The following is a 54,719-nucleotide window of genomic DNA, read 5'->3' on the forward strand; positions in this document are numbered from 1 at the left end:
GGGCACGCTCACGGTCCGCACCGGCCGGGTCGACGAGTGCGTGTTCGTCGAGATCGGCGACACCGGGCCGGGCATCCCGCCCGACGTCCGGCGGCGGATCTTCGAGCCGTTCTTCACCACGAAGCCGGTCGGCCGCGGCACCGGCCTGGGCCTGGACGTGAGCTACCGGGTCGTCGTCAACCGGCACCGGGGCGACATCTCCGTCACCTCGGAGCCCGGGGACACCCGCTTCCGCGTTCTCCTGCCGATCACCGAGGAGCCCGCCGCGTGACCATGCAGATCCCGCTCGCCACGGCCGGGGCGCGCCTCGGGTCCGACGCGGGCCGGGCCGTCGACCTGCGGCTGGGCCCGCACCACGTCACCGCCGACCATCCCGCGAGCGGCGCCGGCGCCGGCCCCAGCCCGCTCGAGCTGATGACGGGCGCGCTCGCGGCGTGCAGCGCGATGTCGGCACGCACCCACCTCGAGCGGGACGGCGACCCGGGCGACATCGAGGTGGTCGTCACCCTCGACGCCGGCCCGCCCACCCTGCTCTACCGGCGGGTGCTGCTCGGGTTCCGGCTCGACCGCGCCGAGGCGCACCGGCTCGTCGATGCGCTCGAACGCACCGAGGTGACGCTGATGCTCAAGCCCGGCTTCGCGATCCGTACGCAGATCGAGCACGCCGGAGAAGCACTGACCTGAGCTGGTCCGAGTTCGGGACGGCGCGATGATCATGGGGATGCCGCCCCGCCGCCGGCTCGGCGCGCGTGACCCCGATTGCAGCAAAGCCACTTTCATGCAATCTCGTTGCGTGAAAGTGGCTTTGCTGCAAGGTGCGGGGCTCGAGCCGGGCTCGCCCACGTCTCGTGGAGCCTGCCGACTCCAGGAGGGCCCTGACGGACGAATTGCGGACAACCGGAGCAATTCGTTGCGCGAAATGGGGGACCGGCAGTTCGGCGGGACGTGCGAACATCTGTGATCAACCGTGCAGGATCGCATCGGCCGGGTACCTGGAACCGGTGATCGCCACCCGGCGGCGCGATTCGGCGGACGGGAGCGAGATGGTCCAGGTGGGCACGAACGCGGCGCCGGGAGTGCTGCGGATCCCCGGCGGCAACGGGTCGGGGCCCGACGAGCAGGCCCCGTTGGACGAGCTGAAGGCGAGCCTGCGGCGGTTGCTCGCAACGGTGCTGGACCGCGCGTTCGGGATCGCGCTGGAGACGGTGGAGGACCTCGCGGGCTGGCTGGACGAGGTGGCCGCGCGCGGCGGGATCAGGATGAACGCGCTGCTCGGCGGGGTCCGCTCCGTCATCGGCGGCCGCAACCCGCTGTGGGGTGCGGTAGTGGGCGGCTTCCGGGCCATGAGTCCCGCGACCAGGGTCGCGCTGATCACCGCGCTCGTGCTGGCGCTGGTCCTGCTCCCGGTGACCGTCGTCCTCCTGCTGCTGTTCCTGATCATCGCGGCGATCGTGGTCGCGGTCCGCGCGGCGGCCGGCTGATCATTCGGGTCGCTGCTCCACCGGTGGTGGAACGGCTGCGAACCGTGACTGCTCCGAACGGCCTAAATCTATGGAGATTGTTTCGGCACAGGCGGGGCACACGTGTGCGTGATCTATCTGCGGGGTAGACGCAGGGCGCTCCGGTCGGAGTGGATATCGCCCGGAAAACATGAGGAAGTGGAGATCCAGTGAAATGTGGAGCGCGGGTGGCCCTCGGCGTGGCCGGAGGCTACTTCCTGGGGCGCACGAAGAAGATGAAGCTCGCGATGATGCTGGCGGGCGTGGCGGCCGGCCGGCGGGCGGGTGGGCCGGGTGAGTTGCTGAAGAGCGGCACGAAGTTGCTGGGGAGCACCCCCGAGTTGGCAAAGCTGACCGACCAGGTGCGCGGCCGGCTCCTGGACGCGGGTAAGACCGCGGCGCTGGCCGTCGCCACCCGGCAGGTCGAGTCGCTCACCGACCGGGTGGGCCGGCGCGTCGAGTCGCTCGGCGACGTGGGGCTGCCCCGGCAGCGCGGGGCCGAGGAGCCGGCCGACGAGCCCGCCCCGCGGGACGGGTACGACGAGGACGAAGGCCCCGCCGACGAGGAGCGGGACGAGGAAAGCAGCGAGGGTTCCGGGGACGAGGAGACGCCGCCCGCGCGGCAGCGCCCGGCGCGGGCCCGGACGGCGAAGTCGTCCTCGGCCACCGCGACGGCGCGGCGGACCACGAGCGGGGCGGCGCGCAAGACCGGCTCCGCGGGCAAGGCCGCCACCGGCCGGCGCACGACCCGCAACTCGCGCACCCGGAGGAGCGAGGGCGATGGCTGAGAGCACCGTGGACAAGGCGAAGGATGCGCTGCCCACCGATGCGCTGCGCGATGCCGGCACGCGCCTGCTGGGCCTGCTGGTGCAGCGCGCGGCGGAGACCGCGGCCGAGCGGGTGACGGATCTGTCCGACCGGCTCACCGGGGTCGCCGAGAACGGCGGCAAGGGTCTGCGCGAGGCGCTCAACCCCGACGGCGGGCGGCGTGGGGACGACGAGGAGGAGGACGGCGAGTCCCGCCCCGGGCTGCTCAGCCGGGGGTTCAGTGCGCTCAAGGAGAAGGCGCAGGACGTCTTCGGCGGCGGGGGTGGCGGCGCGGGCGGCGGTGGCAAGAAGCTCAAGGTCACCGTCGTCAGCGAGGACCAGGACATCGGCCTGCCGCTGCGCACCACCTACGACCTGTGGACCCAGTTCGCCGACTTCCCGAGCTTCATGAAGAAGCTGGAGAGCGTCGAGCAGGAGAGCGACGAGAAGACGAACTGGAAGGCCCAGGTCCTGTGGTCCCACCGCACCTGGGAGGCCACGATCGTCGAGCAGGTGCCCGACTCCCACATCGTGTGGCGCTCCAAGGGGGCGAAGGGGCACGCCGACGGCGCGGTGACGTTCACATCGCTCGGGCCGAACCTCACGCGAGTGCTGCTGGTGCTCGAGTACTACCCGCAGGGCCTGTTCGAGCGCACCGGCAACATCTGGCGCGCCCAGGGCCGGCGCGCCCGCCTGGAGTTCCAGCACTTCCGCCGGCATGCGATGAGCCACGTGCTGACGCGCCAGGACGAGGTCGAGGGCTGGCGCGGCGAGATCCGCGACAGCGAGGTCGTCACGACCCACGAGGAGGCCCTCGAGGAGGAGCAGGGCGGCGAGCAGGAGGAGTCGTCGGAGCCCCGCGACGAGGCCGACGAGACAACGGACGAGGCGGCCGAGGACGTGTCCGCCGACGAGGAGGACCAGCCCGAGGACGAGTACGCCGAGGACGACTACCCGGAGGACGAGTACGCGGACGAGGACGAAGACGAGGACGAGGACTACGACGAGGCGGCCGACGAGGAGCTCGAGCCGGAGGCCGAGGAGGACAGGGAGCCGGTGACGGCGTCGAGAACACGACGAGGTGGTAGCGGATGACGGTGGCGACGCAGCGACAGGGCGGCGGTGGTGGGTACGTCGACCGGGGTGGCGGGAACTCCGGCAGCCTCGCCGACGTGGTCGAGCTGATCCTCGACCGCGGACTGGTGATCGACATATTCGTGCGGGTGTCGGTGGTCGGGATCGAGATCCTCACCATCGACGCGCGGATCGTCGTGGCGAGCGTGGACACGTACCTGCGCTTCGCCGAGGCCACGAACCGCCTGGACCTCTACAGCAAGGAGAAGCGCGGCAAGGACCTGCCCGAGCTCGTGCAGGGCGTCACGGAGGGCGCGACGCAGGGCGGGGCGAAGGGCAAGACGGCCGGCGTGCTCGACGCGGCTGCCGACAAGGTCGGGGACATGTTGGGCAGCGGGCGTGAGGACCGTGAGGGGGAGGAGGCGCCGCGGCGGCGCCCCCAGCGCCGGACCCGGGAGCGGGAGCGGGAGGAATGAGTCCCACGTACGTCTACGGGCTGGTCGGGGCCGACACCGAGCTGCCGGACGATCTGAAGGGGCTCGGGCCGTCGGGGAAGGTGTCCACGGTCGTGCATGGGGACGTCGCCGCGATCGTCAGCGACGTCCCGGCGGACCGGCCGCTCGGCACCCGCGACGACCTGCTCGCCCACGAGTCCGTGGTGGACACGGTCGCGGCGATCGCCGCCGTGCTGCCGATGCGCTTCCCGGCCGTCGTCGAGGAGGACGGGGTCGTGGAGGAGCTCCTCGTCCCGCACCACGACCACTTCGTGGCGGCGCTCGACGGGCTCGAGGGGCGCGTCCAGTACACGCTCAAGGGCCGCTACGAGCAGGACGTGGTCCTGCGGGAGGTGCTGGAGGAACTCCCGGAGGTCCGCGAGCTGCAGGCCGAGATCCGCGACCTGCCCGAGGACGCCACGTACCACCAGCGCCTCCGCCTGGGGGAGCTCGTGGTCGGGGCGCTCGAGGAGGAGCGCGACGCCGAGGCGGAAGAGCTGGTGCAGCGGCTCGAGCCGCACGTGGTCGGCGTGGTGATGCACGACCCCGGCCAGCCCGACGACGTCGTCAACGCGGCCTTCCTGGTGGAGCGCGAGCGCGTCCGGGAGTTCGAGGACGCCGTCGAGCAGCAGGGCGAGCGGCTGCACGGGCGCGTCCGGATGCGGCTGCTCGGCCCGCTCGCGCCGTACGACTTCGTGCCGGGGGACGAGGAGCAGTAATGGGTCTGCTGACGGGTCTGCTCGGTCTGCCGCTGGCCCCCGTGCGCGGGGTGCTGTGGGTGGCCGAGCAGATCAAGGACCACGCCGAGGAGCAGTACTACGACCCGGTCCGGATCCGCGCGCATCTCGAGCGCGTCGACGAGGCGCGCCGAGCCGGCGAGATCTCCGAGGAGGAGGCGGCCGAGCTCGAGAACGAGCTGCTGCAGCGGCTCATGGCGCGCGGGCAGTGATCCGGCGAGGAGGTGGCCCGATTGGCTGACGACGGGCAGGAGGAGCCCCGCCGGCCGCCGCGGCGGCCGCGGCGGAAGGTGGAACCGGGCGAGCGCAATGGCGTCGACCGCGTCCGGGCGCAGGTCCCGGCGCAGGTCGCGGCCCGCCGGGCGACGGAGCACGTCGTGGAATTCACCGGGCACGCCGTCGAGTCCGTCGTGTCGATCGACCGGTCCGACGGCGTGTGGGACGTCGGCGTCGAGGTCGTGGAGACGAGGCGCATCCCGGACACGCAGGACGTGCTCGCGATCTACGAGGTGCGCGTCGACGGCGGCGGTGACCTGGTGTCCTACCGGCGCACCCGCCGCTACGCCCGAGGCCAGCTCGACGGGAGGTCCTGATGACGTCCGGAGGGATGCCCGTACCCGGCCGCGCCCGCACGGCGGACCACCGGCAGGAGTCGACGAACCTCGCCGACATCCTGGAACGCGTCCTGGACAAGGGGATCGTGATCGCGGGTGACATCCGCGTGAACCTCCTCGACATCGAGCTGCTGACGATCAAGATCCGGCTGCTCGTGGCGTCCGTCGACAAGGCCCGTGAGATGGGCATCGACTGGTGGGAGCACGACCCGACGCTCAGCTCCGGCCGGCGCGACCTGGCCGAGGAGAACCGCAGGCTCCGCGAGCGCATCGGCGCGCTGGAGGCGGGTCGCACAGCGGAGCGCGACGGGGAGGCGCGCGAGGTGGAGCCGGCGGAGCGGGAGGAGACACGTGGCTGACGCGCTCGTCTACCTCTACGCCGTCACCGACACCGACGTCCCGGTGCCGGCCGTGGACGCCGGGGTCGACGGCGCACCGGTCCGGCGGGTCGTCGCAGGCGGGCTCGCCGCCGTCGTCAGCTCGGTGGACCCGGTCCGCTTCAGCGAGGAGTCGCTGCGGCGCAGCCTGGAGGACCTGCAGTGGCTGGAGACCACCGCCCGGGCCCACCACGCCGTGGTGGACGCGACGGCGCGGGGCGGCCCCGTCGCGCCTGTCCGGTTCGCCACCGTCTACCTCGACGACGACCGGGTGCGTGCCCTGCTCACCGAGCGGGAGGCGGAGTTCGCCGCGGCGCTCGCCCGCGTCCGCGGGCGGGTCGAATGGGGGGTGAAGGGGTTCGCCGTGCCGTCGGCGACACCCGCCGAGCTGGAGCCGGCGCCGGGCGCCGGTCCCGGCGCCTCGTACCTGGCGCGGCGGCTCGCCGAGCGCAAGCGGGCGGCCCGCGGGCAGGAGGAGGCGCTCGCGGCGGCCGAGGCCGTGCACCGCGAGCTGGCCGCGGTGGCGCTCGCGAGCAGGCGGTACCCGGCGCAGGACCCACGGCTCACCGGCCGCAGCGAGGAGATGGTGCTCAACGCCGCCTACCTCGTGGAGGACGACGGGGCGCTGCGGCAGGTGGTCGAGCAGCGGGCCGCCGGGCCCGTGCGGCTGGAGCTCACCGGCCCGTGGGCGCCGTACTCGTTCGCGACGCTGGAGGAGCCGTGACGCTCGCTGCCGACCGTGCCCCGGACCGTGACGTCGCCCTGGTGGACCTGCTGGACCGGCTGCTCGCCGGCGGCGTCGTGATCACCGGTGAGGTGACGATCTCCCTGGCCGACGTCGACCTCGTGCACGTCTCCCTGCGGGCCCTGATCAGCTCCGTGTCGACCCTGGTGGAACCGTGACCGACGTGCCGGAGCGGCTCGAGCTCGACCCCGACTCGGTGGGAGAGGGCCTCGGCAGGCTCGTCCTCACGCTCGTCGAGCTGATCCGCCAGCTGATGGAGCGGCAGGCCCTGCGCCGGGTGGAGGCGGGCGACCTGCCGGACGAGAAGGTCGAGCAGCTCGGGCTCGGGCTCATGCGCCTGGAGGAGGCCATGACGGAGCTGCGCGAGCACTTCGGCCTGCGGCCGGAGGACCTGAACATCGACCTCGGCCCGCTCGGGGACCTGCTGCCGCGGGACCCCGGCCGTTAGGAGCGGCACGCCCGCCTGCGACGAGCCCGTCCCTGCTGGGTGGCTACGCGACGATCCGGTGGTCCGGTTTCTGCCGCGATGGCCCTCGGCGATCGTCGGTGCGTTCCGCGGAACCCTGCTGGGGCTGTTCACAGCCTCGAGATCGACGTGGTGGGGCTCGGTTCAAGTCGAACCCTGATGAGGTCTACGTCGTCCCGGTGGACAACTCGGCCGGCCGGGCCCCCGCCGGCATCCGGCTCCCGGTCGGGGCCAGAGGGAACGCGTTGCAGGGCGGCAACGGTGTCCGGGGTGAGGGCCGAGGAGGCGAGTCGGGACCACCGGATAGTGGCGTGGGCACCCGGCAGTGACGGTCTCGTCGGAAACGGGCGTGCCAGAGGGTCGGGGACGGCCGCCCGCGTAACCCCAGGGTCCGGTAGTGGCGCCAACCCGGCCACCGCGCCCACCGGCGGGGCCGGCGCCGACTCTGGTGCCGGCTTGCGGCACCCGGGACGGGTGTGGATCGCCTCCGGTCGCGAGGTGGGATCGGTTGTCCATGGTTGTGGCAACGACGATGCACCCGAACATGGCAGGCCAGGGCGTCGATCAAGGGCTGATGGTCGCTGTTGAAGATCGACTAGCGACCATTTCGCCTTGATCACCGAACGCCGGCGCGGCCGATTCGGCAACACGTTCTGGGTGAGCGTCAGGTCCCGGTTCCCTCGATCAAGCAGGCCACGGACCGGCTGGGCCACCGCGAGCAGCGGGTATCGGCTCGGTCGTCCGCCTTGCGCGGACACCGCCTGGACGTCGCTCGCTACGGCCGGAGTCGTTCAGGACCCTCCTGGCGACCGGCGGCCGCCCGGGCGGCCCGGACGGCGTCGGCGTTGGCCGTGTCGCCGCGGGCGTCGAGGCCGGCGACCACGCCCTCGACGTCGGCCGGCGGGCGGTTCTGGCTCATCTTCACCTTGGCCTCGACGCGGCTGATCACCAGCTCGACGCCGACGATCGCCCGCAGCTGCCCGGCGACGAACTTCTCGGGCGCGTCGTCCACCGCCCACGGCGCTGCCTCGCCGGCCTCGTGCAGGCCGGTGAGCTCGCGGACGAGATCGGCGAGCCATGCGGGGTCGTCGTGCACGCGCAGCTCGCCGTAGACGTGGGCGGTGGCGTAGTTCCATGTCGGGACGACGCGCCCGTGCTCCGCCTTGGACGCGTACCAGTTCGGCGTGATGTACGCGTCCGGGCCGTGCACGATCACCAGCGCATCCCCGACCGGAGGGCGGCTCCACTGGTCGTTGTTGCGCGCCAGGTGCCCGCGCAACACGCCGTGCTCGCCCTCGTCCGGGCGGAAGACGAACGGCAGGAACGTGGCGACCAGCCCGTCCTCGGTCATCGTGACCAGGTCGGCGGCCTGCGGACGGGAGAGCAGCTCCCGGACGGTCGCGTCGTCGGGGGCGAAGGCGGCGGGGACGTACACGCCCCCAGTGTGCGCCCCGGCGGGCTACGCGATCCGCTCCGCTCCGGCGGAGGGCTCGGTGGCGCGGATGTCCGGCTCGCGGTGGCCCGCCGTCGCGAACGCCGCGCGCACCGCTCCGGCAACCGTGTCGATGCCGTCGGTCGGCACCAGGGCGATGGCGGAGCCGCCGAACCCGCCGCCCGTCATCCGGGCACCGAGCGCGCCGGCGGCGCGGGCCGTGGCACAGGCCAGGTCGAGCTCGGCGCAGGACACCTCGTAGTCCCCGGCCAGCGAGGCGTGCGAGGCGTCGAGCAGCGGGCCGATCTCGGCGATCCGGCCGGCGTCGAGCAGCGCGACCGTTCGCCGGACCCGGGCGATCTCGGTGACGATGTGCCGGGCGCGGGGGAGCAGGTCGGCGTCGAGCGCGGCGAGGTCCTCGACGGTGGCGCCGCGGAGGCTGGGCCGGCCGAGCGCGTCCGCCGCCTTCTCCACGGCCGCGCGCCGGGCGCCGTACTCGTTGTCCGCGTGGCTGTGGCGCACCTTGGTGTCGATGACGAGCAGCGTGAGCCCGACCTCGGCCGGCGCGAACGGGACCTGCCGCGTCGAGTCGTCGTGCGTGTCGAGCAGCAGCGCGTGGCCCGGCTTGCCGAGCAGCGACGCGGCCTGGTCCATGCCGCCGGTCTGCGCGCCGACCACGTCGTTCTCCGCCCGTCGGCACGCGTCGATGAGGACCTTCCGGCCCTCGGCGGAACCGCCGAGGCCGAGCCCGTACAGGTCGTCGACGGCCAGCGCCGCCCCGCACTCGAGGGCCGCGGACGACGAGAGCCCCGATCCCAGCGGGACGGTGTCGGTGACGAGCAGGTCGATCCCGCCGACCGCGTGGCCGGCCTGCCGCAGCGCCCACAGCACCCCGGCGACGTAGCCCGCCCAACCCTCCGGCCGGCCCGGCCCGACGTCACCGAGCCCGCCGTCGAAGCCGCCGTCCTCCGAGAGGCTGCGCAGCCGGAGCCGGTCGTCGTCGCGCTTCGCGACCTCGACGACGGTCCGCTGGGGGATCGCGAACGGCAGGCACAGGCCGTCGGCGTAGTCGACGTGCTCACCGATCAGGTTGACCCGGCCGGGCCCGGCCCAGCGGCCGTCCGGCTCCCGCCCGAAGAACTCCCCGAAGGCGCTCACGATCCGACCTCCCGCAGCCGCTGCGCGATCCGCTCCGGCAGCGCGTCGTTGATCCAGGCGCCGGCCCCGGACTCCGAGCCGGCGAGGTACTTGAGCTTCCCGGGCGCGCGGCGCAACGAGAACAGCTGCAGGTGCAGCCGGGTGAGGTCGCGCCCGGTGTGCACGGGCGCCTGGTGCCAGCCCGCGATGTACGGCGGGTGCGGCGCCTCGTCGAAGTAGACCTCGAACCGGTGCAGCAGGTCGCGGTACAGGTCGGCCAGCTCGGCGCGCTCCTCCTCGGCGAGCTCGGTGAAGTCGCGGACGGGCCGGTGCGGCACGAGGTGCGCCTCCACGGGCCAGCGCGCCGCGGCGGGCACGAACACCGTGAAGTGCGTGCCCTCGCGGACCAGGCGGGTGCCGGCCCTGCGCTCCGCGGCCAGCACGTCGTCGTGAAGGTCGCGGCCGGTGCGCTGGCGGTGCTCGACGGCCTTGTTCAGCAGCTGCCCGGTACGCGGCGTGACGAACGGGTAGGCGTAGATCTGCCCGTGCGGGTGCTCGAGGGTCACCCCGATCTCCTTGCCGCGGTTCTCGAACGGGAACACCTGCTCCACGCCCGGCATGGCGGACAGCTCCGCGGTGCGGTCGGCCCACGCCTCGATCACCGTGCGCACGCGCTCGACCGGCAGCGCCCCGAAGGACGAGTTGTGGTCGCTGGTGAAGCAGACGACCTCGCACCGCCCGATCGCCGGTCGCTGCGGCCACAGCGGGTTCCCGTCGACCTCGGCCGGCACGTCGGTGGCGACGTCCTGGGCGAAGGAAGGGAACCGGTTCTCGAACACCACGACGTCGTAGTCCGACGCCGGGATCTCCGACGGCGCGTGCCCGGGCCGCGTCGGGCACAGCGGGCAGGCGTCGGCCGGCGGGAGGAACGTGCGGTCCTGGCGGTGCGCCGCGATCGCCACCCACTCGCCGGTGAGCACGTCGTAGCGCATGATCGACCCGGTCTGCACCTTCGGCAGGTCCCGGGTGTCGGGCGGCGGGACGCGGTCCGGCGTGACGTCGTCGAAGTAGATCAGCTCGCGCCCGTCGGCCATGCGAGCGGTCGTGCGTGTCAGGGTCATGCCGCCAGCACCAGCCGTCCGCAGCTCTGCTCCAGGACCTGACGTGCCTCCGGTTCGAGGCCGTCGTCGCTCACGACGACGTCGGCCTCGTCGAGGGTCGCGATCGTGCTCAACCCCACTACTCCCCATTTCGAGTTGTCGGCCACCACGGCCACCTGCCGGGCGCAGTCGTAGAGCGCCCGGTTCGTCTCCGCCTCCGCCAGGTTCGGGCTGGTGAAGCCGGCCCCGGCATCCATCCCGTGCACCCCCATCAGCAGCCAGTCGACGTGCAGCCCGCGCAGGGCCGCCACCGCGACCGGCCCGACCAGCGCGTCCGAGGGGGTGCGCTCACCGCCGGTGAGCACGACCGTGAGGTCGGGGCGCGGCGACGCGTGCAGCACCTCGGCCACCCGCAACGAGTTCGTGAGGACCGTGAGCCGCGGGATCCCCAGCAGCACCGACGCGACGGCATGCGTCGTGGTACCCGCCGACAGCGCCACCGACGCCCCCGGCTCGACGAGCGCGGCGGCCGCCTCGGCGATCGCCCGCTTCGCCGCCGTGTGCAGCGTCGACTTCACCGCGAAGCCGGGCTCCTCCACGCTGCTGCCGGTCGCGGTCGCGCCGCCGTGCACGCGGGAGACCAGCCCGCGCCGGGCGAGCTCGTCGATGTCGCGGCGCACGGTCATGTCGGACACGCCCAGCCGGTCGACCAGTTCCGACACGCGCACGCCACCGTCGGTGCGCACGGCGTCGAGGATCAGCTCCTGGCGCTGCCGGGCGAGCATCAGCCCTCGTCCGACTCGATCACGGCGGCGGCGCCCGCCGCCACCCGCACCTCGCCGTCGGCCCGCTCACCGGTGAGCAGGTCCGTGCCGGTGGCCGGGACGCCGGCCGGCAGGTCGCCGCGGTTGAGCACGAACAGGTACCGCCCGCGGCGCACGACCTCCAGCCCGGGCTGCGGCGCCTCCAACCGCTCGACCCCCGCCTCCCGCGTGAGCCGGTCGGCCAGCGAAGCGGTGGCGTCGTCGTCCAGCCAGGTGGCGAGGTACCAGGCCGCGCCCTCGCCGACGGCCCGGCGGGTGAGCGCGGGCGTGCCGGGTAGCGGGCCGTCGGTGTAGCTGGCGACGACCTCCGCGTCGCTCGCCTCGAGCAGCTCGGTCCAGACGTCGGCGCTGCTGCCGTCGTCGAGCGCGACGGTGACCCCGGGCAGGAGCGGCGCGAACTCCTCCGTGCGCACGCCCAGCAGCTCCCGGAACGCGCCCGGGTAGCCGCCGAGGCGGACGTGGTCGTGCTCGTCGACGATCCCCGAGAAGTAGGTGACGAGCACGTGCCCGCCGCCATCCGCGTACGCCTGAAGGGCTGCGGCCGTCTCGTCCGTGCACAGGTACAGCGTCGGGACGATCACCAGCTTGTAGCCGGACAGGTCGGCCGAGGGGTGCACGACGTCGGCCGTGGCGCCCAGCTCGGTGACCGCGCGGTGCCAGCGCAGCGCGGCATCCATGTAGCGGACCTTGCAGCTGGGGTGCGAGACGAGGTCGCAGGCCCACCAGGCCTCCCAGTCGATCAGCAGGGCGACGTCCGCATCGACGGTGCTCCCGGCCACGTCGCCGAGCTTCTGCAGCGCCGCCCCGAGCTCCGCGACCTCGCGGAAGCGGGCCGAGTCCGGACCCGCGTGCGGCACGAGCGCCGAGTGGTACTTCTCCGCGCCGGCCCTCGACGCCCGCCACTGGAAGAAGCCGACGGTGTCGGCGCCGCGGGCGACGTGGCGCAGCGAGTCGAGCAGCAGCTCCCCCGGCTTCTTCGCCGGGTTCACCGGCTGCCAGTTCACCGCGCTCGTGGCCGACTCCATCAGCATCCACGGCTCGCCGCCCGCGACGCCGCGCGTGAGGTCGTCGCTGAAGGCCTGCTCGGCGCGCGGGCGCGGCAGCCGGGTGTCGATGTAGTGGTCCTGCGAGACGAGGTCGAGCTGCGGCGCCCAGCGGAAGTAGTCCGTGCCCGCCTGCCGCGGGTTGACCATCAGGTTCGTGGTGACCGGGACGTCCGGCGACAGCGACCGCAGCACGTCGCGCTCCGCCCGGTAGTGGTCCAGCAGCGCGTCGGACGAGAAGCGGGAGAAGTCCAGCTCGTGGCCCGGGTTGGTGAACGTGGGCGTGAGCCGCGGCGGCAGCACCTCGTCGAACGAGGAGTAGCGCTGCGACCAGAACGCCGTGCCCCAGGCCTCGTTCAGCTTGTCGACCGAGCCGTACCGGCGCACGAGCCAGCGGCGGAACGCGGCGGCGCTCACGTCGCAGTAGCACCGCACGACGTGGCAGCCCAGCTCGTTGCTGACGTGCCAGAGCTTCAGGGCCGGGTGGCTGCCGTACCGGCGGGCCAGCTCGCCGACGAGCTGCAGCGCGTGGTCCCGGAACACCGGCGAGCTGGGGCACCAGGCCTGCCGGCTGCCCGGCCAGAGCGTGCGCCCCTCGGCGTCGACCGGCAGCACCTCCGGGTGGCGCGTCGTGAGCCACGGCGGCGGCGACGCGGTGGCCGTGGCCAGGTCGACGGCGATGCCGTTCGTGTGGAGCAGCTCGAGAACCTCGTCGAACCACTCGAAGTCGTACTCGCCCTCGATGGGCTCGAGCAGCGCCCACGAGAACACCCCGAGCGTCACGAACCCGACACCCGCCTCCTTCATCAGCGCCACGTCCTCGCGCCACACCGAGGGGTCCCACTGCTCGGGGTTGTAGTCGCAGCCCATCGCGATGCCGGGGAAGGGGAGCACGTCGTCCTCTCATCGGGTGACTCGCACACAAGACAACACTTCCGAACAGAAACCCAAGCGACCCTGGTATGGGAGTCCGGCACGTGTCAAGGCGGACGGGTCCGTCCGGCCGCAGCGCCGAACGTACCCATCGGCGATCGGCCGATTCCGGCGCTCCCGCCGCGCGGCACCATGGACGGACGGGGGGACGCACGAACCGGGGAGACGACATGTGGAAGTTCCTGCTGGGCGCCGCCGTCGGGTACGTACTGGGCGCCCGCGCCGGCCACGAACGCTACGAGCAGCTGCGCCGCACCTACCAGCGCGTCGCCGACCACCCCGCCGTCCAGGCCGCCTCGGGCGTCGTCCGCGCCCGCGTCGAGGAGGCGGTCAACGGGCACAAGCACACCGACGCCGCCGGGGAGGGGCCCCGCGGGCGGGCGGGGGCCGTGCGCTAAGGTTCTCCCTGCCAGCGGGGGCTTCGTCCCCGCGCCCGTACGGTCCTCCGTAGCTCAATTGGCAGAGCATGCGACTGTTAATCGCAGGGTTGTTGGTTCGAGTCCAACCGGAGGAGCATCACCCCAGGTCAGCGGCCTGACGGGGACTCCGGATGCGGCCGCGCTGGAGCCGGCGGGCTGCGCGGGCAGGCCGGGGCCTGCCCGGAGGGTGCGCGGCGCCACCGGAGGCGGCCTCTTCGTGATCAGCTGTGGCTGGGCGCCCTCGGGTGGGCGCTGCGGCGAATCTCGGACCGATCATGACGCGTTGATCGTTGCGAGGTCCCGCTCATGGCCCTCCCGGGGGCGGTCGCAAGCATGTGATCCTTGGGAAGCGCTGTCCGCGGCGCGCGGGTGCCCGCCTCGCAGGGTGGATGCCGCCGAACCCGGCCGGCAGAAGTCGTCCACCGGGACGACGTAGACCTCACGGGGCTTGGATCTTGCTCGGAGACCCGTCACATCGATCTCGAGCCGGTGGACAACTCCGCGGCGTTCCGCACCGGCGATCGTCGAGGGCCTGGTCGCGGGACGGGAGCACCGGACAGTCGCGTAGGCGCCCAGCAGGGCGGGCGCTACCACGACGTGGTGATCTACGGCCTGCTCCGGGAGGAGGCGCGAGGGAGCTAGTCGAGCTCCCTTTTCTCCAAGCCGTCGGGGGCGCCTGGCTGCCATCCTGACTCGATGATCAGAAGAGTCGTCGCCTACGCCGACGGAGATGACCTCGCCGCCTCCCGGGACTTCTACGTCGGGGTCCTGGGGTTCCAGATCGCCATGGACGACCCGGTCCTCGGGGTCACCTCGCCGGCCAACCCCACGGCCCAGGTCCTCATCCCGCCCCGGGGGATGGAGAACCCCCCGCCGCGCTTCGGGGTCGACCTCGGTGACCCGGCCGCGGTCGACGCCGCGCACGCCGAGGCCGTGCGCCGCGGGCTGCGCGTCGTGTACCCGCTGACCACCGAACCGTGGGGGGTCCGGAGGTTCTTCGTGGAGGACCCCAGCGGCACCGTGGTCAACGTGCTCGCCCACGTCTCGAAGGAGTGACGTCAGGCCCGCCCGCTGAGCCGGTCCACCTCCTCTTTGGCCTCCCGTAGCCCCGCGCCCGTGGCCTCGCGGTAGGCCTTGATCGCCTGGACCGTCTTCCCACTTCGCAGCAGGGCCTCGACCTCCTGGAGGTGCGGGTCGGGCATCTCGACGCCGAGCTGGTCGAGTACCGCGTCCAGCTTGCGTTCGACGAGGGCCAGCCGCCGCATCTGGCGGCGCTCCGACTCCCGCCGGTTGACCAGCGCGCCGGCGGTCACCATCACCAGTACGCCGGCGATCGCCAGTGCCACGAGCGTGTATTCCACGCCACCGGACCCTAGTCAGGCGGCCCGGCGCCCCTACCAAGGGCGAATGTCCCCCGACGCAACCCCGTCTGCGGGAGCCGGGACCGGTGCCGTGCGATCGTCGGGGGTACCGACTCATCATTCGTCGACTACACGTTCGAGTTCGAGACCAGGGACGGCCGAGAATGACGCTCACGATCGAGCCCCGCTCCGACGTGGCCCGGCCCGGCTACGACCGGTCCCGGATCACGACCGGGATCGTCCACATCGGTCTCGGCAACTTCCACCGTGCCCACCAGGCCATGTACGTCGACCGGTTGATGAACCGCGGCACGGCCTTCGAGTGGGGGATCTGCGGGGTCGGGCTGCTTCCCGGCGACGCCCGCATGCGCGACGTGCTGACCGCCCAGGACCACCTGTACACGCTGGTGGTGAAGCACGGCGACGGCACGGTGGAGCCACAGGTGATCGGCTCGGTGCACGACTACCTGTTCGCCCCCGACGACCCGGAGGCCGTGCTGCGGGTGCTGGTGGCCCCGACCACCCGCATCGTGTCGCTCACCGTCACCGAGGGCGGCTACCTCGTCGACCGTGCCACCGGTGAGTTCGACGCGACCGGCCCCGCCGTGCGGCGCGACCTGCGCACCCCGCACGAGCCGGTGACGGCCTTCGGCCTGATCACCGAGGCCCTGTCCCGCCGTCGCGCCGCCGGAACACCCCCGTTCACCGTGATGAGCTGCGACAACCTGCCCGGCAACGGCGAGGTGACGCACCGCGTGGTCACCGCGTACGCGCAGCGGGTCGACCCGGAGCTCGCGGCGTGGATCGATGCGGAGGTCGCCTTCCCCAACTCGATGGTCGACCGGATCACGCCGGTCACCTCCGACGCGGACCGGCGGCTGGTGCACGACCGGTACGGCATCGACGACGGCTGGCCGGTCCCGGCGGAGCCGTTCGTGCAGTGGGTGCTCGAGGACCGCTTCCCGATGGGCCGCCCCGCCTTCGAGGAGGTCGGCGTGCAGGTCGTGGACGACGTCGCGCCCTACGAGCTGATGAAGCTGCGGCTGCTCAACGCGAGCCACCAGGGGCTCGCCTACCCGGGCCTGCTGGTGGGACACACCTTCGCGCACGAGGCCGCGACCGACCCGTCGATCGTGGGCTTCCTCGGCGCGTACACGGCGGAGGCGCGCCCGACCCTGCCCCCGGTGCCCGGCATCGACCTCGACGCCTACGTCGCCGAGCTGTTCGAGCGGTTCACCAACCCGGCGATCGCGGACACGCTCGCGAGGCTCGCCACGGACGCGTCCGACCGGATCCCGAAGTTCGTGCTCCCGGCCGTCCGCGACAACCTGGCCGCGGGCCGCCCGGTCGACGCGGGCGCGGCGCTGGTCGCCATGTGGGCGCGGTACTCGGAGGGGACCGACGAGGCCGGGCGGCCGCTGCCGATCTCCGACCCGCTGCACGAGCGGCTGGCCCCGCTCGCGGCGCGGCAGCGCACCGAGCCGCTCGCGTTCCTCGCCGCCACCGACGTGTTCGGTGACCTCGCGAAGCGGCCCGCGTTCACGGAGCCGTACCTGCGTGCGCTGCACAGCCTGCACGAGGCGGGAACGGCCGGGTTGCTCCGCGGCCTCGTGCCCTGAGGCTCACCCCACCATCCGCGCCGTCTCCACGCGCAGGGCCTGGACCACCGCGCGCGCAGCCGGCGACGGCGACTCCGCGGTGACGATCTCGAGCGACCCGTGGGAGCTCGTGACCGGATCGTCGACCGGGAGCCACCGCACGCCGTGCGGGACCGATTCCGCCGCGAGCCCCGGCACGCGGGTGATCCCCAGGCCGGCGGCGACCAGCCCGAACCGGGTGGCCCAGTTCCGCACCTCGTGGCCGATCCGGGGCCCGTCGAGCCCCGGCCACGGCCCGAACTGCGGCTCGCCCGCCGGGCCCGACCCGACGATCCAGGTCTCCTCGGCGAGGTCGGCGACGGTGACGGCGTCCCGGTCCGCCAGCCGGTGGCCGGCCGCCACGCCGATCCCGGGGCCGCGCGGGATCGTCACCGCCTCGTGCCGCAGCCCGGCCAGGTCCCGCTCCGGCACCATGTCCACCGTCGCGACCAGCGCGACCTCGATCCGCCCGGCGCGCAACCGGCGCAGCTGGACCGGGCTCGCCGCCTCCTGCAGATCGACCTGGAGGTCGGGGTGCCGCTGCCCGAGCAGGGCGATCGCGCGGGGCAGCAGGACCGCCGCGGCGGCCGGGAAACCCGAGACCACCAGGCGACCGGCCAGCCGGTCGCGCACCCCGGAAATCTCCTCCAGCGCGCCGTCGACCTCACCGAGGACCCGTGCCGCGCGCCGGGCCACGACCTCGCCCGCCGCCGTCGGCCGCACGCCCCGGGCGAGGCGCTCGAACAGGGTGGCGCCCGCGGCCGACTCCATGGCACCGACCTGACGGGACACCGCGGACTGCGTGTAGCCCAGGGAGACCGCCGCGGCGCTGAACGAGCCCTGCCGCGCGACCTCGAGAACGACGCGGAGCCCGACGAGCGTCATCTCGGCCATAGACCCAATAGTATGCGGATCGCTCATGCCTAGTGTGCACAACAGTAGCTTGTCGCACACGTCGGGGCGACGGAGGCTGGGCGCATGGCAACGAACGAGAAGGTCTGGTTCATCACCGGCGCGTCCCGCGGCTTCGGCCGCATCTGGACGGAGGCGGCACTGCGGCGCGGGGACCGGGTCGCCGCGTCCGCGCGCGATCCCCGCTCCCTCGACGACCTCGTCGCGACCCACGGCGACGCCCTGCTGCCGCTGCGCCTCGACGTGACCGACCGGAACGCGGTGTTCGAGGCGGTCCGCCGGGCCACCGAGACGTTCGGCCGGCTGGACGTGGTGGTGAACAACGCGGGCTACGGGCACTTCGGCGCCGTCGAGGAGCTCACCGAGGCCGAGATCCGCGACCAGATGGAGACGAACTTCTTCGGCGCGCTCTGGGTCCTGCAGGCCGCGCTGCCGATCATGCGCGGGCAGGGCTCCGGACACCTGGTGAACGTCTCGAGCGAGGGCGGGGTCCGGACCTACTCCGGCGTCGGCGCCTACCACGCGTCGAAGTGGGCGCTGGAAGGGCTGGGCGAGGCCCTCTCCAAGGAAGTGCGCGACCTCGGGATCCGGGTGACCAACGTCGAGCCCGGCCCGTACGGCACGGGCTGGCTGGAAGCCGGCCGCCGCAGCACGCCCATCGCCGCCTACGACCGGATCCGGCCCGACGCCGAGTCCTTCGAGCGTGGCGATCCGGCGGCCACGGCCCCGGCGTTGTTCGCCGTGGTCGACGCCGAGGAGCCGCCGCTGCGGGTCTTCTTCGGCAGGTCCTTCGAGCCGGTGCGCGCGGAGCACCTGGCGCGGATCGCCGAATGGGAGCGCTGGCAGGGCGTCGCGCTGGCGGCGTTCGGGCAGGTCGCCGCGGCTTGACTTCATGTGCACCTGAAGCCGTTGGCCGGCGCTCATGACGACAACCGTCAAGCGGCGCCTGATCGGCAAGCTCGTGGGGCAGTTCCACCATCCCCGCGGCATCACCGGAGGGGTGGTCGGTCGGGTCATGGCCCATCGCCGCTCGAACGTGGAGCGCAACCGGCGGGTGGTGTCGCTGCTCGACGTGCAGCCCGCGGAGCGCGTGCTCGAGATCGGCTTCGGTCCCGGCATCGCCGTCGCCGCCCGTGTGACCCGTGGGCAGGTGTACGGCATCGACCACTCCGAGGTCATGGTCCGGCAGGCCGGCCGGCGCAACGCCGCCGCCGTCCGCGAGGGGCGCGTGCACCTCACGCACGCCGGCGTGGACCGGCGCGCCACCACGGCGCAGGCCGTGGCGGATCTCCGGGACCTGCTCGTCCGTGCGGGCTACACCGACCTGCGCGTGGAGACGCTCGATCTGGACCCGCCGGTCGGCTGCGTCGTGGCCCTGAAGGGTGGATGATCGGGCGATGCTCACCGGTGACGAGATCGTGCTCGGCCCGCTGCCCAAGGGCATCACCCTCGCCGGGGAGGGGGTGCGCAAGACGGTCTGGAACATCCTCGGCCACACCTACTGGCCGAAGGCCGTGAGCGACTCCAGCTTCGCGTTCGAGACCTACGACCCGCCGGGCACCGGCGTGCCGCCCCACGTCCACCCCCTCCAGGACGAGCACATCTACATCCTGGAGGGCGTGTTCACGCTGTACCTGGACGGCGAGTGGACGACGGCCGGGCCGGGCGACACCGTGCTCATGCCGCGCAACCTGCCGCACGCCTACTACAACCGGGGCGAGGCACCCACCCGCGGCCTGTTCTGGGTGAGCCCCGCCGGGAGGCTCGCGGCGCTGTTCGACCAGCTGCACGACCTCACCGACCCCGAGGAGGTCGTGCGCCGCTCGGCCGAGCACGACGTGAACTTCCTGCCGCCGGGCTCGGTCGAGGGAGCCTGACGGGGAGCCGCCGCAGCTGGTGCGAACGGCACCCTCGCTCGCTAGGTGCGAGCGATCGTGCCGTTCGGCCCACGTGCCCGGCGACCCCGCGGGCTGCGGTCAGGTGGTCTCCGGCGATTCCTTCAGCGGTTGTAGGCGGGGACGGGGCCGCGCAGGTCGGCCCACACCTCGTCGCAGCGGGCGACGAGGTCCGCGTCGACGGGGCCGCGTTCGGCGGCCTCGACGTTGCGCTGCAACTGCTCGACGCTCGACGCGCCGACGAGTACGGCGCCGACGGTCTCCCGGGTGAGCAGCCACCGCAGTGCCAGCTCCGGCAGCGGTAGCCCGGCGTCCTCGGCGATGCCGGCAAGCCGGCCGACGGCGTCGAACAGCACCGGGTTCCAGTAGCGCTTCCGGTACATCTCGGCGACCCTCGAGCTGCCGAAGCGGCCCTCGTCGGGGATCGCGTCGAAGCGGTGCCGGCCGGTGAGCAGGCCGCCGCCGAGTGGGTTGTAGACGATGTCGAAGAGCCCGGCGTGGGCGCTGAACTCGACGTACTCCTCCTCGATGCGGCGGGCGAGCAGGCTGTACAGCGGCTGGGAGAACACCGGCTGCGGTGTGTCGGTCTCGGCGGCAACGCGGCGCAGCTCGGCGATCTGCCACGCGGCGAAGTTGGAGACGCCGAGCGTGCCGACGGTCCCCGCCGCCACGAGCTCGGCGATCGCGGTGAGCGTCTCCGCGACCGGGGTGGCCCGATCGGGTTGGTGCAGGTAGTAGACGTCGACGCGGTCCAGGCCGAGCCGGGACAGGCTGCCCCGGATGCAGGCCCGGATCGCTTCGGCCGACAGCGGTGGCGCCCCGCCTGCGTCGGGGTGCGGGATGCCGACCTTGGTGGCGACGGCGAACCGTTCCGGGCGCAGCGTGCCGAGGATCTCCTCGCACCGCGAGCCCGCGTAGCCGTTGGCGGTGTCCAGCATGGTGATGCCGGCTTCCGCGGCGGCGTCGAGCATCCGGCCCGCGGTGGCGGCATCGACCGTGTCGCCGATGTTCATCGTGCCCAGCACCAGCCGGGACACCGAGAGGCCGGCCACCTCCGTGCTCTGCATGAAACCTCCTCGACGCCCGCGAATGCGTGATGTGCGCAATGCTACTGATCGGCTCGCGCGAACCGCGCATGTGGCGCATGATGGGACCCGGACCTGGGAGGGAGGACCGGTGCCGAGGACCACCGAGCTGTTCGTCGTCGCCGACGACCTGTCCGGCGCCGCGGAGACCGCCGCCGCGCTGGCCCGCCCGGGCGTCGGCGCGCGCGTCGTGCTCGCCGGGGGCGGGCGCCCGCTCCCGGTGGCGCCCGGCCTCACCGTGGTGGACCTCGACAGCCGCACCGCGACGCCGGCGGACGCGACCCGGGCCGTGCGCACCGCCCTCGGGTTCGCGCCGCCGTCGGCCCGGATCTTCAAGAAGATCGACTCGCTGCTCCGCGGCAACCTCGCGGCCGAGATCGGGGCGCTCGCGGCCGACCGGCCCGTGGTGCTCGCCGCGGCGCTGCCGGTGGCCGGGCGCACCGTTCGGGACGGGGTCGTGCGCCTTTCCGGGGTCCCGCTGCACGAGACCGACGCGTGGCGGATCGAGCCCCGGCCCGCCCCGCCGAGCGTCGCGGCCGCACTGGCCCCGCTGCGCACCACCGTGCTCGGCCTGGACGCCGGGTGGGGCGACCTCGCCCGGAACCTCGACGCGGCCCTGGAGCGGGCGCCCGTCGTGATCTGCGACGCCGCCACCGACGCCGACCTGGACGTCCTGGCCGCCGCGGCCCTCGCTCGGCCCGATGTCGCCCTGTCCGGGTCGGGCGGGTTCGCCGCCGCCGTCGGGCGAATGCTGGGCGGCCCGTCGCCGGAGGTCGGCGTTCGGCGCGCCGAGCGGCCCCCGTCGGTGCTCGTCGTGGTCGGCTCCGCCGCGGACGTCGCCGCCCGGCAGGTGGAGCGGCTGCTCGCCGGCGGGGCACGCGAGCTCCGGCTGCCGCTCGCCGGGGCGGCCCTCGGACCGGGGGTCACGGTCCTGCGCCCCGCCCCGCTCACCGGCCCCGACCCGCGGGCCGTCGTGGCCGAGCTCGCGCGCGCCGTCGTCGACCTCGACCCCGGCCCCGACGGCGCCGACCTCGTCCTCACGGGCGGGGAGACCGCCCGGCGGGTACTCGACGAGCTGGGGATCGACCAGCTCGAACCGCTCGCCCAGATCGGGCACGGCGCCGTCCGCAGCCGCACGGCGGACGGGCGCCACGTCGTCACCCGGCCCGGCAGCTTCGGCGGGGTCGATTCACTGCGCGACATCGTCGCGGAGCTGCAGTCCCGCACGCACGCACACCAGGAAGGCACCATGAGCGCCACCGCAACATCGAACGACACCCTGCCCCTCGTCGCCGTCACGATGGGGGACGGTGCGGGCGTCGGGCCGGAGGTGATCGTCCCGGCCGTCCTGGACCCCGGCACGCTCGCGCGCTGCCGTCCCGTCGTGATCGGCGACGCGGCCCGGCTCCGGACGGCCGCCGGGATCCTCGGCCGGGACGTGGAGATCGTCTCGATCGACGGGCCCGCGCAGGCCGGGTTCGGCGGCAGCCGGATCAACGTGATCGACCTGGGCCTGCTGCCGGAGGACCTGGCGTGGGGAGGTGTGTCGGCCGTCGCGGGCGAGGCCGCCTACCAGTACATCCGGGTGGCGGCGGAGCTCGCGGTGGCGGGCGAGGTGCAGGCCATCTGCACCGCGCCGCTCAACAAGGAGGCGCTGCACGCCGCGGGGCACCGCTTCCCCGGCCACACCGAGCTGCTCGCCCACCTCACCGGCACCGAGGAGGTGTCGATGATGCTCTCCACACCGAAGGTGAAGGTCGTGCACGTCACCACGCACCTCGGCCTGATCGACGCCGTCGCGCGGATCGAGCCGGGCCTCGTCGAGCGCACGGTGCGGCGCGGGCACGATGCGCTCGTGCGTTCCGGCGTGGCCGACCCGAAGATCGGTGTCTGCGGCATCAACCCGCACGCGGGCGAGAACGGCCTCTTCGGCCACGGCGAGGAGGAGGAGAAGATCGTCCCGGCGCTGGAGGTGTTGCAGGCCGACGGCATCGACGCCCGCGGCCCGCTCCCGGCCGACACGGCGTTCTTCCTGGCCGGGCGCGGCGACTACGACCTGATCGTCGCGATGTACCACGACCAGGGGCACGCGCCGGTCAAGGTGCTGGGCATCGAGGCCGGCGTCAACATCACGGTCGGGCTCCCGGTGATCCGCACCTCGGTCGACCACGGCACCGCCTTCGACATCGCCGGAACGGGTGCGGCCGAGCCCGGCAGCATGGTCGAGGCGCTGCGCCAGGCCGCCGAGCTGTCGTCGCGGCCGATGGCCTGACGCCGTGCCGGCACGCGGATCGCAGCGGCGCCGCGACGAGATCGTCCGGCTCGCCACCACATCGGGTCTGGCCAGCGTCGACGAGCTTTCACAGGCGTTCGGGGTCACGGCCTCGACGATCCGGCGCGACCTCGCCCTGCTGACCACCGCGGGCCGGCTCGCCCGCACCTACGGCGGCGCCATGGCGCTCCCCGCGCACCCCGAGACGTCGCTGCGGCAGCGGACCGGCGAGGCCTTCGCCGCCAAGCGGGCGATCGCACGGGTGGCCGCCGCCGAGGTCGGCCCGGGCGAGACGGTGCTCCTGGACGCGGGATCGACGGTCGGGGCGCTCGCCCACGAGCTGCGGACGGTGCCCGGCCTCACGGTCGTCACGGTCGGGCTGACCGTCCTGCAGGAGCTCAGCGACGCCGAGGCGGTCACCGTCCACTGCCTCGGCGGCACCCTGCGGCCGCTCAGCGAGGGCTTCGTCGGCCCCATCGCCGAGACGGCCCTGGAGCGGCTGACGTTCGACCGGGCCTTCCTCGGCGCCGACGGCGTCACCGCCGACGGCCTGTGCGAGGCCGACCTCGCCCAGACCCGGCTCAAGGAGCTCATGGCCCGCCGGGCCGCGGACGTCCACGTGCTCGCGCACGGGGCGAAGCTGGGGCGTCGCCCGTTCCACGCCTGGGCCCGGCTCGAACCCGGCTGGACGCTGGTCACGGATGCGAGCGCCGATCCGGCGGAGCTCGAGCGGCTCCGCGGCGCCGGGATCACGGTGGTGGTCGCGGACTGAGCCCGTCCGGTCACTCGACCAGGATCACGCCCATCCCCGTCCCCATCATCGCGGGCAGCAGCAGGAGGAAGTAGAAGACCACGGCCGGATAGGCGATGGCGCGCGCCACGCCCTTCGTCGCGCCCCGGCGTCGCAGATCGCGGTAGGAGGTCGCCGGTGCGGCCCCGGCGCCACCCGCCGGGGCGAGCAGCCACAGGAACGGCGCGGTGACGGTCAGACCGACGAGCAGCACGAGGATCGTCAGCACCGGCAGGCCGGCGTCGTTGATGATCGCTGCTGCCAGGCCGCAGAGCGCGAGGACCGCCACGAGCGCCAGGTAGCACCCGGTGATCACGACGAGCGCTCGCCAGACGCTCCCGCCCGCGGCCCGGGCGAGCCGGCGCAACAGGCGATCCTCCCGGCGGACGGCGACGTAGATGCCCCACCCGGTGCTGGCGAGCAGCAGCGTGACACGCAACCACATCGGCAACCGGATCATCCCCCCTCTGTCGACGCCCGGCGGGCTCATCGTGGCCGAGCCGGTGCGGGTCGCGCATCCGTAGGCCTACGGGCCCCAACCATCCGGTCAGATCAGTGATCTACGTGTCGGGGAGGGGATTCCATGGACGAGGGGACACGCTCGCAGGCGGCGCTGTGGGCCGGCGTCGGCGTACTGGTGACGGGCATCGGCGTGCTGGGTTACGCCCTGGTCGTCGCCGATGGTGTGTACCCGACGAGTGACGGCGGCGAGCCCTACACGACGGTGGTGCCGCAGTACCGGCCGGGGCCGGCGCCCCATCTTGCGGTCGGGTGTGGGGTGCTCGCACTGGTGGCGGTCGCGATCGTGGCGTGGGTCCTCGTGGTGGCGTGGCTGGGTTCGACGGGGAGGCTGACGGCGTACCCACGGCCTCGGTTCCTGGCACCGGCAGGCGTCTGGCTGTTCGCGATCGGGATCTTGGTGTCCTTCACCCATTGGGCGCAGGTCAGCGAGGCGCTGTTCCCCGGCGACCGTGCGTTGCTCCTGACGGCGGGGTGCGGGTTCGGGCTGCTGGGAACGGTGGTGGTGCAGGTCGCAGCGATGCAGCTGTGGTCGTTCGCGGCGGCGCCGCGGTCATGCTCGCGGCGGGAGTACGCGGCATTCGTCGGTGGCGTGATGGGGGTGGTCGTTGCGGCGGGCACCGTCGTCGCTGTTGCGGGCGAGCCGAGTCGGGTCGATGCGACGACCGCCGCGGTGGTGCAGGCGCCCGCGGTTCCTGCCGATCCGACCCGGGTGCTGTGGCGGTGGTCGGAGGGCGAGGACATCAACGGGGCCGTCGCTGCTGGTGCCGGCGTCGTCGTCGCCACCCGCGATGGCATCGTCGCGCTGGACGGCCGCACCGGTCAGGAGCGCTGGCACCACCGGCGGACCGGCACGCTGTACTACCCGGAACTGGTTGCCGTCGACGAGGGTCGCGGCGTGGTCGTGTCGTTCGACGGCCGGCTGCACGCCTTCGACGCGTTCACCGGGGAGCTGCGCTGGCGTGACGACGAAGCGACCGCGCAAACGGCACCGTGGTGGGACCCATGGATCGTTGCGACGGACTCGATCGTGGTGCGCCAACGCTACGAACCCATGCGGTTCGCCGGTACGGACGCGCGTACCGGTGAGATGAGATGGCAGTACACGCTGCCGTCCCGATGCGGCCTGGTCCACACCTTTGCCCTCGGCGACATGGTGATCCTCCAAAATCTCGATAACTGCACCGGTTTCGCGGAGTTCACCGCTCTCGACGGCGGGACCGGCGAGCTCCTCTGGCGCAAGTCGCCGCCCATCCACGTCGATGTCGGTGCCGGTACGGTCCAGCTCCCCGATGAGCCACTGCAGATCGACTGGCGAATCGGGCTGGAGCCGACGACTCAGGCCGATGCCGAGGTGCTGGCGTCCGATGCCGGCGAGGTGATCACGACCAGAAGATCGTTGTACGAGATCGGCGCTGCCGAACCCAGGTGGCAGCTGGCCGACGACTCGGTGACCGCGAAGGTCGGCGCCCATTGGGCCACGGTCGACTGGACGACGGCCGCGGCCACTTTCCACGGCGACGCCGCAGTCCTGTTGGACGTCCTGCCGGACTACGGGGGGCACCAGTACCGGCTCACGATCGTCGACCGGGCCGACGGCACCGTGCGGCGGTCGCTCGGAGATGCACTGCTCGCGGAGACCGGATCTTCGATACTCACGAAGGTTTTCCCCGCTCCGGGCGCCGTCGTCGTCAAAGGATCGGAAGAACTCGTGGCCTTCGGGTAGTACCGCAGCTGTGGATCGTGATGTCCGTGCGCGGGGGCGGGTCATGATCGGCAGAAACGGCCCGTGTCTGCGCGGAACCGCTGATCACGTTGTGGTGTGGGTGCGTTCCGCGGAACGCAGCGGGTGCCGCCCGGACGCCGGCATGATCCGAACTATCGGTTGCGCATGGCTGCGCTCACGACGATGAGCGCCCGATACCGTGGATCACGGGCGTGAAGATCGTCGGTATCGGTTGCCCATGGCTGCCGCCATGACCATGACGAACCGAAAACGGCGGATCATGCGCTTGGCGGATACGGAGGTGCTCGCCGCTCCAGGTGCCGTCGTCGTCAGAGGCTCGGGCGAGCTCGTTGCCTCCGGGTAGGACTGCCGTCAGGGGTACGGGCTGCCACCCGCCGCGATCGTGGCGAGGGCGGCCTGGAGGTGGCCCTGCAGCACCTGGAACAGTCCGGGCCCGTAGCTGACCCGCGCCACCCCGGCCTCCGCGAGCTCGCCGAGCGACGGCCCGCCGGGCAGGAAGGCGAGGTTGACGGGGACGCCGATCGCGTCGACGAGCTTCCGCACCTCCGCGAGGTCGAGGCGGTCGACGACGAGCGGGTACACGCAGTCCGCGCCCGCCTCGGCGTACGCCCGGCCCCGGTCGACGGCCTCGGCGACCCGGTCCTCGCGGGATCCCGAGCCGTGCAGGAAGGCGTCCACGCGCGCGTTGATCACGATGTCGGGGGCGGCCGCCCGGACGCCGGCGAGCAGCGCCGCCTGTTCCTCGACCGGCACCAGCTGCCCGGTCCGGGCGTCGGAGTCCTCCAGGTTGCAGCCGACCGCGTCGGCCGCGACCAGCCGGGCCGCGATCTCGGCCGCGGGGAGCCGGTAGCCGCGTTCGATGTCGGCGGTGACCGGGACGTCGACGGCGCGGGCGATCCGGGCGACGGCGGCGAACATCTCGTCCGGTGGGGTGGCCTCGTAGTCGTCGTGCCCGAGGGCCGGGGCCATGGCGGCGCTGGCGGTGGCGACGGCCGGGAATCCCGCCGCGACCACCGCGCGGGCCGTCGCGGCGTCCCACGCGTTCGGCAGGACCAGCGGCGTCCCCGGCACGTGCAGGGCGCGCAGCCGGGCGGCGCGTTCCGATGCCGTGCTCATGACATCTGTCCGGGCGTGTAGTGGCCGGGCGTCGCCCGCGCCGGGATCGCCACCCGGTTCCAGGTGTTGGCCATCGCGACCACCCAGACGAGCGCGACCAGCTCCTCCTCGGAGAAGTGCGCCTCGGCGGCGTCGAGCGCGCCCTCGATCGCGGCGTGGTCGAGTGCCGTGGCGGCCTCGGTGTACGCCAGCGCGGCCCGCTCGCGCGCGGTGAAGAACGGCGTGTCCCGCCAGGCGGCCAGCGCGTGCATCCGCTGGTGGCTCTCGCCGTCCGCCTCGGCGTCGAGGGTGTGCATGTCGATGCAGTACGCGCAGCCGTTGATCTGCGACGCGCGGATCTTCACCAGCTCCATCAGGGAGCGCTCCAGGTTCTGCTCCTCGGTGGCCCGGGTGAACCGCTGCATCGCCTGCATCACCGGCCCGGCGCCGTGCCGGCGCAGGTCGAACCTCGGCGGGATCGAGACGTTCGGGGCTGTTGTCGTTTCGGTTGTCACGGCGTCGACGCTAGAACCGATTGGCTCAGTGGGTATGGTCCAATACTGTGGCATCCGAGTGGACCAAACCGCGGAGCGGGCTCGACCTCCACCTCGGCTTCGACCCCGACGGCACCGACGGCCGCCGCGCGGGGCTGGAGGTGGCGCTGCGCTCGGCGATCCGGGACGGGCGGCTCGCGCCCGGTGCCCGGCTTCCGGCCACCAGGGCCCTCGCCGGTGAGCTCGGCGTGGCCCGGGGCACGGTCACGGCGGCGTACGGCCAGCTCGTCGCGGAGGGGTACCTGTCCGCGCGGCGGGGAGCCGGCACGGTGGTCGCCCCGGTGCCCTCCGCAAGCCGTGCCCCGCGCACGCCATTCGCCCCGCCGCCGGCGGTGCCGCGGGTCCGGCACGACCTCTCACCGGGGCAGCCGGACGTCTCGGCGTTCCCGGTGCAGGCCTGGCTGAACGCCGCGCGCACCGTGCTCCCACGCGTCGAGCCCGCGGCGTTCTCGCTCGGCGACCCGAGGGGGCGGCCGGAGCTGCGGACGGCGCTCGCCGAGTACCTGGGCCGCACCCGGGGTGTCATCGCCGACCCGGAGACCATCGTGGTGACGTCGGGCTACATGCAGGCGCTCGGGCTGGTCGCGCGGGTGCTCGCCGACCGGGGTTGCACGCGGATCGCGATGGAGGACCCGTGCGCACCGTTCCACCGGGAGGTGGTGCGCCGCTCCGGGCTCGACGTCCTGCCGCTCCCGGTCGACGACATCGGCGCCGTCGGCCGGGTGCCCGCCGGCACCGGCGCGGTCGTCCTGACACCAGCGCACCAGTCCACGCTCGGCGTCGTGCTCGGGCCCGCGCGGCGCCGCGCGCTGCTCGACTGGGCGGCGTCGACCGGTGGGCTGCTGCTGGAGGACGACTACGACGGCGAGCTGTCCTACGACGGGCAGCAGGTCGGCGCGCTGCAGGGCATGGCGCCCGAACACGTGGTGTACGCCGGGACCGCGTCCAAGACGCTCGGTCCGGCGGTCCGCCTCGGCTGGCTGGTGCTGCCCCGGGGGCTCGTGCCCGCGGTGGCGGAGGCGAAGTTCTACGCCGACGCCCAGACCGAGTCGATCGGCCAGCTCGTGCTGGCCGAGCTCATCCGCCGCCACGACTACGACCGGCACGTGCGCGCGCAGCGGCTGAAGTACCGGCGCCGCCGCCGGGAGCTGCTGCACCGGCTCGCGAGGGAGGTGCCGACGGTCCGGGTGCGCGGCGCCGCCGCCGGCGTCCAGGTGCTGCTGGAGCTCCCGCCCGCCGGACCGACCGAGGCGGAGGTCGTGGACATGGCCGCCGGGCGCGGCATCCGGATCGTCGCGCTGGGGCCGGGCTGGCACGCGGCTGCCGCGGGGCCCGGCGGCGTCCTGGTCGGCTACGCCACCCCCGCCGACCACGCGTGGTCGCCCGCCCTCGACGCCCTGATCGGCGTGCTCCGGTCCGCCCTCAGCCTCAGGTGAGGTGGTCGAAGTCGCCCCGCACCCAGCCGATGTAGCGGTCGGCCGACCGGCGCGTGGCCGCGCGGGCGTCCGTGTCGACCGTCTTGCCGAAGTTGTCGTAGAGACGGTCGAACGCGAGCCCCTCGACCCCGCGCGTGATCCGTTCCACCACGGCCGCCGAGAGCGGGATGCGGTTCGGGTAGCTGCGCATGAACGTCATCGTCGCCCGGTCCGGGTTGGCCTGGATGGTGTCGCCGCCCAGGAGCACGCCCTTGCCGCCCGCCCCGGCTTCCCACAGGACCACCGCGCTGCCCGGGAAGTGCCCGCCCAGCTGCAGCAGCGTGACCCCGGGCACGACCTCGAGGGTGCCCGACCACGTGCGGATCGCCGGGTCGGGCCGCGCCACCCACTTCTGGTCGGCCTCGGAGACGAGCACCGGGGCGTCGCCCAGCGCCCGGCTCCACTCCACCTGCACGCCGTACATGTGCGGGTGGCTGGCCACGATCGCCGCCACCTCGCCCAGCTCCCGGACCCTGCGGGCGGCGTCCTCGTCGACGTAGCCGACCATGTCCCAGATGACGTTGCCGGCGGGTGTGCGCACGAGGTGGGACTGCTGGCCGATCCCGAGCTTCGGCTCGACGGTGATGCCGTGGAGGTCCGGCTCCAGTTCCCGCAGGCGCACCGCGTGACCGGCGGCGGCGAGCTCGTCCAGCGTGGTCCAGTGCTGCCCGTCCGCGGGCACCCATTGGCGATCGTCGGCGCAGATGGCGCACACCTCGACCGCCTCGGCGTGCTCCACGGCGCACGTGCTGCAGATGTACACGGTTCGACCCCCTCGATCTTGTACTATCGTTTGTACAGTCACTGAACAGCAGGACGCGCGGTCGCGTCAAGGGCCGACGGCCGCGATCGGAGGAGTGCGAAGTGCCCGCCTCGCCACACCGCCGGGCGACGTTGAAGGACATCGCGGAGGCCGCGGACGTCTCGGTGACCACCGCCTCCCGTGCCCTGCACGGCGCGACCGGTGGCGCGCGGGCCCCGTCGGCGGACACCACCGCGCGGGTCCGGGCCGCCGCGGACCGGCTCGGGTACTCCCGGGACCAGCTGGCCAGCGGCCTGCGCACCCGGCGCAGCCGGCTGCTCGGGATGCTCGTCCCGCGCCTGTCCGACTACGTACTGGCCACGATCTACGAGGGCGTCGAGGAGGCCGCGCGGCTCGCCGGGTACCGGACGGTCGTCGCCAACACCTACGACGATCCGGACGAGCAGCGGGCCCGCGCCGAGGTCATGCTCGACCACCGCGTCGAGGGCCTGATCATCGGCGATGCGTCCGGGCGTGGCGACCTGCTCGCCGAGCTCGAGCGAAGGGACGTCCCGTTCGTGCTGGTCAGCAGGCGTACCGGCAGCTACCCGGCGGTGACAGGGGACGACCTCGCGGGCGGCCGCCTCGTCGCGGAGCACCTCCTCGACCGGGGCCACTCCCGGGTCGCCGTCCTCGCGGGCGAGCCCTACGCGAGCACCGGCAGCGAGCGGACCGCGGGGTTCCTGGAACGCTGGGCGGCCGCGGGCCGGACCGTGCCGGCCGACCGGGTCGTCCACGGGCCCTTCGACGCGGCCGGCGGGCGGCAGGCGATGCAACGGGTCCTGGACTCACCCGGCCCGCTGCCCACCGCGGTCTTCGCCGTGAACGACTTCGCCGCCATCGGCGCGATGGGGGCCCTGCGCGACGCCGGCCTGCGCGTCGGCCGGGACGTGGGGCTCGTCGGCTACAACGACGTGTCCCTCGCCGCGGAGCTGCCGATCCCCCTGAGCACGGTCGCCACCCCGAACATCGAGATGGGGCGCGGGGGAGTGGAGCTGCTCGTCGAGATCCTCGACGGCGGGCGGCCCGACCCGGTCCTGCTGCCCCCGCGGCTGCGCGTCCGCGCGTCGAGCGACACGCACGAATCCGTCGTCAACCGCGACCGGCGCTGACCGAGGTTCTCACTGTCCCGTCGCAGTTCGTGCCGGGTCCCAGCGTCCCGACGCTCCGCGCGGCGCGGGCCCTTCGCGATCAAGGCGAAATGGTTGCCAAATGATCTCCGGGAGCGACCATTTCCCCTTGATCACCCCTGCGGAGCAGCCATTTTCCCTTGACCGCTGCGACAAGCCGGGCCTTGTGGTCACCGCGCTAATCGTCGCCGAAGAAGACCCGGCTGATCACCGCCGGCGCGCTCAACCCGGACACGACCTCGGCGACCGTGGCGCGGTCGAGGGTGCGCGCGGCCCGCAGGCCGGCGGCGAGAGCGGCGGGGTCGCGGCCGTGCACGGAACCCGACTCGTTCGACCGCACCAGCCCGCCGGTGTCGGCGCCCTCGGTCACCACGGCCGGAAGCCCGGTGGCCAGTGCCTCGACCAGGACCCGCGGGTAGCCCTCGTAGCCGGCGTGCGAGGTCATGAGGAACACCCCGCACCGGCCTCGGAGCTCCGCGAGGTCCTCCGGGCGGAGCCGCCCCGGCATGGTGATCCGCTCTCGCACCTCGGCGGGCAGCGCGGCGACCTCCGCTTCGAGCTCGGCCCGCAATGATCCGTCCCCGACGAGCTGGAGCGTCCAGGGCTCCCCGGGATGGGCCTGCGCGAGGTGGGTGAACGCCCGGACCGCCAGGTGGGGATCCTTGGGCACCTCGAACCGGCCCGCCCACAGCACCGCGTACGGGTCGGGCGGATCGGGCTGGAACACGGTGATCGCGGGGTCGAACCAGGTCGGAGCGGACACGCTGCGCGGGTTCCACTGCCGCACCCGCTCGGCGTAGTCCGGGTTGAACACGATCACCCGCCGCGCCAGCCCCACCATCAACCGGTCGATCCGCTCGTAGAGCCGCCCACCGGCGAACCGCCAGAACGAGTCGGACGTCCGCCCGATGAGCCCGCGCTGCTGCGTGTGGATGCTGTAGACGAGCGGTGCCCGGAACAGCAGCCGCACGGCCATCGCGACGTCGACCCGGTGGGCCTGCACCAGCCGGGCGCCCGGGATCCGGGTTCGGTACCGGAGCAACCCGGCCACCAGGCGCACCGAGTGCGGGACACCCCGTTTGGGGCCGGTCGGGTCGAGACGGGCGACCGGCAGGAAGTACACCGTGCGGTCCCCACGCCGATGGGTCTCCCACCGGCCGAGTCGATGGCCGGCCGCCGGATTGCCGTAGTCGATCCCGACCAACGCCAGCTGCACGCCGGGCGGGCCGTACTCGAGCAGTCCACGGATGCAGGTGTCGATCCCGCCGATCGAGTAGGTGGGGTCGGTGTCGACCTGCTGGACGATCAGCCGATCGACCTCGCGCGGACGCTGGTCCCCGTCGACGGTCACCACGTCATTCGCCACCTTGCACACCGGCCTGTCGATCCTGCGCCCCGCCACGCAGCGCTGTCCTGGCCGCGTCGAGCAGCCGCTTCCCCCACGGGCCGCGGCGCAGCACGTCGTAACCCAGCCGGACGACCGGGGACGTGAGCATCTCCACCGCGGGCGGGTAGGTCCGTACCTCGCCACCGAACTTGGTCTTGAACTGGTCGGGGCCCGGCAGCTGCGCGGGAGGTGCGGCCGCCTGCAGCATCCGCGTCGACTCGGGACGCAGCCCGCCGAAGTCGTAGTAGCGGTAGCCGTTGGCCTTGGCCCAGCAGATCGCCTCCCAGATGATCGCGCTGGCGACGTTCAGCCGCGCGGCCCCCGGCGAGTCCCGATCGAACCCGGTGATCCGGCTCTTGAGCACACCCCCGCACCCGGTGAGCAGTTCCGCCGCGACCGGTGTCCCGTCCAGCTCGCCGATCAGGAGCACGACGTGGCCACCCGCATCCAGCTCCCGGTAGGTGGCCTCCAGGTAGCTCACCGGGAAAGGGGTGAAACGCTGGTAGCACGCGCTGCTCGCGGCCAGCCTCGCCAGCCTCGGGATGTCCCGCTCGTCGCCGACCCGCACCTTCACGCCGCGCTCCGGCCACCGCCGGGTCCAGGTGCGCAACCGCCGGTTCAGCCTCGACCGCAGCTCCTGCGCCGACGCGTTCAGGTCCACCCGCATCGTGGCGCCGGGCGCGATCGCCGCCGACGAGAACCGGAACCCGCGCTGCAACAGTCCGAGCGCGATCTGGTCACCGCCATCCGGTGGCTGCACGAACAGTGCCGTGTGCGCTCTGGCCACGCGGTCGAGCGCGGCGACCAACTCGTGGCGCACCGTCGCCCGGACGGGCTCGGCCCCGTCGGCCAGCAACGGCCCGTAGGGCAGGTAACCGATCCATCCGATCGGCCGGACCCGCCTGCGCAGCAGCAGCGCCCCACCCAGCACGCTCGCGCCGGACACGGCCAGCACGTACAGCGGCTCGTAGCCGGCCAACCGGCGAACGGCCGCCCACGCCGACAGCTGCGCGACGTCGCTGTTCGGGGTGCTGGTCACCAGCTCGTCCCACGAGGCGACGAGGTCCGCTTCCGGCGCGGCCGTCGTGATCACGGTCAGCTCGGCCGGCAGCCGGCGGCCCCGCACGTGATCAGCGGCTGCGCCTGCCGCTCCCGGAACCCCCTCAGCCGCCTCGACGCCGTCCGTGCCCGGCAGCTCGCCCAGCTCGTACGTCACCTGTCAGGACTTGTCTGGAACTCGAGCCGAAGGGTCGACCGTCGGATCGTTCCCCCCGACCGGGACCACCCCGAGGGGGGCGTCGGGGTCGATCCGGTAGCTCAGCACCCGCTTGTAGCCCTGCTTGTTCTGCAGCCCGCTCTTCCGCCACGCGGCGGTGAGCGCGGCCTTCGCCCAGAACGCCGGGCCGTCCAGCGAGCTGGACCGGGGGTTCCGGTGCGCGATGTTGCGCAGGATGCCGTTCCCGTAGTGCATGGCGTACGACCGGCGGACGTGGTCGGTCCAGTGCTCGGTGGTCAACGAGATGCTGAAGTCGTCGAGGTTCTGCACGCGGTGCGGGCCGTTGAGCGACCAGTGCACCATCTGGCCCGGCTCCAGGTCGTGGACCTCGGCGTAGTCGTCGTACCACGGCTCGTAGGGCAGGTCCTCCATGGCGAGGCTGCGCACGACGTTCTCCACGTCGGTCGGTGGCAGGAACGGCTCGGTGTTCGGGTAGATCCAGACCCGTTTGCGGCCCCGGACCTGCCACAGCGACTGGCCGGGCACGTCGAAGTGGTAGAACACCCGAGCGGTGGGCGACGAGATCAGCAGGCACATCTTGCGCTTGAACGTCGAGAAGCCGGGCATGGTGGCCTCGAGTTCCGCGTACATCTGGTGGAGCAGCTCGGCGAAGCGGGGGTCGGCCTTCTCGACGGCGATCATGTTGATCCAGACCCGTCCGCCGCGCACCGCGTCGAGCACCTTGGCGCCGGGCTGGCCGGCGCGGTCGACGTGGCCCCATGTGGAGACGTCGTCGCCCATGGTGTTGATGTCGAGGTCCTTCGGATCGATCTTCTCGATCAGCCCGGCGAGCGACTCGTCGGAGAAGAGGTCGTCCCGTTCGGCCAGTTTGTGGCGCAACTTGACCGTGTGATTGCCCCACAGCCTGATGTCACGATCCGAGATGGTGTCGAAAACTCGTGGCACGATGAATCCCCCCTGCACAAGCTCGGTGGCCTGCTCCCCGTGGTAGGCCCCCGTATGTCATCGGGTACGGCGGGAACGACGTTACAGATGCGAGCGCGTATTCGGACGAATGGCCGCTATCGGATGATAGCCACGGTCACCCTGGGTGTGTGCCGGGTGGAAATCGTGACGATCCGGATTGGTCAATCCATTTGGTCACCGCAGTTAGCCGAGCTCGGGATTCGGGCACCCACGACGAGCGGCCGCGTTCCCGGCCGTCGGTCACCGAGGGCAGAGGAGACCCGTCATGACCCAGCCGACCGTCGACCCGACCTTCTACCGTTCGGCGGCCGAGGCGGGCGCCGCCCCACCCGAGGAGCTCGCCTACGTCGTCGCGTTCGACCGGGCCGCGCAGGAGCACGACGCCATGACCGTCGTCGACGTGAACCCGGATTCCGGCAGCTACGGCCGGGTGATCGGCTGGACGGACGTCCCGGGCCTCGGCCACGAGCTGCACCACTTCGGCTGGAACGCGTGCTCGAGCGCGCTGCGGCACGAGGGCCACGGCCATGAGCTCGCGCGCCGGTACCTGCTAGTGCCGGGACTGCGGTCGTCGGACATCCACGTGCTGGACACCCAGCCCGACCCGCGCGCCCCGCGGATGATCCGGACGATCAGCGGGAAGGAGCTGTCCGACAAGGCCGGCTACTCGCGCCCGCACACGATGCACTGCGGTCCCGACGGCGTGTTCCTGACCTGCATCGGTGGGCCGGAGGGCAACGACGACGGCCCCGGCGGGATCGCGCTGCTCGACCACACCACGTTCGACGTCCTGCGCGCCTGGGAGACCGACCGCGGCCCGCAGCACTTCGCCTACGACGCCTGGTGGCACCTCAACCAGAACACGCTGGTCTCCAGCGAGTGGGGCAGCCCGTCGATGATCGAGAACGGCGTGGTCCCCGAACTGCTGCTGGGCAACCGGTACGGCCACTCCCTGCACTTCTGGGATCTCGCCGAGGGCCGGAACCTGCAGACCGTCGACCTGGGCGCGCAGCACCAGATGGTGCTGGAGGTGCGCCCGTCCCACGACCCGGAGGCGACCTGGGGCTTCGTCGGTGTCGTGATCTCCACCGAGGACCTGTCCGGCTCGATCTGGCGGTGGTTCCGCGACGGCGCCGAGTGGAAGGTCGAGAAGGTGATCACCGTTCCGGCCGAACCCGCCGACCCGGACCGGCTGCCGCCCGCGCTCACGCCGTTCGGCGCCGTGCCGCCGCTCATCACCGACATCGACCTCTCGGTGGACGACCGGTACCTCTACGTCTCCTGCTGGGGCACGGGGGAGATGAAGCAGTTCGACGTCTCGGACCCGGCGCAGCCGAGGCAGACGGCCTCCGTCCGGCTCGGGGGCATCGTCGACCGGGCCCCGCACCCCGCCCGGCCCGACCTGCCCCTCGCCGGCGGGCCGCAGATGGTCGAGGTCAGCCGCGACGGCCGCCGCGTCTACTTCACCAACTCGCTCTACGGCGCGTGGGACGACCAGTTCTACCCCGACGGCGTCGGCGCGTGGATGGCGAAGCTCGACGCCGACCCGGCCGGTGGCCTGTCCGTGGACGAGCGCTTCTTCCCGCACGGGGACGACTTCCGGGGCATGCGGCCGCACCAGATCCGCCTGCAGGGTGGCGACGCGTCCTCGGACTCCTACTGCTACCGCTGACCGGCAAGCAACCCCGGCCCGGCCGTCACACACCAACATGCGCGTTCACACACCAACTGCAGTTGCTGTGTGGGCGCCATTGTTGGTGTGTGAGCGGGCGGAGGCCTTCCCGTAGTTCTGGTCGCTGGGGCCTCCGGTGGCGCCGCGCACCGTGCGGTGCCGCCCCTCACGCCTCAAGGTTGCCTTCGGCGTCGCTGCGCGACCCTTGACCCGTGAACCTCTGCGCCCCCTAGCGGCATCCCCCCGGGGCCTGCCCTTCTTGGCGCGCGGCGCCACCGGAGGCGGTATCGCGGGCATGATCATTGCCTCGGTGCGAAAACGGTCGAATCTGGCACGAGAACGCGCCGAAGTCCCGATCACCGGGAGGCCCGTGGCGTCACACACCAACTTTGCGGCGCGTGCGCAGGCACACGGCGAACGCCTCGGTGAAGACGTCCGCGTCGAGGAGGCGGAGCATCCGCGTCCGGGGTTCGTCGACGTCCTCGACCTCCGTGCTGATGCCTACGCCGAACCCGGCGACGACGGCCTCCCGGACACCGCCGCGGTCCACCTCGAGCGTGACCTGCGGGACGATCCCCCGTTCCTCCAGGGCGCGCTCCAGCACGAGCCGGCTGGTGGAGCCCGGTTCGCGCTTGACGAGCGACTCGTCGGCCAGCTCGTCGGGCTCGATGCCGTCGCGCCCCGCCCAGCGGTGATCGTCTCGGCAGCACAGCACCACCCGCTGCTTGCTCGACGGCAGGGCCGCGAGGCGGGTGTCGAGGGTCGTCTGGCCGACGATGCCGACGTCGATGCGCTGCTCGACGAGGCCCCGCTCAGGGCGTGTGCTGCACGTCCAGCGCGTAGATGACCACCTCGCCGGCCGCCTCCGGGGCCTCGCCCCGTTCGGGGTTGGACTGGGTGTAGGTGCCGGCCTTGAAGTACCACCCGTCGCCCGCGAGGGGGATGTCGCCGGCCTGCTTGCCGTTGTACGAGACCTGCACGTGACCGCCCGCGGCCGCGATCTGCAGGTCGTAGGGGGTGCCCAGCTGGTACTGCGGGTCGAGCGTGAACTCGCCCTCACCGTCGTCGTACTCGACGAAGAGGTGCGTGCCCTCCAGCCGCACCATGACGATGTCGTCCTCGGCGTCGTGGATCTGGGCCGCGACGACGTGCGGCTTGACGTCCGGCACCCGGGTGATCGCCTCGCGGAGGGTCATCGTGTGGGTGCCGGTGCGGTTGGACCAGCTCGCCAGCTCGCCACCGTCCAGCTCCCGCAGCTCGCAGCGCGGGTAGCTGCTGTTCTCGGTCGTGAACCCGCCCGCGTTGGCGGTGAACACCACCCCGTCGCGCGTGTCGTCGAGCCGGAAGAAGTCGTCGCTGAACGAGATCAGCTGTGGTGGGTGGATCTCTTGCGGCTCATCCCCGGAGCCGGTGGGCAGGGTCAGCTTCCAGTTCGCGAGGTTCAGCACGTCGCCCGGCACCGCCGGCGCGCTTGGGGGTGCGGGTACCGGGGGCGGCGGGGCGGGAGCCGGCTCGGGGGCACCGCATGCGGCGAGCGCCACGAGGAGCGTCGAACCGACCACGATCAGAGGATCTCGGAAACGCGACATCGGGCGCTGTCTCCCGTCTCGAACCACTCGCCGTTGGCCCACCGAGCGTAGCGAGGGGAGCACCCGGGGAAAGCGCTGCCGAGCACTGCCACCCGAGTGGGTGGCGATCATGGGAGGGTCTCGGGATGGATCGACGTGATCTCGGTCGGGTGTTCGACGACGTGCCGGAGCTCTACGACCGGGTCCGGCCGGGATACCCCGACGAGCTGTTCACCGACCTCGCCACGATCACCGGCATCGACGGGCGGACACCGGTGCTCGAGGTGGGGTGCGGCACCGGCCAGGCGACCCGCTCACTGGCCGCGCTCGGGTGCCCGGTGACGGCCGTGGAGCCGGGCGCGGGCATGGCCGCACTCGCCCGCCGCCGGGTCGCCGCCTTCCCCGACGTCGACGTCGAGACGTCGACGTTCGAGGAGTGGAACGACCGCGGCCGGCGCTTCGACGCCCTCGTGGCGGCGACGTCGTGGCACTGGGTCGACCCGTCGGTCGGCTGGCGGCGGGCGCACGACGTGCTCCGCCCCGGGGGGTGGATCGCCCTGCTCGGCAACCTCGTCGTCCGCCGGCCCGGCGAGCCCGAGGTGTACGCCGAGACCGCCGACCTGCACGAGCGCTTCTCGCCCGGGAACCCCGACTGGGGCCATCCACCGCTCGAGGACGAGGTGCGCGCCACCGACGGTGGCTGGGGAACCGCCGAGGGCCCCGGCGACCTGTTCGGCCCGCCCGTCGTGCGCTGGTACCCGACCGTCCAACGGTTCGACGGGGCCGGCTTCGCCGACCTCCTCCGCTCGCTCTCGCTGTACCGGAAGCTCGACCCCGACGTCCGCGAGCCCCTGCTCGACGCGATCGCCGAGCGCATCCGCACGCGGATGGGCGACCGGGCGCCCCGCCGCTACCTCAGCGTCCTGCGGGTCGGGCGGCGCGCCGGGTGAGCGCGCGTCACGGGAGCAGGTGCAGGAGCGACCCTGCGGGCTGGTGCAGCCCGTTGATCGCCGATCAAGGGGAGATGGTGGGCGAACGATCTTCCGGACCGGTCATCAGGTGGATGCCCGGTGGGGCGCACGGTGCCACCGGAGTCTGGTCTCCCAGACACGATCGTTGTTTCGGTGCACGAGCGGGCAAAGCCCCACGTTCGAGCCGACCAGGCCGCAGCAGTCGATGCCGCGCCGGTTACGACCACTCGGGGTCGGTTCCGCGGGACGCACCCGGACTCTCGCCGACGCCGTGATGCGTGTGGGACGGGACCACTGGATAGTCCGCACGCGCCCGGCAGCAACGGGCTCGTCCAGAACCGGCGTGGCCCGCGTCGGGGACGGCCGCCAGCGCAACCCCAGGATCCGGTAGTGCACCCAACCCAGCCACCCGCCCGAGGCGAAGGAGCCGGCGAACCGGCGCGCCCACCGCGGCGGACCCCGCGGGAGAATCGCCTGCACCGGGCAGCGGTGCGACCCGTGATCGATGCGAGCAGCACCCGGCTGTGGCCGTGGCCACGCTGAGGTGCGACTCCGGGCGCATGATCGGCCCGAGCAGCACACCAGCGCGACGACCGCGACCGTGAGGTACTGCTCGGCGCGGCCGGCGACCGGGGTGCCGCCCCCGATGCGGCAACACCCTCAACAGGCCTGCGAACGTGCCGAATCGCCGATCATGGGGGAGGTGCAGCCTGTTGGTCGTCCAGGCGCAGGCCGGCTCCGCGGCGAGCGCGGCCGGGTCACCCCGATCGGCCCGGACGAAGCGGGCCCCCGCCCGATCGGCGGGACGGTGGCCGCGCTCGCGGCCGGTGACGGTCACGCCCCAGCCGTCGGCGAGCGCGGGTCAGCTCCTTCACCAGCAGCCGCGGACGCGCGGCCTCCCATTCGGCCGGGGTTCAGGGCGTGGCGGGTTCGAAGGCGGCGCGGTTGTCGCGGATGAATGCCTCGAGGGATTGTGGTGGCGCGTCGCCGATCGTTTCGACGACGTCGGTGGCCATGTCCTGTTCACCGTGTTCGTGGGTTTCGGCTACCCGGCAGAGGTGCTCGACCAGGTATGGGGAGATCCCCTCGACCCGGGACAGGGCCTGCCGCCAGTTCTGGGCAGGAACGTCGACGTACTGTATCGGGCGGCCGAGTACGCGGCTGAAGGTGCGGGCCTGTTCGGTCATGGACAGTGACACGGGGCCGGTCGGCATGTAGATCTTGCCGTGGTGCGGGGCCGGGTCGGTCAGGATCTCGACGGCCACGCGGGCGAGGTCTTCGCCGGCGATCGGGGCATGCCTGCCCTCGCCGTAGGGCAGGTAGATCTTGCCGTCGGTTCGGATCGTTGCCGGGTTGGCGATGGTGAGCAGGTTCTCCAGGAAGTACGGCGGGCGCAGGTGGGTGACGCCGATGCCGGACCAGTCGAGTACGCGCTCGGCCAGCCAGTGTCCGCGGGCCGCCGGGCTGGCGTGATCCGGGCGGGCGGTCATCTGGGACATGTTCACGATCGACTCGACGCCGGTCTGTCTTCCGGCGGCGGCGAAGGTTGTCGTCGCCGCGAGGAGGCTGTCGGCGAGCGGATAGGTGAAATAGGCGCGTCGCACGCCTTCGAGAGCGGCGCGCGCGGTGTCGAAGTCGCCGACGTCACCGACAACGATCTGCGCGCCCAGCGCCTCGAGCGCGGCCGAGCGGTCGTCGTCGTGATGGACGAACGCTCGAACGGACAGCCCTTTTCCCAGCAGCGCTCGGGCAACGTGGTTGCCCGTCGCCCCGTGGCTCCCGCCTGCACCGGCAATCAGGAACACCGTCGAACTCGACTCGCTCATCACGGCATCGCACCTTTCACTTCGATCGATTGTTCGATCACCACGGTCCTGCTCGCCCGGGACCGGGTATCGCTTCTTCCGACGCCCGCCGGTAGCCGGGATCGACAGCGGGCGCGGAGAATCTCGGTGCGGCGTCGGTGTCGATACGGTCGCGGGTCGCGCGTCGAGGTGGGTGGAGGGTCCGAGTGGCGGGCCCAACGGGAGGGATCGAACCGATGGCCCAGTACCTGGTGTTGATCTACGACGACGAGAGCACGCTGGCCGCCGCCGGCCAGCAGGAGTCCGGGCAGCTGCTGGCCGACCACCGGCGGTTCATGGCCGAGAACGAGACGGCGCTGCGCGGCGGTAACGCCCTCCAGCCGACCGGGACGGCAACGTCGATCCGCCCGGACGGCGCAGGGGGTTTCAGCGTCACCGACGCCCCGTTCGCCGAGACCAAAGAGGCCCTCGTGGGCTACTACCTCATCGAAGCCGACGACCTCGACCAGGCCCTGGCCATCGCCAAGCAGGTGCCGACGTTCGGCGGCGGGCTCGAGGTCCGGCCCGTGCGCACCTTCGACTGAGCACCCGAGGACACCGCGTGATGGCCGTGGACCCGCGGGTGGGTGCCGCGGTCGCTGACGCGCACCGCCGCGAGTGGGCCTTCGTGCTCGCTGCGACGGTGCGCGTCACCCGCGATCTGGACCTGGCCGAGGAATGCGTCCAGGACGCCTACGCCAAAGCACTGGCCACCTGGGCCACCACCGGCGTCCCCCGCAACGCCGGGGCGTGGTTGACCACCACCGCCCGCCGCCGGGCGCTGGACCTGCTGCGCCGTCAGGCCACCGCGGCCCGCGCATTGCCCCTGCTCGTCGAGACCCACGCCGACGAGGGACTCGACCCGGGACGTGAGGAGCGGCTCGTCGGGGCCGGGATCGGCGACGAGCGGCTGCGGCTGGTGTTCATCTGCTGCCACCCCACCCTGTCGCGCGACGCTCAGGTGGCACTGACCCTGCGGCTGCTGTGCGGACTGTCCACGGCCGAAGTGGCCCGCGCCTTCCTGGTCAGCGAGTCGACCATGGCCGCTCGCATCACCCGCGCCAAGAAGAAGATCACCCAGGCGCGGATTCCCTACCGGGTGCCCGCGCGCGAGGAACTGCCCGACCGCGTGGCATCGGTGTGCGAGGTGGTCCACCTGCTGTTCACCACCGGCCATGCCGCTCCCACCGGCGCCGAGCTGATCCGCCGCGATCTCGTCGAGCGCGCCCTCGACCTGGCCCGGATGCTGCGCACCCTGCTACCCGCCAACGCCGATGTCGCCGGGCTGCTGGCGCTGATCCTGCTCACCGACGCCCGCCGCGGCGCCCGTCTCGACGACGACGGACAGGCCGTGCTGCTCGCCGACCAGAACCGTGCCCGCTGGGACCGCGACGCGATCATCGAGGGTGTGGCCCTGGTCCGCGAGGCCCTGCGCCGTCGACCTCCCGGGCGGTTCGCGTTGATGGCCGCCATCGCCGCGGTCCACGACGAAGCCGAGAGCTGGGACACCACCGACTGGCGCGAGATCGTCGGGCTCTACGACCTGCTCGTGGCCCTGTGGCCCTCACCGGTCGTCGCGCTCAACCGCGCCGTCGCCGTCGGGTTCGCCGACGGTCCGGCCGCCGGCCTCGACGCACTCGACCCGCTCACCACCGAGCCCCAACTCGCCGGCTACGGCTACCTCGCCGCCGCCCGCGCCGAGTTCCTCGCCGGCCTCGGACGCACCCACGACGCCCGCACCGCCTACGAAGAAGCGCTGCTCCTGACCGAGAACACCATCGAACGCGACTACCTCACCCACCGCCTGGATCAACTCCGGGCATGACAGGACGCGTCGCACCCCGAGCTCGCTGCGTCGTCGGCCGGCCGGGTTTCGACCGACGCGGCCGATCGCGAGCCCTGCGCGCCGGCCGAGCGGTCCGGTCACGCGATCGCCCGGCGCAGCCACTCCGCCACCCCGTCGATGTGCACGGTGGCGTGGGCGGCGACGAGTGCGGCGTCGCCGCGGTCGAGCGCGTCGACGATCAGGCGGTGCTCGGTGAGGCTGCGCTCCGTCGAGCCCTCCTCGGAGAGGCCGCGCCAGATCCTGGCGCGCAGCGTGCTGCTGGAGAGCGTCTCGAGCAGGCTCGTGAGGTAGGCGTTGCCGGCCAGCTCGGCGATGCGGCGGTGGAACACCTGGTCGTGCGCCACGAGCTCGTCCACGGTCGGGGTCTCGCCCAGCGCGGCGAGCAGCCCGCGCAGCTCCTCGACGTCTGGGGGCGCGGCGCGCGCGGCGGCCATCGCGGCCGCCGCCGGTTCCAGGATGCGGCGCACCTCGAACAGCTCCAGCAGCGACGAGTCCTGGTGGATGTCCACCACGAAGGACATGGCGTCGAGCAGGGTGTCCGGGGTCAGGCTGGTGACGTAGGTGCCGTCGCCGCGCCGGACGTCGAGCACCCGGATGATCTCCAGGGCCTTCACGGCCTCGCGCAGCGAGCTGCGGGACAGCCCGAGCGCCTCGGACAGCTCCTTCTCCGGGGGCAGCCGGTCGCCGGGCCCCAGCTCGCCGGCGCGGATCATCTCCTTGATCTTGAGGATGGCTTCGTCGGTGACCGCCATCAGCGCACGTCGAACCCGACCGCCACCGGCGCGTCAAGAGCAGGCAGCTCCACGGCGACGCCGGCCGCCTGCGCCTTCGCCTCGACGGGGGTGCCGTCGGCGCGCGCGGCCGAGGCGAGCTCCAGCCGGTCGGCGCGGGCCGGCAGCAGGACGTGGCCGGGGGCGTCGACGACGGCCCACGCGCGGTCGCCGGTGCGGGTCCACCGCATCCACGGCTCGTCCGAGGCGTCGGCGATCCCGGGGTCGAGGGTGCGGGAGCCGTGGATGACGCCCGCGTGTACCGCCATCCAGGCGGCGAGCTCCTCCAGGGTGCGTCGCTGGCCGTCCGGGATCAGGCCGCTCGCGGTCGGGCCGACGTTGAGCAGCAGGTTCCCGCCGCGGGAGACCACGTCGACGAGGTGGCGGACCAGCTGCGGGCCGCTCATCAGGTGCCGGGAGTCCTCGACCCGGTTGTAGCCGAACGAGAGCCCGATGCCCCGGCAGTTCTCCCAGGCCGGCGCGCCCTCGGCGTCCAGGTGGGCCTGGTACTCGCTCGTGCGGAAGTCCCAGTGCGTGTCGCCCCAGCGGTCGTTCACGACGCCGTCGGGCACCGTCGCGTAGAAGTGCCGGAACAGCTCGGCGAGCCCGAGCGTCCCGTCGTGCTTGCCGGCGTCGGGCCACTCGATGTCGTTCCAGAGAACGTCGGGGCGGTAGCGGTCGACCAGGTCGCGCACGTGGCCGTACGCGTAGGCGGCGTAGGCCGCGTCGTTCGGCCGCAGCGCGCGCACGTTCGTCATCGTGTCGATCACCGGCAGGTGCGGGGTGACGCTCCAGTCGAGCCCGCCGGAGTAGTACACGCCGAACCTCATACCGGCCGCCCGGGCGGCCGTGGCGAGGTCTCCGACCAGGTCCCGCCGCGGGCCGCGGTGCACGGTGTTGCGCGTGGCCGTGCCCGGCGCGTCCCACAGCGCGATGCCGTCGTGGTGCTTGGTGGTCGGCACGACGTAGCGGGCGCCGGCCCGCGCGAACAGGTCGCACCAGCTGCGCGGATCGAACTCCTCCGCGTGCCAGGCATCGAGGAAGTCGTCGTAGGGGGCGTCGCCGTAGGTGTCCTGGTGGTGCTTGCGCGCCGGGTTGTCGTCGCAGCGGATGGTGTTCCAGTACCACTCGGCGTACGCGTTGTGGCGGAACCAGGTGCGGTCGTCGACGGCTCCCAGCTCGCCGGTCGGCTCCGCCCACGCCGGCACGGAGTAGGCGCCCCAGTGGATGAAGATCCCGAACCTGGCGTCGGCGTACCAGTCCGGGAGCGGGCGCGCGAGAGCGTTCCAGTCGACGGGCGGGGTCACGAGATCCTCCGGGAGGTCACCGGCCACCGAGGCCGGACAGGGCGATGCCGCGCACGAGGTGGCGCTGCAGCAGCACGACCATGGCGACGGTCGGCACCATCGAGATCGCCGCCGCGGCCATGAGCAGGTGCCACTGGTTGCCGTTCTGCGACAGGAACAGGTTCAGCCCGAGCGGCACGGTCGACATGTCGCGGCTGTTCACGACGATGAGCGGCCACAGGAAGCTGTTCCAGTAGTTGATGAACGTGAACACGGCGAGCACGGCGATGGCCGGCCGCGCGATCGGCACGACCACCTGCAGCAGGATGCGCAGGCGGCTCGCGCCGTCGATCGTCGCGGCCTCCTCCAGCTCCCGCGGGATCGAGAGGAAGAACTGGCGCAGCAGGAACGTGCCGAACGCGGTGAACGCCCAGGGCAGGATCAGCGCCGCGTAGCTGTCCACCCAGCGGAACTGCTGCATGAGGATGAACATCGGGACGACCGTGACCTCCTGCGGCACCATCAGCGTGCCCAGGTAGAGCAGGAAGATCCGGTCCCGGAACCGGAAGCGCAGCCGCGCGAACGCGTAGGCCGACAGCACCGAGGTCACGCACACCACGACCGTGCCCGCCACCGCGACGAACAGGCCGTTGACCATGAACCGGCCGAACGGCAGGTAGCCCCACGCCTCCGCGAAGTTGGACCAGCGGATCTCCGACCCGACGAGCCCGGTGCCGGTGCCGAACACCTCGGCGGGCGGCTTGAGCGCCGTCGCGATCATCCAGACGAACGGCATGAGGAACAACAGGAGCACGGCCGTGAGCAGCACCTGCGACACGACGGTGCGCGGGCTCGGGCGCCGGCGCGTCGATCGGGCCGGGGCCGCGTCGGCGCGTGCGGGGTGGGTGAGCGTCTCAGTCGTCATAGTGGACCCACCGCTTCTGGCCGAGGAACTGCAGCGCGGTGACCAGCATGATGATCATGAAGAGGAACCAGCCGATCGTCGACGCCGTGCCGAGGTCGAACTGGACGAAGCCCTCGCGGTACAGGTGGAGCACCATCGTCTCCGTGGCGATGCCCGGCCCGCCGGAGGTGAGGGCGTAGGGCTGCACGAACACCTGGAACGAGGTGATCAGCGTCATGATCATCGCGAAGAACATCGACGGCGAGAGCATCGGCAGCGTGACGCTCCAGAAGCGGCGCAGCGGCCCGGCCCCGTCGATGGAGGCCGCCTCGTGCAGGCTCTGCGGGATCGCGTCGAGCCCGGCGGAGAAGACCAGCATGTTGTAGCCGAACCCCTGCCACACCGACATCAGGATCACCGCGGCCATCGCCCAGCGGTTGTCGCCGAGGAAGTTGGGCGACGGCACGCCGAACACGCTCTGGAACCCCTGGTCGATCGGGCCGCCCGGTTGGTACAGGAGCCGCCACACCAGCGCGTTCGCGATCATCGGCGTGACCGTCGGGATGAAGAACAGCAGGCGGTAGAGCCCGCGCCCGCGGATGCGGGGCGAGATCCACAGCGCCAGCCCGAGCGACACGACGACGTTGAGCGGCACGTAGACCGCCACGAACACCAGCGTGTTGAGCATGACCCGGTGGAAGATCGGGTCGCTCAGCAGCTCGACGAAGTTGTCGAACCCGACGAACCGCCGCCGCCCCAGCACCGGCCAGGCGAAGAAGCTGATCACCAGCGATCCGACGAGCGGGATGAGCGTGAACAGCAGGAACCCGCCGGTGCTCGGCGCGAGGAAGCCCAGGGCGGCGCGGCCGTCGCCGCGGTGCACGCCGCCACCGGCCGGGGCGGCGGCGGGCGTGATGGGCGGAGCGGGGGCGGAGACGGTCACGTCGTCACCCCGCCTGCTGCTGCACCGTGTTCAGGAAGTCCGGCACGCTCTGCTGGCCGTTCACCGCCTCCACGCCGTACTGCTGGAACAGCTGCGAGACCTGCGTGTAGTTGTCCGCGGCCGGCGCCGGCACGCCGTTCTTGATCGCGGCCTGCAGGCCGTCGCGCGCCCCGGCGAGCTTCGGGCTGAACCACGACTCCTGCTGGGCCGTGCGCGCCGGGAAGGCCCGGCCCTGCTCGGCGAGGTACTGCAGGGCCTCCGGGCTGGTGAGCACCGCGATGGCCTGCAGCGCCTTGTCCGGGTCGGGGCAGGTCTGCGAGATCCCGAACCCGGACCCGGCCACCTGGCTGTGGGAGCCCGCGGGCCCGGCCGGGACCGGCGCCACGCCGACCTCGAACTGCGCCTGGTCCATCACGTTGACCAGCTGCCACGGCCCGTCGACGACCATCGCGGCGTCGCCCGCGATGAACGCGTTCAGCGCCGGGGTCGCGTCGCTGGTGGCCACCACCTGCGGCGCGACCTTCAGCTTCGCGACGAGGTCGGCGTACCACTGGACGGCCTTGGCGAAGCCCTCCTGGGTGAGGTCCAGCTTGCCGTCGGCGCCCATCGGCGAGGTGTCCTCCAGCGAGAGCGACCAGGGGATCACGCTGTCGAGCGTGGGGTAGACCGCGAAGCCGTACTTCCCGCCGCTGGTCAGGCTCTGGGCCGCGGCGAGGAAGTCCTCCACCTTCCAGTCCGTGGTCGGGACCGGTACGCCGGCCTCGCGGAACCGGTCGGCGTTGTAGAACATGATCAACGGCCCGAAGTCGTACGGCACCGCGAGCTGCTGACCGTCGACCTGCAGCGCCTTCCAGATCGACGGGTCGAAGTCGGCGCCGTCGATGCCGGCGCCGGGCAGCATGTCGTCGAGCGGCACGAGCAGCTCGCTGATGCTCGGCGCGCGGTAGGACTGCACGCCGAGGATGCAGCCCGCGTCACCGCCGCTGGCCTGCGCGGCGAGCTTGGTCCAGTAGTCGTTGAAGCTGCTGGTCTGGAACTCCAGCGCGAGGTCGGGGTGCTTCGCCGTGACCATCTCGCCGAGGTGGTTCCACGCGTCCACCTCGGCGGTGGACCCGCTCCACATGTTCCAGACCATCGTGGTCCTGCCGTCGGCGGTGGTGCTGCCGCCACCGGAGCCGCATGCGGCCACGGCCAGAGCGAGGGTGGCGGCAGCAGCCACCGCGAGCGCGCGCTTCCGAATCGTCTTGACCGTCATGGTGCTCCTCGACACTGAGTGAGACATCCGATGTTCGAGCCACTCTGGCGCCCGATGGGCCGCGCGTCAAGCATCCACGCCGAGTAGAGATCGGATGTCAAGCGAGTTTCTCGAAGAAGAACTCGTGCTTGAGGAACGAGACGTCGTACTCGTGGCCCGGCGGCGGCGGGAGGAGCTGCGACGCCTGGAAGAGGCGCCAGCCGTCCTTCAGCGCATCGAGACCGGTCTCGTACGGGGGGAGGTCGCTGTCGCCGGTGGTCGGGGTGGTCTCCCCGGTGCCGTCGTAGTTCGACCAGCCCACGACCTTCGCGTCGAGCGCGGACGAGGCCAGGTAGAGCACGAGCACCTGCTGCCGGGTCATGCCATCTCCGTCGGGGCCGGGGCGTGGGGGTTGAGGCTGCGGCCCGCGACCACCCGGGTGGGGCGGTTGGTCACGCGGGTGACCCAGTAGTCGGGGTCGTAGCTGTCGTCACCGACGAGCGCGCGCCACAGCAGCACCCGGTTGTAGATCTCCAGCCGGCCCGTGGCGTTCTCGTACCACGGGAAGCGCGTGCCCAGCTCCGCGGCGACGGCCGGGTCGTACAGGTCGTCGGTGTTCCACAACCGCAGCTGCCGGACCGTCGGGTTGAAGCGGATCTTGAACATGTAGCGGTCGACGTCGCTGTCGTTGCGCCGCCCGCCGTGCCAGATGCCGTGGTGCAGGAAGACCACCGTGCCGGCCGGGCAGACGAGGCGGGTCTGACCGAGGAGGTTCTGGTAGCGGCCGGTGTCGGACTCGTTGGTGCGCCGCAGGTGGCTGCCCGGCACCGACAGGGTGCCGCCCATCTCGAGGGTGACCTCCTGCGGGTAGTACATGAGCTGCACGTCGAACGCGTCCGGCCGCACGTCGATGATCGCGTCGCCGTGCAGGTTCTGGGCCTCGCCCTCGCGTGCCCTGCGGATGTGCACGGCGTGGTGGTCGACGGCCGGGTCCGGGCCCACGAAGCTGTGGATCGCACCGGCGATCTCGGGCAGCCGCACGAGACGCTGGGCGAACGAGCCGTCGCCGAACGTCTCCGACAGCGGGGTGCCGTACGGAACGGCCGGGATGCCCGTGCGGAGCACCTCGACCGCCTCGGCGTTCATGTCCGCCGGCACGACACCGTCGATGCGGTGCGAGCCGTACGCGACGAACCTGGCCATCTGCACGGACGTCAGCAGGTGTTTGCGGTGCACGATCCTCCCTCGCGTGGGTGGTTCACGCGCACCGAGGTTAGGGCGCAAACCGGTCGTACCGCGTGGTCCTGGCTCGCCAGTGGTGGTAATTTCTCACCATGGGCGTCGATCGTGTGCCGCTGCACATCGGGCGGCCGCCGGTCGTCGCCAACGCCGGCGTCGGGGTGCACGGCGTGCGCAGGCTGCACGACGTCTTCCGGCTGCCCGACCTGTGGCAGGTGCACCTCTACGGCTACTCGGCCGACGTCACGATCGGCGGGCAGACCCACGCCGTCGCGCCGGGCTGGGTGAGCTTCGTGCCGGCGGACGTGGAGGTCCGGTTCGACTACACCGGCCGCTCCGAGCACCTGTTCGTCCACTTCCGGCCGGAGGAGTCGGGGGAGCCGCTGACGGTGCCCGTCGTGCGGGACGCCGGTCCGGCCGCGGCCGGGCTGTCCGAGCTCCTGCGCGCGGCGATCGCCGCATCCCCGGACGGCTCCTCGCGCACCGCCGCCGAGGTGTGGACGGCGCTGTGGCGCATCGCCCAGCTCCCGGAGCCCGTCCCCGGCCGCATCCACCACACCGCCGTGGCCTCCGCGGTCGCCTTCATCGAGGCCAACCTCGCGCGTCCCCTCTCCGTCCCGGACGTCGCGCACGTGGCCGGGGTGTCGCACAACCACCTCACGCGGCTCTTCCGCGCCGAGACCGGACTGCCGGTGGTTGGCTGGATCCGGCAACGGCGGATGGCCCGCGCCCGCCACCTGCTCACGGCCACCACGATGTCGATCCCGGCGGTGGCCGCCTCGGTCGGCATCAACGACCTGCAGGCGTTCAACAAGGCCTGCCGCCGCGAGCTGGGCGCCTCGCCCCGGGCGGTGCGCGGGGAGGCCTAGTCGTAGCGAAGGGTCGCGGCGTCGGCGTCCAGCTCGACCCTTGCCCCGAGCGGCACGGTGAGCTGACCGCGGCAGTGCCCGAAGCCCAGCTCCTCCACCAGCGGCACGCCGAGCCCGCCGAGCCGGTCGAGGACGACGTCGCGCACCTCCTCCGGCGGGCCGCACTCCTTCCACGACCCCAGGGCGATGCCCGCCACGCGGTCGAACCAGCCGGCCCGCAGCAGGTGGGTGAGGAAGTGGTCGATCCGGTACGGCGCCTCGGTGACGTCCTCCAGCAGCGCGATCGCCCCGTCCGGCGGGGGTGGCACGCCCGGCACCCCGAGGGTGGAGGTGAGCAGGCTCAGCGTGCCGCCGACCGTCACCCCGGTGGCCCGCCCGCCGTGGAGAGCCCGGGCGTCCGGGCCGCCGTGCAGCACCGCAGGCGGATCGAAGAGCGCCCGGCGCAGCCCTTCCCGCGCGTCCGCGTCGTCGGTGACGGCCAGGGTGCCGACCATCGGCCCGAACAGCGTGACCAGCCCGCACCGCGGGCCGAGCACGGCGTGCAGGGCCGTGATGTCGCTCGACCCGACGAAGAGCTTCGGTCCCGCCGCGGCCATCGCGTCCCAGTCGAGGAGGTCGAGCACGCGCAGTGCCCCGTAGCCGCCGCGGGCGCACAGCACCGCGTCGACGTCCGGGTCGCACCAGGCGCGCTGCAGCTGCCGGGCCCGGGTGGCGTCGTCGCCGGCCAGGTACGGCAGCCGGGTGTCGCGGTCGCCCGCGGTGAACGCGACCTCCACCCGCAGGCCCCAGGACTCGAGCACGGCGCGGCCGCGCTGCAGGAGGTCCGGCGGCACCGGGCCGGCCGGCGCGACCAGGGCGACCCGATCGCCCGGACGCAGCGGTCGCGCGGCCCTGCGAGTGCCCGAGAAGGGTGACGGGCCTGCAGCCGACCGAGTGAACCTCCCCGCCGCTGCGCTGCGGTTCGTAATGGGTCCCCCTGATCGGGCGATGGCAGAACAGGGGGACGGATCACGAGTGGGGCTCGGGACCCGGTCCCCGTGCCGGCCGCGAGCGCCGCGGCCGACTGGGCGGGGGAAGGACGTTACATGACCGCAGCCGGTCCACCGGGTTCCGGCATGGCCGGATTCCTGCGACTGCACACCCTCGCGTGGGGAGCGCTGTGGTTCGTGGTCGTGGTCCTCTTCACCGCGGGGGTCGGGGTCATCCAGGCGGCCGGTGCCGCCGGGCAGATGCCTCCGCTCACCGCCGGGACCGAGCCCGTCATCCGCTCGGTCGACCCCCCGAGCTCGGCGCCCGAGCCACCGAGGCTCGTGGACGTCGTCAATCCCGGCTGAGATCCCGGCTGCCGGCTCCGACGCGCCCACCACCGGCGTGCTGCAGCAGCCGGTCCACGACGCGGCGGAGCGCCGCGGCCTGGTCCGGGTCGGCCAGCGACCCGTCCGGGGCGAACGCGCCGTCGGCCATCCCGAGCGGCAGCTCGTCGTCGAGGACGTCCGCGCCCGCCGTGCGCAACACCTTGCGCAGCTCGGCCTGCGCCCAGACCGCGCCGAAGAGGCCCGTCGACGCGCCGACGACCACGGCGGGGCGGCCGCGCAGCGCGTTGTCCGGGAACGGGCGTGACGCCCAGTCGAGCGCGTTCTTGAGCTGGCCGGGCACCGAGCCGTTGTACTCGGGCGTCGCGAACAGGAGGCCGTCCGCGCCGGCGAGCGCGGCCCGCAGCCGCTGCACGGCGGCCGGGGCGCTCTCGTCCTCGCTGTAGGGCGGGATCTCGGCCAGCCCGTCGAACACGCGCATCGTGATCGCGGCCGGCAGGCCGGCGGCGGCCGCGTCGAGCAACATGCGGTTGTGGGAGCCGCGGCGCAGGCTCCCGGACACTCCGAGGAGCAGCACGGCTCAGGCCTCCTCGACCAGTTCGAGGTGCGCCGTCAGCTGCACCTCGTTGCCCAGGGCGTCGCCGCCGGACGGGAGCGGGGCCTGCCAGACGAGGCCCCAGTCCCGGCGGTCGACGGTGGCGCGGAGCTCGAGCGCGCCATGCAGCCGGTTGTCCAGGGCCACGACGGGTGCGGTGTAGGTGCCCGTGGCGGTCACCGGTCGGGTGACGCCGCGGATCGTGAGCTCCGCCTGCACGGTCGCGGTGCCGTCCGCGTGCAGGGCGACGTCGTTCGCGGTGACCGTGATCTCGGGGTGGTTGCCGGCGTCGAAGAAGTCGGCGCTGTGCACGACGTGGTCCCGGAACTCGCGCGGGCCGCGGATCGAGACCGATTCGACGGCGGTCGATCCGTCGAGCCGCACCGCCGCGTCGTCGCTGACCAGCCGGGCCAGGACCTCCTCGAAGCGGGCCCGGAACAGCGAGACCCCCATGTGCCGTACCGCGAACTCGACGGTCGAGTGGATCGGGTCGACCGCGAAGGTCCCGGCGAACGGGCGGGCGCTGACAGTCATGATCATCCTCCGTAAATGGAACTTTCTCCGGTTCGCCAAGCTAAGCGGAAGATTCTCCGATTGCAAGCCGGATCCGGTACCGTGACGAGCGGAACAGGAGGGAGCGGCGATGGCGATCACGGCGGCGGGGCGCGCGTTCCTGCCGGTGCTCGGCCAGCCGCCGCCCGAGCGGGCCGACGCCGCGCGCAACCGGCGCGCGCTGCTCGCCGCCGCCCACGTGCTCATGGTCGAGAGCGGCATCGACGCGTTGACGATGGATCGCGTGGCCGCCGCCGCGGGAGTCGGGGTGGGCACCGTCTACCGGCGGTTCGGTGACCTCGGCGGCCTCGCCTTCGCGCTGCTCGACGACGAGGAGCGGGAGTTCCAGCGCGCCTACCTGTCGGGGCCACCGCCGCTCGGGCCCGGAGCCCCGCCCGCCGCGCGGATCCGGGCGTTCCTGCACGCCATGGCGGACCGGATGGAGACCGAAGGGGACCTGCACGCCCTGGCCGAGTCCCGTACCACCACGGCGCGCTACGACAGCGGCGCGTACCGCACCGCCCGCACCCACCTCGTCACGCTGCTGCGGGAGGTGCGCCAGCACGACCCCGGCTACTGCGCCGACGCGCTGCTCGCGCCGGTGGCCGCGAGCCTGCTCCTGCACCAGCGCCGCACCCTGGGGTTCTCCAAGGCGCGCATCACGGCGGGCCTGGACATGCTGCTCGACTCGCTGCTCGCGGCCGGTGGGTGCCCCGACTCATCCCCGTTGACGCCGCTGGCACCGTGAACCGGGTGATCGAGACGCGCACGAGCGACGGGTTGCACCCCACCTCCGGCTACCACCACGTGACGGTCGCGAGCCCCGGCCGGCTCGCCTTCCTCGCCGGCCAGATGCCCATGGACGACACGGGGATGCGGGTCGTGGGCGTCGGTGACCTCGACCGCCAGGTCGACGTCACCGTCGAGAACACGCGCAAAGCCCTCGCCGTCGCCCGGGCGCGTCCCGAGGACGTCGTGCGGTCGGTCGTCTACGTGGTGGGCGGCCAGGAGGCGGCCGCTCGGGTGTGGCACCGCTTCGCCGAGTCGCCGATCGGCGGGGCGTTCACCGGTGCCAGCACGCTGCTCGGGGTGGCGGCGCTCGGGTTCCCCGACCAGCTCGTCGAGCTGGAGCTCACCGCGGCCCTTCCCTGATCAGGGCGCGACCGCTTTGCGCATCGTGCGCAGGCACAGGGCGAGCGCGTCGTGCTCGGGCACGTCGCTGTCGCGGGCGTGCATCCAGGCGGCGTAGAGCAGCGACCAGAGCACGGTCTGCACCCACGCCGGGCTGAGATCGGGGTCCATCGTGCCCTCGGCGTGCCCGCGTTCCACGAGCCGCAGCAGCGTCCGGTCGGGTTCGGCCTCCTCGGTCCAGGCCGGGTCGGTGAACAGGTGCGGCTCGCTCAGCGTGAGCAGGAGCCCGTCGCCGAGGGCGAAGTACGCCTGGCACAGCCGCTCCAGCGCGGCGACGGCCGGTCCCGCCTCCGGTCGTGCGCGCTCGGCGGCGGCGGCGATCTGCTCCAGGAGGTCGTTGGTGATCCCGGTGAGCAGGTCGGCCCGCTCCGGGAAGTACCGGTGCATCGTGGTGCGCCCGACCCCGGCTGCGGCGGCCACCTCGCCGAGCGAGGCGCCGGACTGCTGGGACAGCACGCGCACACCCGCGTCGAGGATGGCGCGCCGGGTGCGGGCGCGGGTGCCGCTCTCCGGAGCGGCGGGCTCGTCGACCACGACCCGAAGAGTAGCAACTGCACCAGAACGGAACCAGATTGACAGAAACGGAACACTGATGCTCCACTGCTGAGCATGAGCACTCCTGCCCCCGCGTCCGGGTTGGGCATCCTCCGGTCGTACGCCCGGCCGCACCTGGGCACCCTCGCACTCGGGCTGGTGCTGGCGCTGGCCGGGTCCGCCACGAGCCTGGCCACGCCGCTCGTCACGAAGTGGGTGCTGGACTCGCTGGGCGCGTCGGCATCGCTCACCGGCCCGATCGGCGCGCTGCTGGCGCTGCTCGTCCTCGGCGCCGCGATCTGGATCGCGGAGTGGATGCTGCTCGGCACGCTGGGCGAACGGGTCGTCCTGGAGGCCAGGGAGTCGATGGTCCGCCGGTTCCTGCGGGCCGCGGTTCCGGGGCTCACCCGGCGGCCCACCGGCGAGCTGGTCACGCGGGTCACCTCCGACACCGTGCTGCTGCGCGAGGCGGTCTCGTCCGGCCTCGTCGGGCTCGTCAACGGGGTCGTGATGCTCGTGGGCACGCTCGTGCTGATGGCGGTGCTCGACCTGGTGCTGCTGGCCACCACGGTCGCCGCGGTGGTCGTGGTCGTCGTGCTGTTCGCGCTGCTCATGCCGGGGATCGCGAAGGCGCAGGAACGGGCCCAGGAGCACGTCGGCCGGCTCGGGGGCGTCCTGGAGACGGCGTTGCGGGCGATCCGCACGGTGAAGGCGAGCCGCGCCGAGGAGCGCCTGGCCACCGGCATCCTCGGCCACGCCGCGGAGGCGATGCGCCACGGCGTCCGCGGGGTGCGCCGCGAGGCCGTGGCATGGACGATCTCGT

General features: G+C 72.8%; 62 protein-coding genes and 1 tRNA gene (2 of these 63 running past the window's edge). 34 read left to right on the forward strand and 29 right to left on the reverse strand.

The features are described from left to right. From ACU436_RS16755 to ACU436_RS16815, 13 genes are all read left to right on the forward strand, one after another. A protein-coding gene (locus tag ACU436_RS16755; protein ID WP_459026255.1) for an ATP-binding protein crosses the window boundary here: on the forward strand, positions 1-271 show its 3' portion. 1,187 nt of this gene lie to the left of the window's left edge; 271 of the gene's 1,458 nt are visible here — the last part of the coding sequence; its start codon lies off the left edge, out of view; it ends in the stop codon at positions 269-271. Continuing rightward, positions 268-684 (forward strand): OsmC family protein, encoded by a 417-nt coding sequence (locus ACU436_RS16760; protein WP_459026257.1) that lies wholly within the window; start codon positions 268-270, stop codon positions 682-684. The genes ACU436_RS16755 and ACU436_RS16760 overlap by 4 nt, the downstream gene beginning before the upstream one ends. Positions 685-1,001: 317 nt before the next feature. Next, positions 1,002-1,481, forward strand: a complete 480-nt coding sequence (locus ACU436_RS16765; RefSeq protein WP_459026259.1) for a hypothetical protein — start codon at positions 1,002-1,004, stop codon at positions 1,479-1,481. A 206-nt stretch (positions 1,482-1,687) separates the two neighbouring features. Beyond that, on the forward strand, positions 1,688-2,287 hold the full coding sequence (locus ACU436_RS16770) for a hypothetical protein (protein ID WP_459026261.1): 600 nt from the start codon (positions 1,688-1,690) through the stop codon (positions 2,285-2,287). Beyond that, on the forward strand, positions 2,280-3,401 hold the full coding sequence (locus tag ACU436_RS16775; RefSeq protein ID WP_459026263.1) for an SRPBCC family protein: 1,122 nt from the start codon (positions 2,280-2,282) through the stop codon (positions 3,399-3,401). Before ACU436_RS16770 ends, ACU436_RS16775 begins: the two co-directional genes overlap by 8 nt. Next, complete coding sequence (gene gvpJ, locus ACU436_RS16780) at positions 3,398-3,856, forward strand: gas vesicle protein GvpJ (RefSeq protein ID WP_459026265.1); 459 nt, start codon at positions 3,398-3,400, stop codon at positions 3,854-3,856. The genes ACU436_RS16775 and gvpJ overlap by 4 nt, the downstream gene beginning before the upstream one ends. Further along, on the forward strand, positions 3,853-4,593 hold the full coding sequence (locus ACU436_RS16785) for a GvpL/GvpF family gas vesicle protein (RefSeq protein WP_459026267.1): 741 nt from the start codon (positions 3,853-3,855) through the stop codon (positions 4,591-4,593). The genes gvpJ and ACU436_RS16785 overlap by 4 nt, the downstream gene beginning before the upstream one ends. Then, entirely contained in the window at positions 4,593-4,823 is a 231-nt protein-coding gene (locus ACU436_RS16790; protein ID WP_459026269.1) for a gas vesicle protein GvpG, read from the forward strand. Before ACU436_RS16785 ends, ACU436_RS16790 begins: the two co-directional genes overlap by 1 nt. A 21-nt stretch (positions 4,824-4,844) precedes the next feature. Further along, on the forward strand, positions 4,845-5,204 hold the full coding sequence (locus ACU436_RS16795; RefSeq protein WP_459026271.1) for a gas vesicle protein GvpO: 360 nt from the start codon (positions 4,845-4,847) through the stop codon (positions 5,202-5,204). Further along, complete coding sequence (locus ACU436_RS16800; protein ID WP_459026273.1) at positions 5,204-5,584, forward strand: gas vesicle protein; 381 nt, start codon at positions 5,204-5,206, stop codon at positions 5,582-5,584. Before ACU436_RS16795 ends, ACU436_RS16800 begins: the two co-directional genes overlap by 1 nt. Beyond that, positions 5,577-6,326, forward strand: coding sequence for a GvpL/GvpF family gas vesicle protein (locus ACU436_RS16805; protein WP_459026275.1), 750 nt, complete (start codon positions 5,577-5,579; stop codon positions 6,324-6,326). Before ACU436_RS16800 ends, ACU436_RS16805 begins: the two co-directional genes overlap by 8 nt. After that, a complete protein-coding gene (locus tag ACU436_RS16810) occupies positions 6,323-6,505 on the forward strand; it encodes a gas vesicle protein (protein ID WP_459026277.1) in 183 nt (60 codons plus the stop codon). The genes ACU436_RS16805 and ACU436_RS16810 overlap by 4 nt, the downstream gene beginning before the upstream one ends. Then, on the forward strand, positions 6,502-6,795 hold the full coding sequence (locus ACU436_RS16815) for a gas vesicle protein K (protein WP_459026279.1): 294 nt from the start codon (positions 6,502-6,504) through the stop codon (positions 6,793-6,795). Before ACU436_RS16810 ends, ACU436_RS16815 begins: the two co-directional genes overlap by 4 nt. A 793-nt stretch (positions 6,796-7,588) precedes the next feature. On the opposite strand, the gene ACU436_RS16820 is transcribed toward ACU436_RS16815, so the two are convergent. The 5 genes from ACU436_RS16820 to ACU436_RS16840 are packed head-to-tail and all read right to left on the reverse strand — an operon-like array spanning position 7,589 to position 13,243. Further along, on the reverse strand, positions 7,589-8,248 hold the full coding sequence (locus tag ACU436_RS16820; protein ID WP_459026281.1) for an FMN-binding negative transcriptional regulator: 660 nt from the start codon (positions 8,246-8,248) through the stop codon (positions 7,589-7,591). Positions 8,249-8,272: 24 nt separating this feature from the next. Next, complete coding sequence (gene galK / locus ACU436_RS16825; protein ID WP_459026283.1) at positions 8,273-9,403, reverse strand: galactokinase; 1,131 nt, start codon at positions 9,401-9,403, stop codon at positions 8,273-8,275. Continuing rightward, positions 9,400-10,497, reverse strand: coding sequence for a galactose-1-phosphate uridylyltransferase (gene galT / locus ACU436_RS16830; protein WP_459027018.1), 1,098 nt, complete (start codon positions 10,495-10,497; stop codon positions 9,400-9,402). The genes galK and galT overlap by 4 nt, the downstream gene beginning before the upstream one ends. Positions 10,498-10,499: 2 nt before the next feature. Then, positions 10,500-11,267, reverse strand: coding sequence for a DeoR/GlpR family DNA-binding transcription regulator (locus ACU436_RS16835; protein WP_459026284.1), 768 nt, complete (start codon positions 11,265-11,267; stop codon positions 10,500-10,502). Next, on the reverse strand, positions 11,267-13,243 hold the full coding sequence (locus tag ACU436_RS16840) for a beta-galactosidase (protein ID WP_459026285.1): 1,977 nt from the start codon (positions 13,241-13,243) through the stop codon (positions 11,267-11,269). The genes ACU436_RS16835 and ACU436_RS16840 overlap by 1 nt, the downstream gene beginning before the upstream one ends. A gap of 209 nt (positions 13,244-13,452) precedes the next feature. On the opposite strand from ACU436_RS16840, the gene ACU436_RS16845 reads away from it, so the two are divergent. The 3 genes from ACU436_RS16845 (at position 13,453) to ACU436_RS16855 (ending at position 14,757) form a co-directional block, all read left to right on the forward strand. Continuing rightward, positions 13,453-13,680, forward strand: a complete 228-nt coding sequence (locus ACU436_RS16845; RefSeq protein ID WP_459026287.1) for a hypothetical protein — start codon at positions 13,453-13,455, stop codon at positions 13,678-13,680. Positions 13,681-13,723: 43 nt separating this feature from the next. Next, positions 13,724-13,796, forward strand: a tRNA-Asn gene (locus ACU436_RS16850). A gap of 601 nt (positions 13,797-14,397) precedes the next feature. Continuing rightward, on the forward strand, positions 14,398-14,757 hold the full coding sequence (locus ACU436_RS16855) for a VOC family protein (RefSeq protein ID WP_459026289.1): 360 nt from the start codon (positions 14,398-14,400) through the stop codon (positions 14,755-14,757). A 2-nt stretch (positions 14,758-14,759) separates the two neighbouring features. On the opposite strand, the gene ACU436_RS16860 is transcribed toward ACU436_RS16855, so the two are convergent. Further along, a complete protein-coding gene (locus ACU436_RS16860; RefSeq protein WP_459026291.1) occupies positions 14,760-15,062 on the reverse strand; it encodes a hypothetical protein in 303 nt (100 codons plus the stop codon). A gap of 164 nt (positions 15,063-15,226) precedes the next feature. Here ACU436_RS16860 and ACU436_RS16865 point away from each other — a divergent pair, with 164 nt between their 5' ends. Beyond that, positions 15,227-16,681 (forward strand): mannitol dehydrogenase family protein, encoded by a 1,455-nt coding sequence (locus tag ACU436_RS16865; RefSeq protein WP_459026293.1) that lies wholly within the window; start codon positions 15,227-15,229, stop codon positions 16,679-16,681. Between the two features lie 3 nt (positions 16,682-16,684). Here the strand turns inward: ACU436_RS16865 and ACU436_RS16870 are convergent, their stop codons facing one another. Beyond that, on the reverse strand, positions 16,685-17,593 hold the full coding sequence (locus ACU436_RS16870; RefSeq protein ID WP_459026295.1) for a LysR family transcriptional regulator: 909 nt from the start codon (positions 17,591-17,593) through the stop codon (positions 16,685-16,687). Between the two features lie 84 nt (positions 17,594-17,677). Here ACU436_RS16870 and ACU436_RS16875 point away from each other — a divergent pair, with 84 nt between their 5' ends. Genes ACU436_RS16875 through ACU436_RS16885 form a run of 3 tightly spaced genes read left to right on the forward strand, consistent with a single transcriptional unit; the run spans position 17,678 to position 19,488 of the window. Continuing rightward, positions 17,678-18,499 carry an SDR family NAD(P)-dependent oxidoreductase gene (locus tag ACU436_RS16875; RefSeq protein ID WP_459026297.1) on the forward strand — a complete coding sequence of 274 codons (822 nt, stop codon included), beginning with the start codon at positions 17,678-17,680 and terminating at the stop codon, positions 18,497-18,499. Positions 18,500-18,533: 34 nt separating this feature from the next. Further along, positions 18,534-19,001, forward strand: a complete 468-nt coding sequence (locus tag ACU436_RS16880) for a class I SAM-dependent methyltransferase (RefSeq protein WP_459026299.1) — start codon at positions 18,534-18,536, stop codon at positions 18,999-19,001. A gap of 7 nt (positions 19,002-19,008) precedes the next feature. Further along, entirely contained in the window at positions 19,009-19,488 is a 480-nt protein-coding gene (locus tag ACU436_RS16885; RefSeq protein WP_459026301.1) for a cupin domain-containing protein, read from the forward strand. Positions 19,489-19,610: 122 nt separating this feature from the next. Here the strand turns inward: ACU436_RS16885 and ACU436_RS16890 are convergent, their stop codons facing one another. Next, the gene (locus ACU436_RS16890; RefSeq protein WP_459026303.1) at positions 19,611-20,573 is read right to left on the reverse strand and encodes an aldo/keto reductase; all 963 of its coding nucleotides are present in this window, start codon (positions 20,571-20,573) and stop codon (positions 19,611-19,613) included. 109 nt (positions 20,574-20,682) lie between these two features. Here ACU436_RS16890 and pdxA point away from each other — a divergent pair, with 109 nt between their 5' ends. Then, positions 20,683-22,863: a 4-hydroxythreonine-4-phosphate dehydrogenase PdxA gene (gene pdxA, locus ACU436_RS16895; RefSeq protein WP_459026304.1), complete on the forward strand. Its 2,181-nt coding sequence runs from the start codon at positions 20,683-20,685 to the stop codon at positions 22,861-22,863. 4 nt (positions 22,864-22,867) lie between these two features. Beyond that, positions 22,868-23,635 (forward strand): DeoR/GlpR family DNA-binding transcription regulator, encoded by a 768-nt coding sequence (locus tag ACU436_RS16900; protein ID WP_459026306.1) that lies wholly within the window; start codon positions 22,868-22,870, stop codon positions 23,633-23,635. A 10-nt stretch (positions 23,636-23,645) separates the two neighbouring features. Here the strand turns inward: ACU436_RS16900 and ACU436_RS16905 are convergent, their stop codons facing one another. After that, entirely contained in the window at positions 23,646-24,113 is a 468-nt protein-coding gene (locus ACU436_RS16905) for a hypothetical protein (protein ID WP_459026307.1), read from the reverse strand. Positions 24,114-24,473: 360 nt separating this feature from the next. Here ACU436_RS16905 and ACU436_RS16910 point away from each other — a divergent pair, with 360 nt between their 5' ends. Continuing rightward, positions 24,474-25,898 carry an outer membrane protein assembly factor BamB family protein gene (locus tag ACU436_RS16910; RefSeq protein WP_459026309.1) on the forward strand — a complete coding sequence of 475 codons (1,425 nt, stop codon included), beginning with the start codon at positions 24,474-24,476 and terminating at the stop codon, positions 25,896-25,898. A gap of 372 nt (positions 25,899-26,270) precedes the next feature. Here ACU436_RS16910 and ACU436_RS16915 read toward each other — a convergent pair whose 3' ends face one another. Together ACU436_RS16915 and ACU436_RS16920 are read right to left on the reverse strand one after the other, a co-directional pair. Continuing rightward, positions 26,271-27,035: an isocitrate lyase/PEP mutase family protein gene (locus ACU436_RS16915; RefSeq protein ID WP_459026310.1), complete on the reverse strand. Its 765-nt coding sequence runs from the start codon at positions 27,033-27,035 to the stop codon at positions 26,271-26,273. Then, positions 27,032-27,529: a carboxymuconolactone decarboxylase family protein gene (locus ACU436_RS16920; RefSeq protein ID WP_459026311.1), complete on the reverse strand. Its 498-nt coding sequence runs from the start codon at positions 27,527-27,529 to the stop codon at positions 27,032-27,034. The genes ACU436_RS16915 and ACU436_RS16920 overlap by 4 nt, the downstream gene beginning before the upstream one ends. Positions 27,530-27,576: 47 nt before the next feature. On the opposite strand from ACU436_RS16920, the gene pdxR reads away from it, so the two are divergent. Next, positions 27,577-29,004: a MocR-like pyridoxine biosynthesis transcription factor PdxR gene (pdxR, locus tag ACU436_RS16925; protein ID WP_459026312.1), complete on the forward strand. Its 1,428-nt coding sequence runs from the start codon at positions 27,577-27,579 to the stop codon at positions 29,002-29,004. Here pdxR and ACU436_RS16930 read toward each other — a convergent pair. After that, a complete protein-coding gene (locus tag ACU436_RS16930) occupies positions 28,997-29,806 on the reverse strand; it encodes an MBL fold metallo-hydrolase (RefSeq protein WP_459026313.1) in 810 nt (269 codons plus the stop codon). The genes pdxR and ACU436_RS16930 overlap by 8 nt on opposite strands. 101 nt (positions 29,807-29,907) lie before the next feature. On the opposite strand from ACU436_RS16930, the gene ACU436_RS16935 reads away from it, so the two are divergent. Then, positions 29,908-30,957, forward strand: a complete 1,050-nt coding sequence (locus ACU436_RS16935) for a LacI family DNA-binding transcriptional regulator (protein ID WP_459026315.1) — start codon at positions 29,908-29,910, stop codon at positions 30,955-30,957. A gap of 196 nt (positions 30,958-31,153) precedes the next feature. Here ACU436_RS16935 and ACU436_RS16940 read toward each other — a convergent pair whose 3' ends face one another. From ACU436_RS16940 to ACU436_RS16950, 3 genes are read right to left on the reverse strand one after another with little or no spacing between them, the layout of a single operon-like run. After that, positions 31,154-32,329: a glycosyltransferase family 4 protein gene (locus ACU436_RS16940; protein ID WP_459026316.1), complete on the reverse strand. Its 1,176-nt coding sequence runs from the start codon at positions 32,327-32,329 to the stop codon at positions 31,154-31,156. Between the two features lies 1 nt (position 32,330). After that, the gene (locus tag ACU436_RS16945; protein ID WP_459026317.1) at positions 32,331-33,578 is read right to left on the reverse strand and encodes a lipid II:glycine glycyltransferase FemX; all 1,248 of its coding nucleotides are present in this window, start codon (positions 33,576-33,578) and stop codon (positions 32,331-32,333) included. 3 nt (positions 33,579-33,581) lie between these two features. After that, a complete protein-coding gene (locus ACU436_RS16950) occupies positions 33,582-34,478 on the reverse strand; it encodes a hypothetical protein (RefSeq protein WP_459026318.1) in 897 nt (298 codons plus the stop codon). Between the two features lie 352 nt (positions 34,479-34,830). Between ACU436_RS16950 and ACU436_RS16955 the strand changes: the two genes are divergently transcribed. Beyond that, the gene (locus tag ACU436_RS16955) at positions 34,831-36,237 is read left to right on the forward strand and encodes a selenium-binding protein SBP56-related protein (protein WP_459026320.1); all 1,407 of its coding nucleotides are present in this window, start codon (positions 34,831-34,833) and stop codon (positions 36,235-36,237) included. Between the two features lie 376 nt (positions 36,238-36,613). Here the strand turns inward: ACU436_RS16955 and ACU436_RS16960 are convergent, their stop codons facing one another. Further along, on the reverse strand, positions 36,614-37,027 hold the full coding sequence (locus ACU436_RS16960; protein ID WP_459027020.1) for a LysR family transcriptional regulator substrate-binding protein: 414 nt from the start codon (positions 37,025-37,027) through the stop codon (positions 36,614-36,616). Between the two features lie 22 nt (positions 37,028-37,049). Beyond that, on the reverse strand, positions 37,050-37,799 hold the full coding sequence (locus tag ACU436_RS16965) for a polysaccharide lyase family 7 protein (protein WP_459026322.1): 750 nt from the start codon (positions 37,797-37,799) through the stop codon (positions 37,050-37,052). Positions 37,800-37,951: 152 nt separating this feature from the next. Here ACU436_RS16965 and ACU436_RS16970 point away from each other — a divergent pair, with 152 nt between their 5' ends. Further along, complete coding sequence (locus ACU436_RS16970) at positions 37,952-38,755, forward strand: class I SAM-dependent methyltransferase (RefSeq protein WP_459026324.1); 804 nt, start codon at positions 37,952-37,954, stop codon at positions 38,753-38,755. Positions 38,756-39,690: 935 nt separating this feature from the next. Here the strand turns inward: ACU436_RS16970 and ACU436_RS16975 are convergent. Then, entirely contained in the window at positions 39,691-40,602 is a 912-nt protein-coding gene (locus ACU436_RS16975; protein WP_459027022.1) for an NmrA family NAD(P)-binding protein, read from the reverse strand. 215 nt (positions 40,603-40,817) lie between these two features. Between ACU436_RS16975 and ACU436_RS16980 the strand changes: the two genes are divergently transcribed. Both ACU436_RS16980 and ACU436_RS16985 read left to right on the forward strand, forming a co-directional pair. Then, positions 40,818-41,165 carry a YciI family protein gene (locus ACU436_RS16980; RefSeq protein WP_459026326.1) on the forward strand — a complete coding sequence of 116 codons (348 nt, stop codon included), beginning with the start codon at positions 40,818-40,820 and terminating at the stop codon, positions 41,163-41,165. 20 nt (positions 41,166-41,185) lie between these two features. After that, on the forward strand, positions 41,186-42,445 hold the full coding sequence (locus ACU436_RS16985) for an RNA polymerase sigma factor (protein WP_459027023.1): 1,260 nt from the start codon (positions 41,186-41,188) through the stop codon (positions 42,443-42,445). Between the two features lie 98 nt (positions 42,446-42,543). On the opposite strand, the gene ACU436_RS16990 is transcribed toward ACU436_RS16985, so the two are convergent. The 7 genes from ACU436_RS16990 to ACU436_RS17020 all read right to left on the reverse strand — a co-directional run bounded on the left by ACU436_RS16990 (position 42,544) and on the right by ACU436_RS17020 (position 48,839). Beyond that, a complete protein-coding gene (locus ACU436_RS16990; protein ID WP_459026327.1) occupies positions 42,544-43,218 on the reverse strand; it encodes a FadR/GntR family transcriptional regulator in 675 nt (224 codons plus the stop codon). Further along, on the reverse strand, positions 43,218-44,543 hold the full coding sequence (locus tag ACU436_RS16995; protein WP_459026329.1) for an alpha-L-fucosidase: 1,326 nt from the start codon (positions 44,541-44,543) through the stop codon (positions 43,218-43,220). The genes ACU436_RS16990 and ACU436_RS16995 overlap by 1 nt, the downstream gene beginning before the upstream one ends. A 16-nt stretch (positions 44,544-44,559) precedes the next feature. Beyond that, on the reverse strand, positions 44,560-45,447 hold the full coding sequence (locus ACU436_RS17000) for a carbohydrate ABC transporter permease (protein WP_459026331.1): 888 nt from the start codon (positions 45,445-45,447) through the stop codon (positions 44,560-44,562). Further along, complete coding sequence (locus ACU436_RS17005; protein ID WP_459026332.1) at positions 45,437-46,369, reverse strand: carbohydrate ABC transporter permease; 933 nt, start codon at positions 46,367-46,369, stop codon at positions 45,437-45,439. Before ACU436_RS17005 ends, ACU436_RS17000 begins: the two co-directional genes overlap by 11 nt. Positions 46,370-46,373: 4 nt before the next feature. Beyond that, positions 46,374-47,624 carry an ABC transporter substrate-binding protein gene (locus ACU436_RS17010; RefSeq protein ID WP_459026334.1) on the reverse strand — a complete coding sequence of 417 codons (1,251 nt, stop codon included), beginning with the start codon at positions 47,622-47,624 and terminating at the stop codon, positions 46,374-46,376. 97 nt (positions 47,625-47,721) lie between these two features. Further along, entirely contained in the window at positions 47,722-47,985 is a 264-nt protein-coding gene (locus tag ACU436_RS17015) for a hypothetical protein (RefSeq protein ID WP_459026336.1), read from the reverse strand. Continuing rightward, positions 47,982-48,839 (reverse strand): phytanoyl-CoA dioxygenase family protein, encoded by an 858-nt coding sequence (locus ACU436_RS17020; protein ID WP_459026338.1) that lies wholly within the window; start codon positions 48,837-48,839, stop codon positions 47,982-47,984. The genes ACU436_RS17015 and ACU436_RS17020 overlap by 4 nt, the downstream gene beginning before the upstream one ends. 98 nt (positions 48,840-48,937) lie before the next feature. On the opposite strand from ACU436_RS17020, the gene ACU436_RS17025 reads away from it, so the two are divergent. After that, positions 48,938-49,711: a helix-turn-helix domain-containing protein gene (locus ACU436_RS17025; RefSeq protein ID WP_459026340.1), complete on the forward strand. Its 774-nt coding sequence runs from the start codon at positions 48,938-48,940 to the stop codon at positions 49,709-49,711. On the opposite strand, the gene ACU436_RS17030 is transcribed toward ACU436_RS17025, so the two are convergent. Next, positions 49,708-50,589: a S66 peptidase family protein gene (locus ACU436_RS17030; protein ID WP_459027025.1), complete on the reverse strand. Its 882-nt coding sequence runs from the start codon at positions 50,587-50,589 to the stop codon at positions 49,708-49,710. The two genes, ACU436_RS17025 and ACU436_RS17030, sit on opposite strands and share 4 nt — an antisense overlap. A gap of 207 nt (positions 50,590-50,796) precedes the next feature. Here ACU436_RS17030 and ACU436_RS17035 point away from each other — a divergent pair, with 207 nt between their 5' ends. Further along, positions 50,797-51,045, forward strand: coding sequence for a hypothetical protein (locus ACU436_RS17035; protein ID WP_459027043.1), 249 nt, complete (start codon positions 50,797-50,799; stop codon positions 51,043-51,045). On the opposite strand, the gene ACU436_RS17040 is transcribed toward ACU436_RS17035, so the two are convergent. Further along, on the reverse strand, positions 51,032-51,601 hold the full coding sequence (locus ACU436_RS17040) for an NADPH-dependent FMN reductase (RefSeq protein ID WP_459026342.1): 570 nt from the start codon (positions 51,599-51,601) through the stop codon (positions 51,032-51,034). The two genes, ACU436_RS17035 and ACU436_RS17040, sit on opposite strands and share 14 nt — an antisense overlap. Positions 51,602-51,604: 3 nt before the next feature. After that, a complete protein-coding gene (locus ACU436_RS17045) occupies positions 51,605-52,153 on the reverse strand; it encodes a YceI family protein (protein WP_459026344.1) in 549 nt (182 codons plus the stop codon). A 109-nt stretch (positions 52,154-52,262) separates the two neighbouring features. Here ACU436_RS17045 and ACU436_RS17050 point away from each other — a divergent pair, with 109 nt between their 5' ends. Both ACU436_RS17050 and ACU436_RS17055 read left to right on the forward strand, forming a co-directional pair. Then, positions 52,263-52,919 (forward strand): TetR family transcriptional regulator, encoded by a 657-nt coding sequence (locus tag ACU436_RS17050; protein ID WP_459026346.1) that lies wholly within the window; start codon positions 52,263-52,265, stop codon positions 52,917-52,919. 5 nt (positions 52,920-52,924) lie between these two features. Further along, positions 52,925-53,323 (forward strand): RidA family protein, encoded by a 399-nt coding sequence (locus ACU436_RS17055; protein ID WP_459026348.1) that lies wholly within the window; start codon positions 52,925-52,927, stop codon positions 53,321-53,323. Here ACU436_RS17055 and ACU436_RS17060 read toward each other — a convergent pair whose 3' ends face one another. After that, positions 53,324-53,896 (reverse strand): TetR/AcrR family transcriptional regulator, encoded by a 573-nt coding sequence (locus tag ACU436_RS17060; protein WP_459026350.1) that lies wholly within the window; start codon positions 53,894-53,896, stop codon positions 53,324-53,326. A gap of 75 nt (positions 53,897-53,971) precedes the next feature. Between ACU436_RS17060 and ACU436_RS17065 the strand changes: the two genes are divergently transcribed. Further along, positions 53,972-54,719, forward strand: partial view of an ABC transporter ATP-binding protein gene (locus ACU436_RS17065; RefSeq protein WP_459026352.1) — the 5' end (the start) only. 1,013 nt of this gene lie beyond the right edge of the window; 748 of the gene's 1,761 nt are visible here — the first part of the coding sequence; it begins with the start codon at positions 53,972-53,974; its stop codon lies off the right edge, out of view.

The organism is Pseudonocardia wallangbongensis (genome assembly GCF_054486945.1).

Bases quoted from the DNA above. Each gene is read 5' to 3' on its own strand.
- gvpJ (WP_459026265.1), top strand. From the start codon at position 3,398: ATGACGGTGGCGACGCAGCGACAGGGCGGCGGTGGTGGGTACGTCGAC.
- ACU436_RS16905 (WP_459026307.1), bottom strand. From the start codon at position 24,113: ATGATCCGGTTGCCGATGTGGTTGCGTGTCACGCTGCTGCTCGCCAGC.
- ACU436_RS16790 (WP_459026269.1), top strand. From the start codon at position 4,593: ATGGGTCTGCTGACGGGTCTGCTCGGTCTGCCGCTGGCCCCCGTGCGC.
- ACU436_RS16800 (WP_459026273.1), top strand. From the start codon at position 5,204: ATGACGTCCGGAGGGATGCCCGTACCCGGCCGCGCCCGCACGGCGGAC.
- ACU436_RS17015 (WP_459026336.1), bottom strand. From the start codon at position 47,985: ATGACCCGGCAGCAGGTGCTCGTGCTCTACCTGGCCTCGTCCGCGCTC.
- ACU436_RS16955 (WP_459026320.1), top strand. From the start codon at position 34,831: ATGACCCAGCCGACCGTCGACCCGACCTTCTACCGTTCGGCGGCCGAG.
- ACU436_RS17010 (WP_459026334.1), bottom strand. From the start codon at position 47,624: ATGACGGTCAAGACGATTCGGAAGCGCGCGCTCGCGGTGGCTGCTGCC.
- ACU436_RS16870 (WP_459026295.1), bottom strand. From the start codon at position 17,593: ATGGCCGAGATGACGCTCGTCGGGCTCCGCGTCGTTCTCGAGGTCGCG.
- ACU436_RS17035 (WP_459027043.1), top strand. From the start codon at position 50,797: ATGACCGCAGCCGGTCCACCGGGTTCCGGCATGGCCGGATTCCTGCGA.
- ACU436_RS16915 (WP_459026310.1), bottom strand. From the start codon at position 27,035: ATGAGCACGGCATCGGAACGCGCCGCCCGGCTGCGCGCCCTGCACGTG.
- ACU436_RS17045 (WP_459026344.1), bottom strand. From the start codon at position 52,153: ATGACTGTCAGCGCCCGCCCGTTCGCCGGGACCTTCGCGGTCGACCCG.
- ACU436_RS16875 (WP_459026297.1), top strand. From the start codon at position 17,678: ATGGCAACGAACGAGAAGGTCTGGTTCATCACCGGCGCGTCCCGCGGC.
- ACU436_RS16865 (WP_459026293.1), top strand. From the start codon at position 15,227: ATGACGCTCACGATCGAGCCCCGCTCCGACGTGGCCCGGCCCGGCTAC.
- ACU436_RS16975 (WP_459027022.1), bottom strand. From the start codon at position 40,602: ATGAGCGAGTCGAGTTCGACGGTGTTCCTGATTGCCGGTGCAGGCGGG.
- ACU436_RS16990 (WP_459026327.1), bottom strand. From the start codon at position 43,218: ATGGCGGTCACCGACGAAGCCATCCTCAAGATCAAGGAGATGATCCGC.
- ACU436_RS16775 (WP_459026263.1), top strand. From the start codon at position 2,280: ATGGCTGAGAGCACCGTGGACAAGGCGAAGGATGCGCTGCCCACCGAT.
- ACU436_RS16890 (WP_459026303.1), bottom strand. From the start codon at position 20,573: ATGCAGAGCACGGAGGTGGCCGGCCTCTCGGTGTCCCGGCTGGTGCTG.
- ACU436_RS16835 (WP_459026284.1), bottom strand. From the start codon at position 11,267: ATGCTCGCCCGGCAGCGCCAGGAGCTGATCCTCGACGCCGTGCGCACC.
- ACU436_RS16980 (WP_459026326.1), top strand. From the start codon at position 40,818: ATGGCCCAGTACCTGGTGTTGATCTACGACGACGAGAGCACGCTGGCC.
- ACU436_RS17000 (WP_459026331.1), bottom strand. From the start codon at position 45,447: ATGACGACTGAGACGCTCACCCACCCCGCACGCGCCGACGCGGCCCCG.
- ACU436_RS17050 (WP_459026346.1), top strand. From the start codon at position 52,263: ATGGCGATCACGGCGGCGGGGCGCGCGTTCCTGCCGGTGCTCGGCCAG.
- ACU436_RS16880 (WP_459026299.1), top strand. From the start codon at position 18,534: ATGACGACAACCGTCAAGCGGCGCCTGATCGGCAAGCTCGTGGGGCAG.
- ACU436_RS16785 (WP_459026267.1), top strand. From the start codon at position 3,853: ATGAGTCCCACGTACGTCTACGGGCTGGTCGGGGCCGACACCGAGCTG.
- ACU436_RS16970 (WP_459026324.1), top strand. From the start codon at position 37,952: ATGGATCGACGTGATCTCGGTCGGGTGTTCGACGACGTGCCGGAGCTC.
- ACU436_RS16845 (WP_459026287.1), top strand. From the start codon at position 13,453: ATGTGGAAGTTCCTGCTGGGCGCCGCCGTCGGGTACGTACTGGGCGCC.
- ACU436_RS17025 (WP_459026340.1), top strand. From the start codon at position 48,938: ATGGGCGTCGATCGTGTGCCGCTGCACATCGGGCGGCCGCCGGTCGTC.
- ACU436_RS16885 (WP_459026301.1), top strand. From the start codon at position 19,009: ATGCTCACCGGTGACGAGATCGTGCTCGGCCCGCTGCCCAAGGGCATC.
- ACU436_RS16855 (WP_459026289.1), top strand. From the start codon at position 14,398: ATGATCAGAAGAGTCGTCGCCTACGCCGACGGAGATGACCTCGCCGCC.
- ACU436_RS16985 (WP_459027023.1), top strand. From the start codon at position 41,186: ATGGCCGTGGACCCGCGGGTGGGTGCCGCGGTCGCTGACGCGCACCGC.